The 57671-nt window shown below is 38.7% G+C and carries 52 protein-coding genes (1 of these 52 only partly in view); 28 read left to right on the forward strand and 24 right to left on the reverse strand.

Going from position 1 to position 57671, the window contains the following annotated elements:
* The first annotated feature begins 494 nt into the window (after window positions 1-494).
* The 3 genes from SanaruYs_RS17550 to SanaruYs_RS17560 all read left to right on the forward strand — a co-directional run bounded on the left by SanaruYs_RS17550 (window position 495) and on the right by SanaruYs_RS17560 (window position 2142).
* Window positions 495-1172 (forward strand): hypothetical protein, encoded by a 678-nt coding sequence (locus tag SanaruYs_RS17550; RefSeq protein ID WP_127123910.1) that lies wholly within the window; start codon window positions 495-497, stop codon window positions 1170-1172.
* A 148-nt stretch (window positions 1173-1320) separates the two neighbouring features.
* Entirely contained in the window at window positions 1321-1647 is a 327-nt protein-coding gene (locus SanaruYs_RS17555) for an energy transducer TonB (protein WP_127123911.1), read from the forward strand.
* A gap of 132 nt (window positions 1648-1779) precedes the next feature.
* Window positions 1780-2142 carry a DUF4180 domain-containing protein gene (locus SanaruYs_RS17560; RefSeq protein ID WP_127123912.1) on the forward strand — a complete coding sequence of 121 codons (363 nt, stop codon included), beginning with the start codon at window positions 1780-1782 and terminating at the stop codon, window positions 2140-2142.
* Window positions 2143-2161: 19 nt separating this feature from the next.
* Here the strand turns inward: SanaruYs_RS17560 and SanaruYs_RS17565 are convergent, their stop codons facing one another.
* Window positions 2162-2812: a hypothetical protein gene (locus SanaruYs_RS17565; protein ID WP_127123913.1), complete on the reverse strand. Its 651-nt coding sequence runs from the start codon at window positions 2810-2812 to the stop codon at window positions 2162-2164.
* Between the two features lie 398 nt (window positions 2813-3210).
* On the opposite strand from SanaruYs_RS17565, the gene SanaruYs_RS17570 reads away from it, so the two are divergent.
* The 5 genes from SanaruYs_RS17570 to SanaruYs_RS17590 all read left to right on the forward strand — a co-directional run bounded on the left by SanaruYs_RS17570 (window position 3211) and on the right by SanaruYs_RS17590 (window position 8378).
* Window positions 3211-4416, forward strand: coding sequence for a sensor histidine kinase (locus SanaruYs_RS17570; RefSeq protein ID WP_127123914.1), 1206 nt, complete (start codon window positions 3211-3213; stop codon window positions 4414-4416).
* A 1-nt stretch (window position 4417) separates the two neighbouring features.
* The gene (locus SanaruYs_RS17575) at window positions 4418-6361 is read left to right on the forward strand and encodes a sensor histidine kinase (RefSeq protein WP_127123915.1); all 1944 of its coding nucleotides are present in this window, start codon (window positions 4418-4420) and stop codon (window positions 6359-6361) included.
* A gap of 128 nt (window positions 6362-6489) precedes the next feature.
* Entirely contained in the window at window positions 6490-6915 is a 426-nt protein-coding gene (locus tag SanaruYs_RS17580) for a response regulator (protein ID WP_127123916.1), read from the forward strand.
* Window positions 6916-6927: 12 nt separating this feature from the next.
* Window positions 6928-8109, forward strand: a complete 1182-nt coding sequence (locus SanaruYs_RS17585) for a hybrid sensor histidine kinase/response regulator (RefSeq protein WP_127123917.1) — start codon at window positions 6928-6930, stop codon at window positions 8107-8109.
* Between the two features lie 86 nt (window positions 8110-8195).
* Window positions 8196-8378, forward strand: a complete 183-nt coding sequence (locus SanaruYs_RS17590; protein ID WP_127123918.1) for a hypothetical protein — start codon at window positions 8196-8198, stop codon at window positions 8376-8378.
* 5 nt (window positions 8379-8383) lie between these two features.
* On the opposite strand, the gene SanaruYs_RS17595 is transcribed toward SanaruYs_RS17590, so the two are convergent.
* The 3 genes from SanaruYs_RS17595 to SanaruYs_RS17605 form a co-directional block, all read right to left on the reverse strand.
* Window positions 8384-8815 (reverse strand): response regulator, encoded by a 432-nt coding sequence (locus SanaruYs_RS17595; RefSeq protein ID WP_127123919.1) that lies wholly within the window; start codon window positions 8813-8815, stop codon window positions 8384-8386.
* A 61-nt stretch (window positions 8816-8876) separates the two neighbouring features.
* Window positions 8877-9920 (reverse strand): sensor histidine kinase, encoded by a 1044-nt coding sequence (locus tag SanaruYs_RS17600; RefSeq protein ID WP_127123920.1) that lies wholly within the window; start codon window positions 9918-9920, stop codon window positions 8877-8879.
* 177 nt (window positions 9921-10097) lie between these two features.
* Entirely contained in the window at window positions 10098-12695 is a 2598-nt protein-coding gene (locus SanaruYs_RS17605) for a PAS domain S-box protein (RefSeq protein WP_127123921.1), read from the reverse strand.
* Window positions 12696-12897: 202 nt separating this feature from the next.
* On the opposite strand from SanaruYs_RS17605, the gene SanaruYs_RS17610 reads away from it, so the two are divergent.
* The 9 genes from SanaruYs_RS17610 (at window position 12898) to SanaruYs_RS17650 (ending at window position 18979) form a co-directional block, all read left to right on the forward strand.
* Window positions 12898-13281: a response regulator transcription factor gene (locus tag SanaruYs_RS17610; RefSeq protein ID WP_127123922.1), complete on the forward strand. Its 384-nt coding sequence runs from the start codon at window positions 12898-12900 to the stop codon at window positions 13279-13281.
* The gene (locus tag SanaruYs_RS17615; protein WP_127123923.1) at window positions 13278-13934 is read left to right on the forward strand and encodes a response regulator transcription factor; all 657 of its coding nucleotides are present in this window, start codon (window positions 13278-13280) and stop codon (window positions 13932-13934) included. The genes SanaruYs_RS17610 and SanaruYs_RS17615 overlap by 4 nt, the downstream gene beginning before the upstream one ends.
* A gap of 258 nt (window positions 13935-14192) precedes the next feature.
* Entirely contained in the window at window positions 14193-14903 is a 711-nt protein-coding gene (locus SanaruYs_RS17620; RefSeq protein WP_127123924.1) for a hypothetical protein, read from the forward strand.
* Window positions 14904-14922: 19 nt separating this feature from the next.
* A complete protein-coding gene (locus SanaruYs_RS17625; RefSeq protein WP_127123925.1) occupies window positions 14923-15594 on the forward strand; it encodes a sensor histidine kinase in 672 nt (223 codons plus the stop codon).
* Window positions 15595-15598: 4 nt separating this feature from the next.
* Complete coding sequence (locus SanaruYs_RS17630) at window positions 15599-16042, forward strand: hypothetical protein (RefSeq protein WP_127123926.1); 444 nt, start codon at window positions 15599-15601, stop codon at window positions 16040-16042.
* Window positions 16039-16605, forward strand: coding sequence for a hypothetical protein (locus SanaruYs_RS17635; RefSeq protein WP_127123927.1), 567 nt, complete (start codon window positions 16039-16041; stop codon window positions 16603-16605). The genes SanaruYs_RS17630 and SanaruYs_RS17635 overlap by 4 nt, the downstream gene beginning before the upstream one ends.
* A gap of 4 nt (window positions 16606-16609) precedes the next feature.
* Window positions 16610-18283, forward strand: coding sequence for a response regulator (locus SanaruYs_RS17640; RefSeq protein ID WP_127123928.1), 1674 nt, complete (start codon window positions 16610-16612; stop codon window positions 18281-18283).
* Entirely contained in the window at window positions 18280-18636 is a 357-nt protein-coding gene (locus SanaruYs_RS17645) for a hypothetical protein (protein ID WP_127123929.1), read from the forward strand. The genes SanaruYs_RS17640 and SanaruYs_RS17645 overlap by 4 nt, the downstream gene beginning before the upstream one ends.
* Window positions 18617-18979: a response regulator transcription factor gene (locus SanaruYs_RS17650; protein ID WP_127123930.1), complete on the forward strand. Its 363-nt coding sequence runs from the start codon at window positions 18617-18619 to the stop codon at window positions 18977-18979. The genes SanaruYs_RS17645 and SanaruYs_RS17650 overlap by 20 nt, the downstream gene beginning before the upstream one ends.
* Before the next feature lie 124 nt (window positions 18980-19103).
* On the opposite strand, the gene SanaruYs_RS17655 is transcribed toward SanaruYs_RS17650, so the two are convergent.
* Together SanaruYs_RS17655 and SanaruYs_RS17660 are read right to left on the reverse strand one after the other, a co-directional pair.
* Window positions 19104-21542 carry an ABC transporter permease gene (locus tag SanaruYs_RS17655; RefSeq protein ID WP_127123931.1) on the reverse strand — a complete coding sequence of 813 codons (2439 nt, stop codon included), beginning with the start codon at window positions 21540-21542 and terminating at the stop codon, window positions 19104-19106.
* A gap of 378 nt (window positions 21543-21920) precedes the next feature.
* Window positions 21921-25163: a S41 family peptidase gene (locus SanaruYs_RS17660; RefSeq protein WP_127123932.1), complete on the reverse strand. Its 3243-nt coding sequence runs from the start codon at window positions 25161-25163 to the stop codon at window positions 21921-21923.
* A 185-nt stretch (window positions 25164-25348) separates the two neighbouring features.
* Between SanaruYs_RS17660 and SanaruYs_RS17665 the strand changes: the two genes are divergently transcribed.
* Window positions 25349-26329, forward strand: coding sequence for an aspartyl protease family protein (locus tag SanaruYs_RS17665; RefSeq protein ID WP_127123933.1), 981 nt, complete (start codon window positions 25349-25351; stop codon window positions 26327-26329).
* Window positions 26329-27747, forward strand: coding sequence for a glycogen-binding domain-containing protein (locus SanaruYs_RS17670; RefSeq protein WP_127123934.1), 1419 nt, complete (start codon window positions 26329-26331; stop codon window positions 27745-27747). The genes SanaruYs_RS17665 and SanaruYs_RS17670 overlap by 1 nt, the downstream gene beginning before the upstream one ends.
* On the opposite strand, the gene SanaruYs_RS17675 is transcribed toward SanaruYs_RS17670, so the two are convergent.
* Entirely contained in the window at window positions 27737-28870 is a 1134-nt protein-coding gene (locus tag SanaruYs_RS17675; RefSeq protein ID WP_127123935.1) for a CaiB/BaiF CoA transferase family protein, read from the reverse strand. The two genes, SanaruYs_RS17670 and SanaruYs_RS17675, sit on opposite strands and share 11 nt — an antisense overlap.
* 153 nt (window positions 28871-29023) lie before the next feature.
* Between SanaruYs_RS17675 and SanaruYs_RS17680 the strand changes: the two genes are divergently transcribed.
* Window positions 29024-29584: an HD domain-containing protein gene (locus SanaruYs_RS17680; RefSeq protein WP_246011939.1), complete on the forward strand. Its 561-nt coding sequence runs from the start codon at window positions 29024-29026 to the stop codon at window positions 29582-29584.
* 161 nt (window positions 29585-29745) lie between these two features.
* Here SanaruYs_RS17680 and pepE read toward each other — a convergent pair whose 3' ends face one another.
* Entirely contained in the window at window positions 29746-30462 is a 717-nt protein-coding gene (pepE, locus tag SanaruYs_RS17685) for a dipeptidase PepE (protein ID WP_127123937.1), read from the reverse strand.
* 87 nt (window positions 30463-30549) lie between these two features.
* Here pepE and SanaruYs_RS20430 point away from each other — a divergent pair, with 87 nt between their 5' ends.
* Window positions 30550-30678: a hypothetical protein gene (locus SanaruYs_RS20430; protein WP_262708691.1), complete on the forward strand. Its 129-nt coding sequence runs from the start codon at window positions 30550-30552 to the stop codon at window positions 30676-30678.
* 19 nt (window positions 30679-30697) lie between these two features.
* Here SanaruYs_RS20430 and SanaruYs_RS17690 read toward each other — a convergent pair whose 3' ends face one another.
* The 7 genes from SanaruYs_RS17690 to SanaruYs_RS17720 form a co-directional block, all read right to left on the reverse strand.
* Window positions 30698-31606: a YitT family protein gene (locus SanaruYs_RS17690; RefSeq protein WP_127123938.1), complete on the reverse strand. Its 909-nt coding sequence runs from the start codon at window positions 31604-31606 to the stop codon at window positions 30698-30700.
* 49 nt (window positions 31607-31655) lie between these two features.
* A complete protein-coding gene (locus SanaruYs_RS17695) occupies window positions 31656-32840 on the reverse strand; it encodes a trans-sulfuration enzyme family protein (RefSeq protein WP_127123939.1) in 1185 nt (394 codons plus the stop codon).
* The gene (locus tag SanaruYs_RS17700; protein WP_246011940.1) at window positions 32837-33259 is read right to left on the reverse strand and encodes an OsmC family protein; all 423 of its coding nucleotides are present in this window, start codon (window positions 33257-33259) and stop codon (window positions 32837-32839) included. Before SanaruYs_RS17700 ends, SanaruYs_RS17695 begins: the two co-directional genes overlap by 4 nt.
* Before the next feature lie 282 nt (window positions 33260-33541).
* Window positions 33542-34570, reverse strand: coding sequence for a rod shape-determining protein (locus SanaruYs_RS17705; RefSeq protein ID WP_127123940.1), 1029 nt, complete (start codon window positions 34568-34570; stop codon window positions 33542-33544).
* A 92-nt stretch (window positions 34571-34662) separates the two neighbouring features.
* Complete coding sequence (locus tag SanaruYs_RS17710) at window positions 34663-35967, reverse strand: amidohydrolase family protein (RefSeq protein ID WP_127123941.1); 1305 nt, start codon at window positions 35965-35967, stop codon at window positions 34663-34665.
* Window positions 35968-35974: 7 nt separating this feature from the next.
* Window positions 35975-37348 carry an amidohydrolase gene (locus SanaruYs_RS17715; RefSeq protein WP_127123942.1) on the reverse strand — a complete coding sequence of 458 codons (1374 nt, stop codon included), beginning with the start codon at window positions 37346-37348 and terminating at the stop codon, window positions 35975-35977.
* Between the two features lie 18 nt (window positions 37349-37366).
* The gene (locus SanaruYs_RS17720; protein WP_127123943.1) at window positions 37367-39091 is read right to left on the reverse strand and encodes an amidohydrolase family protein; all 1725 of its coding nucleotides are present in this window, start codon (window positions 39089-39091) and stop codon (window positions 37367-37369) included.
* 152 nt (window positions 39092-39243) lie between these two features.
* Here SanaruYs_RS17720 and SanaruYs_RS17725 point away from each other — a divergent pair, with 152 nt between their 5' ends.
* The 4 genes from SanaruYs_RS17725 (at window position 39244) to SanaruYs_RS17740 (ending at window position 43863) form a co-directional block, all read left to right on the forward strand.
* On the forward strand, window positions 39244-41682 hold the full coding sequence (locus SanaruYs_RS17725; RefSeq protein ID WP_127123944.1) for a YfhO family protein: 2439 nt from the start codon (window positions 39244-39246) through the stop codon (window positions 41680-41682).
* Window positions 41675-42823: a galactokinase gene (gene galK, locus SanaruYs_RS17730; protein WP_127123945.1), complete on the forward strand. Its 1149-nt coding sequence runs from the start codon at window positions 41675-41677 to the stop codon at window positions 42821-42823. The genes SanaruYs_RS17725 and galK overlap by 8 nt, the downstream gene beginning before the upstream one ends.
* Complete coding sequence (locus SanaruYs_RS17735; RefSeq protein ID WP_127123946.1) at window positions 42820-43308, forward strand: hypothetical protein; 489 nt, start codon at window positions 42820-42822, stop codon at window positions 43306-43308. The genes galK and SanaruYs_RS17735 overlap by 4 nt, the downstream gene beginning before the upstream one ends.
* Window positions 43309-43458: 150 nt before the next feature.
* Window positions 43459-43863, forward strand: a complete 405-nt coding sequence (locus tag SanaruYs_RS17740; RefSeq protein WP_127123947.1) for a DUF2721 domain-containing protein — start codon at window positions 43459-43461, stop codon at window positions 43861-43863.
* Here the strand turns inward: SanaruYs_RS17740 and SanaruYs_RS17745 are convergent.
* Window positions 43860-44273 carry a hypothetical protein gene (locus tag SanaruYs_RS17745; protein ID WP_127123948.1) on the reverse strand — a complete coding sequence of 138 codons (414 nt, stop codon included), beginning with the start codon at window positions 44271-44273 and terminating at the stop codon, window positions 43860-43862. The two genes, SanaruYs_RS17740 and SanaruYs_RS17745, sit on opposite strands and share 4 nt — an antisense overlap.
* A 3-nt stretch (window positions 44274-44276) precedes the next feature.
* Window positions 44277-45347 carry a PorP/SprF family type IX secretion system membrane protein gene (locus SanaruYs_RS17750; protein ID WP_127123949.1) on the reverse strand — a complete coding sequence of 357 codons (1071 nt, stop codon included), beginning with the start codon at window positions 45345-45347 and terminating at the stop codon, window positions 44277-44279.
* 173 nt (window positions 45348-45520) lie between these two features.
* On the opposite strand from SanaruYs_RS17750, the gene SanaruYs_RS17755 reads away from it, so the two are divergent.
* From SanaruYs_RS17755 to SanaruYs_RS17765, 3 genes are all read left to right on the forward strand, one after another.
* Complete coding sequence (locus SanaruYs_RS17755) at window positions 45521-50725, forward strand: T9SS type B sorting domain-containing protein (RefSeq protein WP_127123950.1); 5205 nt, start codon at window positions 45521-45523, stop codon at window positions 50723-50725.
* 170 nt (window positions 50726-50895) lie between these two features.
* Window positions 50896-51228, forward strand: coding sequence for a SpaA isopeptide-forming pilin-related protein (locus SanaruYs_RS17760; protein WP_127123951.1), 333 nt, complete (start codon window positions 50896-50898; stop codon window positions 51226-51228).
* Window positions 51229-51771 (forward strand): NUDIX hydrolase, encoded by a 543-nt coding sequence (locus tag SanaruYs_RS17765; RefSeq protein WP_127123952.1) that lies wholly within the window; start codon window positions 51229-51231, stop codon window positions 51769-51771.
* Window positions 51772-51945: 174 nt separating this feature from the next.
* Here the strand turns inward: SanaruYs_RS17765 and SanaruYs_RS20155 are convergent, their stop codons facing one another.
* The 7 genes from SanaruYs_RS20155 to SanaruYs_RS17795 form a co-directional block, all read right to left on the reverse strand.
* On the reverse strand, window positions 51946-52107 hold the full coding sequence (locus SanaruYs_RS20155; RefSeq protein WP_160118713.1) for a hypothetical protein: 162 nt from the start codon (window positions 52105-52107) through the stop codon (window positions 51946-51948).
* 54 nt (window positions 52108-52161) lie between these two features.
* Window positions 52162-53157: a glycosyltransferase family 2 protein gene (locus tag SanaruYs_RS17770; protein WP_127123953.1), complete on the reverse strand. Its 996-nt coding sequence runs from the start codon at window positions 53155-53157 to the stop codon at window positions 52162-52164.
* Window positions 53158-53709, reverse strand: coding sequence for a DUF4199 domain-containing protein (locus SanaruYs_RS17775; RefSeq protein WP_127123954.1), 552 nt, complete (start codon window positions 53707-53709; stop codon window positions 53158-53160).
* 6 nt (window positions 53710-53715) lie between these two features.
* A complete protein-coding gene (locus tag SanaruYs_RS17780; protein ID WP_127123955.1) occupies window positions 53716-54246 on the reverse strand; it encodes a DUF4199 domain-containing protein in 531 nt (176 codons plus the stop codon).
* On the reverse strand, window positions 54236-55504 hold the full coding sequence (locus SanaruYs_RS17785) for a dihydroorotase (RefSeq protein ID WP_127123956.1): 1269 nt from the start codon (window positions 55502-55504) through the stop codon (window positions 54236-54238). Before SanaruYs_RS17785 ends, SanaruYs_RS17780 begins: the two co-directional genes overlap by 11 nt.
* A gap of 140 nt (window positions 55505-55644) precedes the next feature.
* Complete coding sequence (locus SanaruYs_RS17790; RefSeq protein WP_127123957.1) at window positions 55645-56931, reverse strand: hemolysin family protein; 1287 nt, start codon at window positions 56929-56931, stop codon at window positions 55645-55647.
* Window positions 56932-57040: 109 nt separating this feature from the next.
* Window positions 57041-57671: the 3' portion of a hypothetical protein gene (locus tag SanaruYs_RS17795; RefSeq protein WP_127123958.1), read on the reverse strand. The gene runs 113 nt beyond the window's last position; 631 of the gene's 744 nt are visible here — the last part of the coding sequence; the start codon falls outside the window, past its right edge — the gene reads right to left on this strand; it ends in the stop codon at window positions 57041-57043.

A 57671-nucleotide genomic window follows, 5' to 3' on the forward strand; every position in this document is an offset into this window, starting at 1 on the left:
GTTGGTATTTTCACTTTTATTTGGGAATAATTCATCCAATTTCGATTAGTTGGTTCGTTGTTGTTATGCTTTTTACTGACGCTTTACAATTCATCTAGTATCATATCTCCGCAGTCTAATTAACTATGCTGTTTCTAGAATACTGTCTATTTTACTTTGCATCAAAGTCTAAAAAAATGTGAGCAAAAACGGATTAAAGTTGCCCGTTAGTCTAATTATTTAATCTAAACCCACATTTAAGGGAAAAATATGTGCGATTTTCACAAAATTGTGTAGATCTACACAGCTAAAATTGGCATTAACGACTATCGCATTCAATTGGAGGCAGCTTTCGTGGCGCTCTTGAAATGTGGAAATCATAAGGATTGATGCAGAGAATGATTAGTGGACTTAAGTTTTCAAGTACCACATCCTTCATCGTTGCTGGGAATTATAATAGGAAGGTCACTTAGGATAATTAATAACTTTATTGTTGAACAAGGCCCTCAAAACATATGGGATTAGGTGCAGGATTTCTGAAACAAATGAATGATACGATTAAGTACAACCGGGATTTACTCGGAAAGAAGAAATCGATTCGAGAAATCTATAAAGATGAAATCAAAAAACGCGGAACTAATTACGAAAAGCAAGACTTAGAGCACGTGCGGGAAAGAGTAGCTCTGGCACTAAAGAGAGATAGGGCAAGTGAATTATTCAGTAAAATTATGGCTATTGTCATTGCAGCGCTATTAATTGGTGGTTTAATATGGGCGCTCCGTTCTTTTGATTTTCATCTTAATAAACCTGTTAAACATATAGACAAAACACATCTCTATAAAACTATTATTTATGATCAACCCAATGGGTTAAAATTAAAAACCGACTACTTTATTCATGGACCAAAAGCTGCTGAGACATATTTGAAAGATGGATTTAAACATCAAAATTCGGAAAGTTATTATGAATCTGGTCAGCAATTCAGAACTGCACTATATTATTACGATACATTGATAACAGAAATATTCCTTTACAAAACAGGTGATACCATCTTAAATTTTCCAACATTGTCGAACGATAAAATTTATAAAATAAAATTATTATCACCATCAAAAGATAAACAAATTGAGTTTGATTTTTTTGATGGTAAAATAATTCAAGACACATATGAAGAGAAGAATTTAACAAAATAAATTCGTTTACATTTTATATATACGCAACATGCAAAAAATAATATAATCATTTCTCATTTTATTAGCAACCATTCGCGCCCTAGTCCAAAGCGGAGTCAATCAAGAAGCATTTGCGGTCGTTGAGGAAACTGCTGAATTTCCTGGTGGCTTGTCTAAATTTTATGAATATTTAAGAAAGAACATTGAATCCCCTATAAATGCCAGAAAACAAAAGGTAAAAGGAACAGTTTATGTTCAGTTCTTCATTAAAAAAGATGGCTATGTAGACAAGGATTCAGTGCGGGCGTTATCTCCTGAATTTATTAGAAAAAATTTTCCACCGAATTTCAATAACCAAGAAACAATAGAACTACCTGAATCGTGTAAAGTTGAGACCATTCGGGTATTTAAAAACAGTCCCAGATGGATTCCGGGGAAACGAAAGGATGTTCCTGTTAAACAAAAAATAGTGATGCCTATTCGTTTTGGTGGATAGCGTTAAAATTATGGTTGATATCTTATAGTTAGAAGATACATTATATTACTACTCAATACCTCTCACAGACGTTGAGTAGATAAGTAACTATAAGTAAGTGAAGCACCTAATAATGGCAAATAACACACTAAAATGAAAATAGAAACGCATAACTTAAAAGATTCAAAAGTTGCTGAGATCATCTCAGCAAATCTTGTTATCAATAATACGGATGATGGATTAAGCTTATTAGGAAATCTATACTATGAAGGCTTTGATAGCATTATAATTCACGAGAAAAATATAACACCTGAATTTTTTGATCTTAAAAATAGAATGGCAGGTGAAGTCCTACAAAAGTTTTCGAACTACCGTGTGCGATTAGCTATCGTTGGGGATTTTTCTAAATATGAAGGCAGAAGTATTCAAGACTTCATTTACGAAAGTAATAAAGGCAAACAAATCAATTTTGTAAACACATTAGCTGAAGCAAAAGAAACGCTAATAAGTACCTAATCTAAATATCTCATAATAATCAACGACTTAATCTTGCCACTTTTTTTCTCATTCCAACATTTAAAAAAACATTAGACTCGGGACTACTGCTAAAGGTTATTGAATTATAAAGCAATACTTCCGCAAAAAATGAAGTTGATCGATTAAAGTAAAGTGGTAAATGTGCCAAACCTATACCAACTACCTGGTAAGTTCTGGCTGTTGGTACTCCTGTTTCTCTCGTACTGATGTAACCCGGTTTTAACGACTCCTTTTCTGAAAAGGTATGATGACTTACACCTGTTGTCAGGTAAACATCTAATACATTAATATGTGTTCTAAAAAATTCTAATGGATAGACATCAATTAACAGATCCTTCTCTAATATTCGCACTTCACCTGTAACATATGACGCTGTATTATAAAAACCAACACGTATGCGTGTTTTTACCAATCTATTACCTGCATAAAAACCAGTAGAAACTCCATTACTAAATGCATGCAGATCCCTTAAAACTGACCCATCGCCCTCAGAAAAAAAACGATGCATACCAAAAGAAGTTTCATTCCCGATGACTGTAACCCTTTGCTTTTGTTGTGCGATGCATGAGTAGACACCCAAAATCAAGAAAAGTATGATGAGTAACATTGCATTTGTCCCTCTTACTTTATAATTAGTCTTGCTTACCATAAAATAATGTGTTTATATCCAGTATTATGTCTCTTAAGCTCACGGCATTCAGCATCAACATAATTAGTGGACTTGCGTACCATATAGCGACTCTACCAACTGTTTGACGATTCAAAATTGGAGACCAAATTATTCGATTCCGACAGGGGCTTTTGTATCTTTAATAAATCAGGGAACCCCTTAGATGGTATAACATCGTTGAGTAATTTTGAATATACAAGGTTACATGCTCTTGGCTAACTAACTTAGTATTCTACTCTCAAATTTGCTTATATTAATGCATTCAAAATCATCATAGCCATTTGTGAGAAAAGAATTAAATGCCGCTGCGATACTCTAAGTAAATTTAAAATAGACAAACGAAGTATTTTTAGTTTTTCACTTGTAACTGATGTAAAATGATTATTCCATCAATACCTGAAAATGAAACGGATCGGTTAAAGGCGCTCAATGATTACCAGGTGCTGGATACGGCACCCGAAGACAACTTTGATGAAATTACACAACTCGCCACAGAAATATGCGAGACACCAATTTCCTTAATCACTTTAGTTGACCCAGACAGGCAGTGGTTTAAGTCACATCATGGACTCGATAGAAAAGAAACACCAAGGCAACATGCCTTTTGCGCTCACGCCATTAATAATCCAAATCAAATACTTGAAGTGCGCGATGCAAGACTAGATAGACGATTTGCAGATAACCCCCTAGTTAAAGATGACCCTAATATAATTTTTTATACGGGTGTACCACTTGTAAGCCCGCATGGCTACGCACTGGGAACACTCTGTGTTATTGATCAAAAACCTAAAGTACTAAATGCAACCCAGCTACATGCACTTAAAGTCCTGGCTAATCAGGTTGTAAAGCTATTTGAATTACAGAAAGCAAACAGAAAACTTAAGGAATCACAAAAAAAAATAGAAAAAACAAACGAAGAGCTTAAACAATTAAACCATGTTGCCTCTCATGATTTAAGAGAGCCTTTAAGAATGATCTCAAGTTTCATAGGATTATTAAAAAGAAACTACTCTCAAACACTTAACGAAGAAGCAAATAAATACATAGAGATCGCTTTAGATGGTAGTAAAAGAATGAATCAACTAATCCTTGATATATTAGATCACTCATCTGTAGGTAAAGAAGGAGCAAGTAAAGAACAAATTGATCTTAACAAATTAATTGAAGACGTTAAACAAAATTTACACACCCAGATTGATGAAGCGAATGCCAATATAATAGTAGCTGAAAAGCTACCAACATTAAACGCCTCCAAGACCGATATGATCAGTCTTTTTCAAAACCTGGTTAGTAATGCCATTAAATTTAAGATTAAAGATAAAGCTCCTGAGATTGAAATCCTTTGCCAGGAAAAACATAACTATTGGCATGTTTCTATTACTGATAACGGAATTGGCATTGCCATTCCTGACCATAAAAGGATATTTGGCATGTTTAGTCGCCTCCATAAAAAATCAGATATTTCTGGCACAGGGCTGGGGCTGGCTATTTGCGAAAAAATTGTTGCGCAACATGGTGGAGAAATATGGGTAACTTCTAACTTAGGGCAGGGATCTACATTTCATTTTACCCTGTCTAAATAGTATGAAAATATCAACTTTGCTATTCACAATCTGTATTGGCATAACCGTATTATTATCACTTTTCGCATTGGTAGGCTGGATAGTCGATGATTTACTGCTTGCCAGTTTCTCTACAGCCTATATTCCGATGGCACCTATGACTGCAACCTCGTTCTTACTGTTTAGCACCGCCATCAGTCTGCGTTATAATAGTGCAAGTAAGTTTCGGTGGTTTGTACTATTTATTATTTTAGTATTATTCACCCTATCAGTAAACGTTCTATTAGTAATTGCGCATGTGCCAGGCTTTATCATTGAAGATAAGTTGATCAGCAACAACACTATGTTTGGACTTGTTCCAATGGGTAGAATGTCGCCAATTACAGCATTGCTTTTTCTACTAAGTACCTTTTCACTCTTCTTCTTACAAAGTTCTAAAAAATACGCAGGAATCATATCCGGTATTTTTTCGCTGCTTGCGTTTTTTATTACAATGGTCGTGTTAGTTGGATACCTTTATAATACACCCATTTTATATGGCGACACTACCATCCCTATTGCTCTTTCTACAGGATTATGTTTTTTGCTTACCTCCATCACACTTTTTATGTGCAATGGATATGATCAATTTCCTTTACTCTTATTCTGTGGAAATAAAACCTATGCACGTTTATTAAGGACGTTCTTACCACTTACAGCATTTCTCATTCTGGCCAGTGGTACTTTTCAAACTTATGTGCGTAACAGATATTTTTCAAACGAAGCACTCATAATTTCAATCGTTGTTATTATCGCAATGATATTGGTAACCTTTGTTACCATTTATCTTTCAAGAATTATCAGTGCTCAGATAGATAAAGCTGAATCTGAAAAAAGCAGGCTTAGATCCATTATTGAAGTAACAACAGACCTTGTTATTATTTTTAATGAAAACGGAAAGCCACTCTATTTCAACAAAGCGGTGTACGGCATTATCGGGCAGCATCACAGAAGCATTCCAGACAATCTTACAATGACAAGTTTTTTTTCAAAACCGTCTAATGACTTTATTCAAAACACTGCATTGAAATTGGCAAAAGATCAAGGCTATTGGAAGGGTGAGTCTATAATTGTTTCATCTACTGGAAAAGAATTCCCAGTCTCACACGTAATTCTTTATCATAAAGCCAACGAAACCGAAAAAGCTTATTACTCATCCGTCATGCGTGATATTCGGGAGTTGAAAGCTTCACAACAAAAAATTGAGGCTATTAATCAGCAACTGATCGCTAAGAATATGGAGATGGAGGAATTCGTATATGCCTTATCTCACGATCTGAACGAGCCCTTGCGAATGGTGAGTAGTTTTTTACAACTTACCCGTATGCGCCTTCAAGATAAATTAGATGAAGAGACTACGCAATACATGGATTATGCCAGCGGAGGTGCCAAGCGAATGAATACCATGATTAAAGATCTGTTGGCATTTTCAAGAACGGGAAGCGTTGGTATGGATTTTTCAATTTGTAATATAAAAACAATATTAGATGAGGCTTTAGCTAACTTATTTCCTATCATACAGGAGAATGGTGCATCCATTCGCGTACCAGACAACCAACCGCAGCTGCTTGGTAATGCCTCTCAACTCACCCGATTATTTCAAAACCTGATTGGTAATGCTATAAAATATAAAAGTAACGAACCACCAGAAATAGAAATAACTGTAAAAGAATTTAATGATCATTACTTTTTTTCAGTAAAGGATAATGGTATTGGTATTGAATCAGAGCATTACCGCGATATCTTTAAAATATTTAAACGCCTACATACCTCTAAAGATTACAATGGAAGTGGCATTGGTTTAGCTGTCTGTAAGAAAATCGTAGAAATGCATGGTGGAAATATCTGGGTAGAGTCCGCACATGGAAAAGGAAGTAACTTCCATTTTACCCTGAAAAAGAACCTTGTTGACTTTTCCATTTCCTGATACAAATACAAATTTGAAAACTGACTTAAGAATGTTAGCTTTATAATGAGGTATTTAAATATTACTATCAATCCGCAACTGCCATGATCTAAAAGTTGATGGTTGCCTCTTCAAAAGTTTAAAATCTTATGGAGATACATATTTTGTTAGTAGAAGATAACGAGGACGACATTGCTTTTACCTGTAAGGCATTAGCATCAGGAAAAATTAGAAATCGTATTTCTGTAGTCAGAGATGGAGAGGAGGCACTTCAATTTTTACGCAAACAGGAAAAATTTGTCGATGCCGAAAAACCAGACCTAATTCTTTTAGACCTTAATTTGCCAAAGATTGATGGAATAGAAGTCTTGACTGAAATAAAAAATGAAAATGATCTTAAGTCAATCCCAATTGTAATGCTTACTACCTCATCAGTTGAAAAACATATAACAGCCGCATATAAAAACCATGCGAACTGCTTCATTACTAAACCTGTAGATTTGAATAAGTTTTTACAAATTATAACTGACATTGAAGACTATTGGATCAGTATTGTCAGGTTACCTAAATCCTGATCTACCCATCGCATGTCAATAAAGCCTGAAGAACAAAAGATTTTAATAATAGAAGATAATCCAGGTGATTTTTTTCTGATAAAGGAATTCCTAAAAAGAACGACACTTCCGCGTTATAAAATTTATCATGCCGAAAAAATATCAGATGCTGAGATACTTTTAAAACAAGAAGACTTCAAACTTATTCTAATGGATTTATTTCTTCCGGATAGTGAAGGGATAAGTACCTTTAAAAAAATATTTCCGCTCTCAGCTCATACCCCTGTTATCGTTCTCACTGGTTTAGTTAATGAAGAGGTTACTGCCAACACATTGCAACAGGGCGCACAGGATTATTTAGTGAAAGGCGAGTACGATGAAAAATTATTAGAGAAAACAATTCGCTATGCCATTGAACGCAAGCACAATCAGGAATTAATTATAAAAGCAGAAGAAATAACCAGAAACAAACTGGAAGCACTGGTAAAAGAAAGAACAAAAGAGCTGGAAGAAGCCATTAAAAAAGAGAAACAATTGGTAGATCTGAAAAATCAATTCGTAGCCATAGCCTCCCATGAATTCAGAACACCTCTATCAACCATTCGCTTTGCCGCTGATTATTTACACGAGTACCTCGAGAGACTTGATAAAGATGAAATCAAAAGTAAATTAAAGAAAATAGAGAAGCAGGTCGTACACATGGCTGCCTTGTTGGAAGATGTGATCATGGCTGGCCGAACCGAATTGAATAAAATACCTGTGGTTAAATCCTCTATTAAGTTAAAGTCTTTAATTGATAAAATACACGAAGAAGTTCTGCATTCTACTAAAAACTCTCATCGTGTGGAGCTGATCTTTGCGTGCGAAAATGAGACCATTCAGACAGATGAGAAACTCTTACGCAATATCCTGATTAACCTGCTAACTAATGCTATTAAATTCTCACCAGGAAAAGAGAGTATAGGTTTTAGAATTATCTCAGCAAATGATAGCCTTATTCTTGAAGTTAGTGATAAAGGAATAGGCATAAGTGATGAAGATATGCCCAAACTTTTTGAAGCTTTTCACAGGGGGAGTAATACTTCAAGCATTTCGGGTACCGGACTAGGTTTATCCATTGTAAAAAAAGCGGTGGAACTCCTAAAAGGTGAAATTGTCATTAAATCAAAGCTTGAAGAAGGCACTTCCATAAAAGTTCTTTTACCGCTAAACTGAATTCTATTAAATATCAGGGAATCCCTGATATTTAAAATCATCATATCCCTGATGTTTTTCAATACGGTAATAAGCAGCTTTACTGTATGAAATCAGCTGAATTACTCAATAAAACCATTAGTCTTAACCAATATCAGGAGCATTTGGAATGGGACGATGAAAATGAGGCCAGTGATGAAGATGTAACCTGCATGGGTAAATGTGTTATCTCACTTGGATTAGGTGTGATATTAGCTTTAGGGGCCTCCTTATACTTTCTATTAATCTGATTTTGCTACTTACTTGGTAACTTCACAACATGTAGCCAAAAATGCTCAACCTGCGAAACCACATGCAAAAAGTTATCTAACTCCAATGGTTTTGTTACAAATGAATTGGCATGGTTTGCATATGAGTTGGTAATGTCTTCAGGCAAAGAAGAGGTACTTAACATGACAACAGGTATCTGCTTAAATGAATCATGCGTCTTAATAAATTCCAGTACTTCATGACCATTCTTCTTTGGCAGGTTAATATCTAAAAGAATGAGGTCTGGTAATTCCGGTTGTGGATTACGCATTTGATTTTCTAAATACTCAATACCAGCTACACCATCTCCCGCCACACTTATCCTCATAGGAACTTCACCAGAGCTTAATGCCTCTTTCGCAAGCAAAACATCACCTTCATTGTCCTCGATCATTAAAATGTGTTTTTCTTTAGTCATAGATTACTGCATCAACTCAGCATTAAAGCTAATATTATTTTGCGGTAAATCTCCGATTAACTCAATTCTTATCTATTGTAAAGTAAAAAGTGCTTCCCTGCCCTTCCTCAGCGGTAACCCATATTTTCCCACCCATATTTTCAATTATTTTTTTACAAATAGCCAAGCCCATACCCGTTCCTGGGTATTCATTCCTGGCATGAAGTCGTTGGAAAATAACAAATATCTTCTCGTGATAATCCGCTTTAATACCAATGCCATTATCTTTAATAGAGAATAGCCAATGCGTTTCTTCTTCTTTTACTTCAATGCCTATTGAGGGTTTAACTGCTTTATTATGGTATTTAATTGCATTACTGAAAATATTATGGAACACCTGACGAACTGGGGCTTTGTAAGCATAAATCTTCGGTAAACTTTGAATAGAAATATCAGCTTTAATTTCTTCGATCTGCGTTCGATATAACAACAGTAGCTCTTGCATAATATCATTTAAATCGACAGCTTCCTTCTTATTTTTTAATTTACCAACCCTTGAGTATTCGAGTAAATCTAAAATAATCTGTCGCATTCTTTCTGCACCATCTACAGCAAAATGTATGTATTGTTTAGCGCGATCATCCAACTGTACTTTATAGTTTTTCTCCAATAGCGTAAGAAAGCTGCTTACCATACGTAAGGGTTCTTGTAAATCATGCGATGCAACATAAGCGAATTGCTCCAGCTCTGCATTAGATGCAGCCAGTTTCTTGGTTTGGGCTGCCAGCTCATTATACATTTGTTGTACCTGATGTTCTATTCTTTTTCTATCAGTTACATTTTTAAAATAAACTGACAACCCACCCGTAGAAGGATACGCGCTGATTTCCACCCACATATCCAGTGTATCATACTTTGCTTCAAAATGTATTGAAACACCTTCCCGAATTGCTTTGTGGTAATTATAATAAAAGATAGTGTCAACAGCATCTTCAAATACTTCCCATAGATTTCTGTTTATTACATCAGTCCTTGTTTTGCCTAAAATTACTTCAGCCTCCTTGTTCCAGTAAGTAATAATCCAATTGTTATCAACTGCAATAAAGGCATCACTAATACTCTCCAAAATAGCATTCTTCTCCTTAAGTGTTTTTAGTGAATTTTCTTCAGCAGATTTTTGTGCGTGTATATCCTGAAAACTTCCATAAATTCTAACGCATTTTCCATTTCTATATTCTGCTTTACCTATACTCCTTATCCAACGTTCATTACCCTTGGCTGTTATAATAGGTAGTTCAAAATCCTATGCTTCACCCTTGTTTATGGCTACATCTACATATCTTTCAACCAAATGCCTTATATCTTCTCTGTAAAAATTAATACCTTTTTCAAGTGTTGGTATATAATCCTTTCCTACTTCATGTATCTCTCGCGTTATATCAGAGAAAAGAACAGTATTGGTTTCAAGGTTTGCCTCCCACCCTCCAATTCTCGCTAATTTATTCGCTTCATCTAATAAATCCTGAAGCTCTTTGGTTGCGGTAATATCACGGCCGTAAGCAAAAGAATGACTCTCTTCTCCAAAGAAAGGAGATGAGTTCCATGAAATCCATTTTAATGATCCTGATTTAGATATATACCGATTAATAAAACCTTGTGCCTTTCTTGATCCACCAACTGTTTCAATATATTCAGCAGCGGTTGATTCCTGATCCTCCTTAAAAATGAACTCTATAAAAGGTCTTGTTGTGAGCTCTTCAGATGTGTAACCTAATAATTCGCAAAAAGCCGGATTAACTTTTGTGAAATATCCATCCGGACCCGCGATACAAATCACATCAGGGCTCGTATTAAAAATAAGACTCAATTCATTTTCCAATTGCTTTCTGTGAATCTCTGAGGCCAAGCGGTCTGCAAACCCATAAAAAAAGGGTTGAAGCATTCCTTCTTCTACCACATTTTTTATTGAGCCTAAAACCAAAACACCAAGAAAGTCCGTGCCATAAATTAGCGGAATGCCTACTACCGCTTTAAGTCCAATACGCTGAGCTGCCCCACTCCGAATAAACTTTTCATGTTCAGAAGGTTTTTTCCATTGCTGAACAGTAAGCTTCTCCCAAACTACCCCAGGAAGACCCTCTCCTTTTTTAAAAGTTTTTATATTTTCTGTATCCGTGTAAAACTGCTGTAGCGCTGTATCATCGCTTACCATAGTAAATAATGAGAGTTTCTTTTTATCAGGTCCTAGCAGCCAAATCTCGACTAACCAGTCACCCGTAAACTTTCCAATAGTTTCCGCCACTTGTTTACAGATGTGATGAAGACTATTTTCAGGGTTACTAAATAGGTGACTGATCTCAGAAAATAGTGCTTTCTGAATGTCTTCATTTTTGTGTTGAGAAATATCACGCATAGATCCAACCATACGAATGGCCTTACCATCTGCATCACGAATTACAATACCACGATCAAATACAAAAACATATACTCCTTTGCCATTTCTATAACGGTATTCTGCATTCCACTTCTCTTCTTTACCCTGTATTATCCTATTAATACTCTGAACTACACGATCAAAATCATCCGGATGGATGTGCTCCGTCCATAAGGTACTTTCACTAATTGGATTTTCAAGATTAAAACCAAACATGGTTTGAAATCCTTCACCCCATAAAATTGTGTCCGTAAGCAAGTCCCAATCCCAGATAGCATCCAACGTTGCGTTGGAGACAAAGCGATAGCGCTCGTTAATTTCATGTATTGCCTTAAAAGCATCAATTTTTTCCGTTACGTCCCTTGAGTTAGCCACTAAACCATTTACAGCAGGATCATCTATTAAATTAACTATAGTAGTCTCTATCCATCGCCATGTACCATCTTTATGTTTAAAACGAAATGGTCCAATACTTATGCGTTTTTCATCATTTAATCTATTAAAGTTCGACTTCACAGATTCCAAATCGTCTTCGTGAATAAACGAAAAGGCATTTTTACCGATGAACTCTTCGGGCAACATACCTAATACCGATATGGAGGTGGGACTTACGTAAGAATAATTTCCAGCTAAATCCAAAATCCCGATCAGATCTGATCCATCTTGAACAAGACTCCTAAAGCGTTGCTCACTCTTTATCAATTGTTCTTCAACCTTTTTACGATCGGTAATTTCATGCATTGTGGTTGAAGCTATTTTCTTCCCATCATCATCAGAAAAAATTACAGAAGCGAATTCAAGCGGAAAGCGTTCACCACTTTTTTTTATACCTGTTGCTTCTCCCCTCGCCCTACCCTTCGTTTCTCTTTCCTTAAGCTTTTGTTGCCCTGCGTCATTATGATCAAGAATACCTTGTCTTCCAATTTGCCTTAGCTCTTGCTCGGTATATCCAAACAATTCGCAGGCTGCTTTATTGGCTTCCAATATTGTTCCGTCTGGTTTTGATAAAAAAATAGCGCTAGGGGAATTATCTATGATCAGTTTATATTTTACCAGACTGTGAGCATTTCGCTCTGTGGTTGTATCATAGTAATCGGTACGCAACGTTTGTAAAATAAATGTGTCAGCATTGCCCGATTCAAAAGTACTGTTTAGTACTTCGAGTGGTGCATTGAATCCTGATGTAGTTGGCGTATTAAGTACGATCCTATCCGTCTTTTTATCTGTAAACGAATTCATCATAGATTCTTCAAAAACTGACTTGTCAGCTTCCGAGAATTCAAATCCCATTTTCTGCAGAATATTGTATGGGTGATTATCAATTAAATCACTTTCATTCATCGCTGCCATTAAGCAATAAGCATTGTTGGCATGTACAATAGTAAAAATCGATTTTGAAAATTTAAGAATAACAGTAGGTATAGGGTTACTTTTAAATGCAGCAAGAAAATAGTTGATATCGTTCATTTGTAATAGGGGGGAGCAAGGTGTATTTATCAATACAAGCTGTCGAAAAATCCAACATATTTAATGTCGTCAAAAAAAAGCATTAAAGCAATTAAACAGCGCAACTGCATTAAATTCATATGCAAGCATAGGCTTTGTAAACAAAATGCTTAATTTGGATGAGCAAAAACAAAAAAAGAACCCAACTGAATAAAATCACTCTATGGCCCTGCATATCTTACTTGTTGAAGACACTGAAGACCTGGGTGAGAACATTAGAGATATCCTTAAAATGGAAGGTTATCATGTGCGTTGGGAGCGAAATGGGTTAGCAGGAATGGATGCTTTTAGCCAGGAAAGACCGGATCTGATCATCAGCGACATTGTTATGCCCAATTTGAATGGATTGGATCTGATTCGGAAGATCAGATTAGCAGAAGGAGATAATAATATTCCCATCATTATACTCTCGGCAAAAGCAACACCCGAAGATCAGCAAAAAGGAATGGATGCCGGAGCAACTGCCTACCTGAAGAAACCCTGTAAAAGCGCTGAATTAACAGACACGGTTCGTGAATTGCTCAATCCCGAGAATAAAAAATTATGATAAACATTCTAATAGTAGACGATCACACATTAGTAAGAGATGGCATACGCTCACTTTTAAGTAATGTAGATGATATTGCAGTTTGTGGTATGTGCTCAACAGGTGAGGAAGCAATTGGACTAGCTCGCACCCTCACTCCAGATATTGTATTAATGGATATCGTTATGAAAGGAATGACGGGTATAGAAGCGACCCGATGGATAAAAGAACAAGACAACAATATCAAAGTGATTTTACTCTCAACAGAAGTAAAAAAAGAATTTGTCGCAGCGGGAATAAAATCAGGTATTGACGGTTATATACCAAAGGATGCATCGAAGGACATTTTACTACTGGCGATCCGAACTGTACAGTCGGGTGAGCGATATTTTACAGAAGCCATTACCAAACTCATCTTTGAAGATTTTTACGAACATGAGAAAAGTGGAAAAAAGCGTGATCGAAAAGTGACAGAAGGCTTGACAAAGCGTGAAAGTGAAATTTTACAACTTGTGGCTGAAGGTATTGGTAATAAAGAAGTCGGAGAACGACTTTTCATTAGCGTAAAAACTGTTGAGACACATAAAACACACATTCTTGACAAGCTAGGGCTCAAAAACAATACAGAGTTGATTAAGTACGCGATCAAAAACAATATCATCTCTATTGATTAATCCTTTCATTAAAATTTCATCCAATTTTTTACTGAACTAAACGCTTTATTCCTGATAACTACTTATCAGGGATTCCCCTATGCCCTCAGTTGTTTTTATTGCTATAAACACATTTTGGTTATATCAAGCATGTAAATCATCACTTTTAAAGAATTTTTACCGGAATTCCTGATTTCCTGCAAATCAGGAATCCCCTGTCGGTTAGGCTTTAGCCAGCATGCACCTTTGTCTTACCAAAACGAAAAAACGGTAAGACATATGAAAACAAAGACAAGTCTCTCAGCTTTAAAAGGGGTATTAATTGTAATCACCTTACTTATAACCTCTATAGCACAAGGTCAATTAATGCGCAGTACTAACCGCGACATAGCAGCAGCGAAAAGAGATCATCTTGGTTTCACTGTATCATTCGGAGTGCGCTCATCAGTTCTGTCCAGCAACTACGCTGCCATTGATGGCATGCAAGCATTAGAAGAAGGTGGTTCAGCTGGTTTAGTATGGGGAAGCCGCGCCTTCGAAACCAAACTTGTTATTGGCTACTACTACTCAGCTGCACAAGTAAAACACACCACTGATATGATAGAAATGGAGGCTACTTCTAACTTTTATCCGCTTCGTGCGCTTAAAAAAGAGGACTCCAGAATTAACCCATATTTTTCAATGGGTGTAACTAAAAACTATTATAAGCTCTATGGTTATTACACAACCGAAGAAAATAGTCAGATAAATTACAGTGTATCAAGAGAGCCCTACATTGGCAAGCTTGATGTTTACAACGCATCATTAGGTGCTGGTGTCGCCATCAACTTGCTGAATAACTATGACTTCGTAAAGCTCTTTGCTGCAACACAATACAATAAGCCTTTCAGTACCATAGCCTCTAACGATTTTCGTCAAACACAAACTTCTGGTCAGTGGAGCTTTAACCTTGGTGTAAGCTTCGGCACAAATCGCTTAAAAGGAAATTAATTCTTAAATATCTACAGCCATGGATGCTAATCAGTTAATCGACCGTTTTATTACAAGCTGCTCTCACGATTTGCGATCACCTCTCACATCGATAAAGGGACTTGTACAAGTAGCAGAACTACATCCACATACTGCAGAGATTCATGAATGTCTTGAGCGTATAAACAGCACTACAGATAAAATGGAGAAGCTTCTAAAATCATTAGAAGAGTTTCTGATAACCAACCACCATATTACAAAAAAAGTAAATGTCGATTGTGAAGAAATGACTAACAGTGTGCTTAAAAGCTTTGAAGATATACTTGATCAGAAATCTATCACACTTAAGAAAAATATAAAGGTAGCAGAAGAATGCCAGATTGATCCTTACTCATTTCCATTAATACTTACACACTTACTTAATAATGCAGTGATGTTTCAGGATTCGCGCAAGAAAAAGAAACAAATAAAATTAAACGTGCATGCACGAGATCGCTTTACGCTTTTACAAGTAAGTGATAATGGGATTGGAATACCACAGCATGTTCAACCACATATCTTCAAACCATTTTATAAGGGTAGTGAGAAATCTAATGGTTTAGGCATGGGGCTTTTCCAACTCAGCCACCTTATAGAGAAATCCGATAGTCAGCTTTTTCTCATTTCCAAAGAAAATGAAGGTTCAACATTTAGTATAGCTATACCTGCATAATTATATGAAAACACTAATCATCATACTGTTATTCTCTGCCTCAATAATTCAAGCACAAACACTTGTGTTGAGCACAGGAGTTGAAAAAACCGTTGCCAATACAGAATCGCAGTTTATGATGGGTTATCAAAGTAAAAAGCAACGATCCATAGGTACCTTTTACCAAAACAATGTAAATAGATTTATCAGCGAAAATAATCCCAAGCAGTCATATTGGTATGGTGTATTTACTGCTCTGCCAATAGCCAAGTCTGAAAAAATATCAGTTTATGCTATGCTCAGGGCTGGTCTCATGGATGAACAGTTTGTTGTTATCGTTCCTTCCTTGGAAACAAAAATAAAAGTATCCAAGTGGTTAGCAGTCGGTGTAGCTAGTAGTTACAGACAAGGTTACCCGGCTTTTTCTTTCAAAACACAATTCAGTCTTTTTAATCAATCAACTTTATGAAGACACGCATCGTAATCCTATCCTTATCCGCCATCATGCTATTCACAGCATGCGAACCTGAAGCAGATTTATATAGAAATTTTCATTTAAAGGAAGGTGAGCATTTTGCCTCCCCCCGACTAGTAGAAAGTCTACAAAGTTCAAGACTTGCCTTTTACGCAAAGTTTGACGAATCATGTCGTTACATTTTTGAAGAAACAAGTTTTCAGGATTGTAAAAACAAACTTCTCGGGTTTTCTGATTGTAATAATATGCACCATGAGAATAGTGCTCGGTTTACCTGGCAATGGTTCAACAATCAAATGGAGATATATGCCTATTGCTATGTAAATGGCGAGCGAATTGAAAAATTTATTGGTGTTGTTGAATTGGAAAAGGAAAACCGTTACGAAATAGAACTTACCCCTGATGCCTATTTATTTAAACTAAATGATCAGGAATCGGTGAGTATAACGCGAAGTGCTACATGCACTAAAGGTATGTATTACATGTTATGGCCATACTTTGGAGGAACCTTACCAGCACCACACGACATGCATTTATCCATCAAAATTATTTACTAATACTATGCCTTCAACATCACCTCAATCTGAAAAAGAAAGATTATCGGCTCTTCAAAGCTATTCAATTAAATATGAACTTCCCGAAAAAGAGTTTGATGAACTCACGCGATTAGCAGCCATCATTTGCAATAAGCCTATAGCAAATATTACTTTTATTGATGAGCAAACACAATGGATAAAATCGAGTGTTGGTTTGGAGATTTCATGTACGGACAGAGAAACAGCATTTTGTAACCGTACCATTCAAAGTAAAAATATTCTTGAAATAAAAGACGCTAGCCTTGATCCTGAATTCAGAAACAATCCATTTGTTATTGGAAAGCCATACATTCGTTTTTATGCAGGCGCCCCACTCATCACTTCGGAAGGCTATGAGATAGGCTCCTTATGTATTATCGATCAAAAGCCAGGTTCACTTAGCGAAGACCAACGTGAGGCACTTACTACTTTAAGTCATTCCATCATCAGTCTTTTAGAAAACAGAAAACAACAAAAATTGCTCATTGCCGAAAAACAAAAAGCTGAAGAAGCCAGCAGAGCAAAAGCGGATTTTTTATCCACCATGAGTCACGAAATACGAACACCTTTGAATGGCATTTCAGGCATTGCCCATTTGCTTATGGAGGAAGATCCGGCACCTCATCAGATTGAGTATATCAAAACGTTGAAATTTAGCGCTAGTAATCTAATGTCTATAGTGAACGACATTTTAGATTTTAGCAAAATTGAAGCTGGAAAAATAACTATTGAAAAAGTTCCATTCAATCTTGTTTCGTTGCTATCAGAAATTAAAAACGCCAATCACTTAAAAGCGCAGGATAAGCAAATAAAACTCAAGCTGAGGAGAGATGATGATATGCCTGAAATGGTTATTGGCGATCCTGTGAGGTTGGCACAGATTCTTAATAATCTTGTAAGTAACGCCATCAAGTTTACCCATAGGGGTGAGGTTACAATAGATGTTCAGCTAGAAAGCATAGTGGGGAATGAGAATCTTATAAAGTTTATTGTGAAGGATACTGGTATAGGTATCCCAGTTGAAAAGCAAGGTCAACTTTTTAAAGAATTTAGCCAGGTGGATGCTACGATTACCCGTAGGTTTGGTGGCACTGGTTTGGGATTAGTCATTTCTAAACGATTACTGGAATTACAAAGTAGTTCCATTGAAGTTAAAAGTGAAGTAAACGTTGGCTCTGAATTCAGCTTCCTGCTCAACTTTACAAAAAATGAAAACGACTTAAGTGGTGAGACGCGCTTAAAAAGCAATTCACACATTGAAGATTTTAAAGCACTACACGGTACATCAATACTTATTGCGGAAGACAATCAGGTAAATATACTCATTGCAAGAAAAATCATGAAAAACTGGGGTGTTGTTGTACATCACGCTCAAAATGGATTGGAAGCGATTGCTTTACTACAAAGACATAGTATTGATATAATTTTAATGGATTTGCAAATGCCTCTAATGGATGGGTATGAAGCAACTAAAAAAATAAGGGAGATTGGTTATGCCATAGAAGAGGTTCCAATCATTGCCCTTACTGCGTCTGCAATGCTCTCGGAAAAGAATCAGGCTTTGGATGCTGGTATGAATGACTTCATTACCAAACCCTTCAATCCAGCTGAACTATACGATAAACTAAAAAGACAGCTAACTAAAAAAATAAACAAATGAGAGAACTATCAAGTTACCTAGAAAGCGATTCAGAATTTGCTCAGGCGTTATTAGGTTCATTCAAGGAAAACATTACAGAATTCAGAGAAAATTTTCTGACGGCAGTGAAAACACGAGAAGAAAAGCAATACATGGATGCATATCATAAAATAAAAGCAACTTTAGGATATTCTGGCAATGCAAAACTCAAGGAACAGTGTGATCAAATTGCTGATCTTATCAAAAGTCAAGGCATCACTGCGGTAGATACACGTCTTCAAAATTCTTTGTGTCGTTCATGCAGCAGTTCAATTGAAGAATTACAAAAGCAAATAATACAATACACCACGAAGTATGAAAATTTTAGTGTGTGATGATGACCCTGTAGTAATAAACATAATACTATTTAAATTACAGAGAGAAGGATTTGGTGAGGTTATTGTAGCAGCGGATGGAAGGGAGGCTTTGGCGCAGATAAAAATCAATAATATCAAACTCATAATTACTGATCTTCAAATGCCCTTTCTTTCAGGATTAGAAATTATTTCCTTTGTTAGAAATAATCAACGTTATAAGACACCAATTCTAGTAATGTCTTCCGAAGGACTGGAGGATGATGTGTTAAAAGCATTTGAACTTGGCGCTGATGATTACATGGTAAAACCCTTCAGTTTACCCGAGCTAATGGTACGCGTGAAAAGGCTACTACGAAAGTAGTGGTGTTCATTGAGAAAATTAACAATGGACAGTTGACAATTTGTCAATTACCTACTATTATATTATCTATTCCGTACTTTGCCAATTTTTAAACTATACCAATTAATGAATCAATACCAAATATTTACTCATAACGTAATGTTTTACTAGGATTAGTCAGTGCTGCTTTTATTGTTTGCGAACTCACCGTTAACAAAGCAATCAACAATGCGGCAAATGTAGCCAGCGCAAAAATACCAAGGTTTAAATTAACCTTATAGGCAAAGCCATCAAGCCACTTATCCATAAAATACCATGCAAGTGGCCATGAGATTAAATTGGCAATAATCACCAGCAAGATAATTTCTTTAGAAAGAATACCAACAATATGCGTTGTAGAAGCACCCAACACTTTTCGGATACCAATCTCTTTCACTCGCTGCATTGTATTAAAGGTTGCCAAACCAAATAAACCCAGACAGGCAATAACTATAGCCAATACTGAAAATGTTGTAAATAACTGACCTTGTTTTTGTTCTGCTTCATACAATTGACTGTACTGCATACTTAAAAAATCATATTCAAATGGACGATGAGGAATAAAGTTTTTCCATACCTTTTCCAGGTGTGCAATGGCTTCCTGCATATCATTACCTGCTACTTTTACTGAAATACGATTATAAAATGCTGCAGGATGAAACACCATTGGAATAATTTCTTCATGCAGCGATTCAAAATGAAAATCACGTACAACACCCAAAACACGACCTTTAACATTTCCATATTGAAAATCTCTTGTCAGTACATCTTCATTACTAAGGCCAAGCATTTTAACAGCTGCTTCGTTAAGAACGAATCCCAGTGAATCGTCACTTTTGATTTCCTTCGAAAAGTTTCTTCCTGCTACAAAAGGTATTGCGTATGTGTCAAAAAACTCAAAATCGATGCGTACGTTTTTCAGAATCACATTAGCGGTTGTCATAGAATCGCCCTGTTGGATCTGAGCCGCACCTTGAGAATCGAGTAAACGCCCTGTCGGTATTCTGCTTGAACGAGATATGTTTTTAATAGACGAATGATTCATCGTTTCATTATAAAACGCATCATAACTTTCTGTTAAGTCTGAAAAATAACGCAATGTTATTACCTGATCTTTGGCATAACCCAAATCGCGGTTATTCAAATAATTAAGTTGTTGAAATGTAATCGCGGTAGCAATCATCAGTACAATAGAAATGGTGAATTGAGCGACAACAAGTGTTTTGCGAATACCTCCTTTGCTTCCGGCCGAACCTTTCTGCCCTTTTAATATTTGAACAGGTTGAAAACCTGAAATAATAAAAGCAGGATAGATACCAGCAATAGTGCCAATTAGGACTGTAAACAAAATAACACTTGCAGCAAGTCGTAGATTGCCAAGAAGATTTAAGCTTATCGATTTACCGGTAAAATCATTTAACCATTGCAACGCAATCCAGGAGAATCCAAGTGCAATAACTAATGCAAACAACGCTATGAGTACTGATTCGCTCAAATATTGAGTAATCAATTGTTGCTTTAATGCCCCGGAAACTTTACGCATGCCTACTTCCTTTGCTCGCTTGGTGGCTCTTGCAGTGGATAAATTCACAAAGTTGAAACAAGCAATCAGCACTATAAAAATACCAATGACTGACATCATGTATACATTTGTAATGTTGCCGTTTGTTTCGACTTCTGAATCTAATTGCGAGTGCAAATGGATATCGGTAAGCTTCTGCATAAAGATATTTGTAAATGACGAAGGAAGTGGGCTGTTATTAGCAGCGAAAAGTGGGCCCATGTGTTTATCCAGAAAATCTGGAAACTGGGCTTCTGTTCTTTTCTGATCAAATCCTTCCTTTACCAAAACATAGGTGCCAAAAGAATTATTTCCCCAATTTGTCTCTAGTCTGCTTCTCCCATAAATCGTGCTATCATTAAGTGTTGAAAATGAAAGCAGAATTTCAGGATGCCAATGTGCTTGTAAAGGCAAATCATCAAAAACACCAGTTACTGCTATATCGTAATTATTACCTAATCTTAAAGTTTTACCAATTGCAGTTTCATCGCCAAAATATTTCTTAGCGGTTGTTTTTGAGAGCATCGCTGTAAAAGGGTCTCGTAATAATTTCCCAGGGTTACCATCACTTATCTGGATGTCGAATACTTGAAATAATTCAGGCTCTGCGTAAAACAGTCTCTCTTCATTAAATGATTTAACTTCTTCACCCTCGATTCGATATGCTACAAGCGATCGCGTTTGCAATGTACGAACCACTTCTTCAAAATCACCAAAATCATTTTTCAGTAATGGTCCAAATGGTGGAGCTACATGTCCTAAGTGCAGATTAACGGATCCATCTGGCGATAAGAAGTTACGCGTCACCCGATAAATTCTATCCGCCTTACTGTTATAACGATCATACTGTAGTTCATCATCAACATACAAGTAAATCATTAAAGCACAAAGCAAGGCTAATGCAAGACCTGCAATGTTAATAAAGGCTGTAAGCTTGTTTCGGAAGATAGAACGCAAAGCAACTTTAATGTAGTTTGTCAACATACCAGATGGGTCTATACTTAAGAGAACTTTGTAAAAAGACTTTGGTTACAAAAATCATGCGTAAAAGATTACACCTTCTTAGACCATTAAATAGTGAATCAGGTAACACTAAATGGTGTATTTATATTGAAAAATCACAAAACCCAAACAAATTAAAATTTTCTGTTGTTCAGTTTCGCACAATAACCGTCCAACTTCACTGCAGGAAACACAGATTAAAACTCAAAAAAAATGCCGGCATACACCGGCATTTTTTGATTCCTTATCGTTTAGTTAAGCCTTTTATTGGCCTCACCTACAATCCTCTCCAAAGGAGAGGATGAATATTGAAGCTTAACTAAACGGCATTACATTTTCAATCCCTAAATATGTTAGCCATTAATTCTTTTTAACTGGACGTTTATATTTAACTGGTGGTGCAGGTTCAGGTTTAATTTCAACCGCCTGGGTCTTCAATAATTTTAAAGCCTCTTCTACTGCTCGCTCCAATTGTGGATCTCTGCCTTTAATTACGTCAGCTGGATTTTGTTGCACCTCAATATCAGGGGATATACCAACTCCCTCTACTGCCCACTCACCATTAACATCATAGAAACCACCACGGGGTGCTACCATACGACCACCATCAACAAACTGGGGTGTATCCCATGTGCCTACTAAACCACCCCATGTTTTTGTTCCTACCAATGGTCCTATTTTCATTTTGTTAAACAAATAAGGAAGTAAGTCACCCCCAGAGCCGGCACGTTCATTGATCAACATTACCTTCGGCCCAAATATGCCTGCATTAGGTGTTAAGAAAGGACGATGATCTCCCGCCTTACTATTGAAGTAACCATGTAATTGTCTGGCCATAATATCCACCATGTAATCAGCTGCAGAACCACCGCCATTGTTACGTTCATCTATAATAGCACCCTTTTTATCTTGCTGTGCAAAATAGTATCTGTTAAAAGATGTGTAACCAGGGTTACCTGTGTTAGGAACATAAACATAGGCCAATTGTCCTTTAGATAATTCATCAACTTTTCTGCGATTACCTTCTACCCAATCCACAGAACGTAATTGATTTTCACTTTCAACAGGCACAACAGTTACAACACGTGAACCATCTAAAGATGGTTTACTATTTACTCGAATTTTAGTTTGGCGGTTAGCCGTTGCTTCGAAATACTTATAAAGATTGGTTGTAGCAGAAACGGGTTGACCATTTACTTCCAGCAAATAATCTCCGGCATTAATGTTTACACCAGGCTCTCTTAAGGGAGCTTTTAAATCCGGATTCCAGTTTTCGCCCAAATAAGTTTTCTTAATGCGATAGTACTTATTGTCAACTTCGTAATCAGCGCCCAACAAACCTACAGGAACTGATTCTACATCAGGAAAATCTCCACCACTTGTATAAGAGTGACCAACAGCTATTTCTCCACCAAGTATATCTACCAAATAATTCAAATCGCTACGATGTCTTACATGATCTACCCACGGGCTATACCATTTATACACATCGTTCCATGGGGCACCATGTGTATTGTTCACATAAAGAAAATCTCTTTGATAGCGCCATCCTTCGCGGAAAATTTGTTTCCATTCTTCCAACGGATTTACCTTCACTTTCATTGAGCTGATAGATTCTAACTTTCCATCACCTACTTTTTTGTTTGCATCTGTTGTTCCTAAAATTCCCCATATAGCATTGCTCCTGTACAAAATTGATTTTCGGTCATTAGAAACAGACATATCGTTTAAGCCTGAAAGAAATGTTTCTGATTTCAGATCTTTGAAATTATAGCGGTGTAAAGTAATGCCTTGTTGATTAGCAATTGCTTCTGCGTAAAACACATAACCTTCAGGGCCTGATAACAGCGCTGTATAATTCCTTGCCGGAACATTGACCGCCATTATGCGATTACTTAAACCATTCATGTCAATTTTAACAACTGGTGTTGCAGTTGCTTCCTTCTTTTCTTCTTTGGCTTTTTCTTCATCACTGCGCGGTGCCAGTGGCGAGACATCATCTTTATTTAATACAATTACATAAAGTGCGCGTGTAACAGGTCTGTCGTATGAACTCATTTCAAGCCAACCAGTATTTAAGCCAAAATTTGTACTGGCTAAAAAATACAAGTACTTTCCATTAGCATCCCACACTGGAGAGATCGCATCAGCCAAACCATCGGTTAACTGAAGGCTCTGATTAGTTTCAACGTTGTAAACTTTAATTACCTTAAAGTGATTGTCTAATAAGCGTGCATAAGCAATCCATTTACTATCAGGCGACCATACAGGGTTTAATGAACGATTTGGATGTGCATATCTTTCCGTATCTACTTTCTTACTCGCTCCGGTACTTACCTCAACATTCCATAAATTATAATCAGTGTCAGTAAAGGCAATATACTTTCCATCGGGTGACCATGCAGGCCTGAAGAAAAACGTTGGATTAGGTATAGTAATAGTCTTTGGTTTTTCCAGTCCTTCCTGATCGCCAATCATGAGTTGGTATTCGCCACTGGCATCACTAAACCAGGCAATCCTTTTTCCGTCAGGCGACCAAACAGGAAAGCGATCTGCTGAAGCAGAATTATTGGTAATATTTCTCCAATCACCTTTTTCTTTTGGTGCCGTAAAAATCTCTCCGCGATATTCAAATAAAGCACGCTGCCCCGTAGGCGATAAAGAGGCATTCTGCAAAGCCGTAGCACGCACATCTTCCCAACGTTCTCTTGCCCAATGAAAATCACCCTTTACATGAATAGTTAACTTCTTACTCGTACCATTCGCAACATTTAACACATGCAGATATCCACCTTGTTCATACACAACGTTACCACTACCCGCATCTATACTTTTTACATCAAAATCAGCATGAAAGGTTAACTGCTTCAATTCTTTAGTAGCAGGATTGTATGACCACACATTGTTTGCATAATCACGCTCACTTAAAAAATAAACAATGTTATTCAACCAAACTGGATCGGTGTGTCTTTCATTATCCGTCTGAGGTGTTTGCGTCAACTCAAATGTTTTCAAATCAGCAATCCAGATAGGTTTCGCCTGACCACCTCTGTAGTTACGCCACTCCGGATCCCAAAATCCAATTTGCTGATAAGCCAGGTACTTTCCATCTTCAGAAATTTCGCCTGCTACTGCTCTGGGTATGGCAAGTGCTTCCTCCATACCACCATTCTTACTTATTTTAAAAATTCTGGATTCTTTTGTTGGTACAGATTCTCGGCCAGATGCAAACAAAATAGATGCTCCATCAGGCGTCCAGCCTGTAACATTATCAACACCAGGATGCCACGTGAGTCGTTGCGGCTGGCCTCCCTCTACAGGGATTATATATACATCGGTATTGCCATCGTATTGAGCTGTGAACGCAATCAGTTTACCATCAGGCGAAAAGTGAGGTTGACTTTCCTGACCTTCATTACTTGTCAATCTTCTTGCATCACCACCATCTTTTCCAACAATCCAAAGATCGTTGGCGTAAACAAAAACGATGTGATCATTGCTAATGGTTGGTTGTCGCAATAGCATAGTGCCTTGTGCATTTGTGCCAATGCTGGCTAACAAGGCTCCTGCTAAAGCAAGCATTAGTTTAAAATTATTTTTCATAATCGAGCTTTTCATATTGGAAGATAAGACTCCCCTACTCAATTATAACTACCGAAAAAATAAATTACTGAGGTTTTTGCGTCCGAAAGTGACCAGTGATGTAAGCCAAGCTCAGAAAATAGTTTAATCTCAAAACAATAACTATTTTAGTCTGTAAACGTATTTACAAATTCAAATCCACCCATTTGAAACTGATTGCCTGCATATTACTTTCACTTATTACAAGCTTAGCGGGCCAGGGAAATGCAAAAAATCCCATTACAGGCAATTCAGTCATTTTAGATCTTCATTTAATCGGTGTAAAACCAAAAGGGAATTTTGAAACACTTATTATTCCAATTAAACGTGTGGACAGGCTACTGCTAATCGAAGCCCGAATTGATACCATGCAGGGTAATTTTATTATTGATACAGGTGCCCCTGATCTTATATTGAACCACACTTATTTTAGAAAATACTGGGTTAGCTCAGATGCCATTACCAGCAATGTTGGAGGTATTCCTTCTGGCCCTGTTAAAAATACGTGGATTGATCAGCTTGAAATCAGAGAACTACGCTTCGAAAGGATTAAGGCGAGGCTAACTGAACTAAGTCATATTGAAAACAGGAGCAGTGTAAAAATTCTTGGTTTATTAGGCGTGGATATTTTTAGAGAATTCTCAATGACTATCGACCTTCAAAAAAATATTCTTGTACTCAAAAAACTTGATAAGAAAGGAAACGAGTTGAGCAACCTCGAGAGTCCTGTTACTCCTAAAATGATGAAAATTCCCGTTAGAATTGTGAATAGTACCATCATGCTGCAAGGAGTGGTTGCAGGTAAAAAACTGAATCTCTGTTTAGATAGCGGTGCAGAAACCAATGTAATTAATGGCAATGTTTCTGATAAGGTGCTTAAAAAATTTACTTTGGCACGAAGATCGGTGTTACTAGGCACAGGAGGCGCTAAAGTTGAAGTTTTGGTAGGCAGGCTTGATGATTTTACCATTGGTTCAATGAACTTGAGCAACTTGCCAACTGTTATAAGTAATCTGGAAGACTTTGGAAATGCTACAGAACAACAAATTGATGGTATGGTTGGATTTGAGTTTTTGAATAAGGGAATAATTTGCATAAACTTCCGGAAGAAAGAATTAACTGTTTATGCCTTTCAGGATTTGAATTAATGATTAGGTACACTACCATATTGTCCGTTATCATCATTGCATGGCAAGGAGCATTTGCGCAACCTGTCGGTATACGCATTGTGGGCAATACTATTGTATGTACCCTTAATTCAAATTTACCCTTACAAGAGCAGGAGGCTATCATTAATAATTTTGGTTTAAATGGTTTATCCATCGACTCGCTCTGGCGCTTTGGTAGTTTGGGTAAATGGTCTGCCGAGGGTTGGAAGGTACAGCAAAATGGTAAAGGGAATATTTCAGTTTACAAACCTTTAAGTGAATTATCAGGCAAGGTAGTAAAGGGAGTGGGCGCTTACATGCCTAATGAAATGACCAACCTGATAGCTGAGCAAACCAAGGCTACTTTTGGCGTAAATAACTTTAAAAAAGAGACCATCAAGACGCTACCTCACGGTAAAACACGCTTTTATGTAAATGGCAGAAAAGAAGCCCGGAGTGTATATCTATCAGGGACTTTTAATGAATGGAGTACAATGCTCACACCAATGACGCGTGTGGACAGTGGTTGGGTTGCTGATGTAATATTAAATCCGGGTAAGCATTGTTACAAATTTATTGCAGACGGTAATTGGTTTCATGATAATCAGAATAGATTGCAAGAAGAAGATGGGCATGGCGGTTATAATTCGATATACTTTACTTACAACTACACTTTCGTGCTTAAAGAATTCTTACAAGCCAAAGAAGTAATTGTTACTGGTAGTTTTAATGATTGGAATGAGAAAAAATTAAAAATGAGTAAAACCCGTGAAGGCTGGGCCTTGCCCGTTTTTCTAAAAGAGGGTACGCACAATTACAAGTTTATTGTTGATGGCAGATGGATAACAGATCCTGGTAATCCCAAACAGCGCGATGACGGCTTTGGTAATATCAATTCAGTTATTGAACTGGGAGAAACGCTGGTCATTACTTTAAAAGGTTTTTCCACGGCTAAAAATGTTTTTGTTACAGGAAACTTTAACGATTGGCGAGACAAGGAATTAAAAATGAAGCAAACTACTAATGGTTGGGAACTACCCCTCACACTCGCCTCAGGTAATTATGAGTATAAATTTGTTGTTGATGGAAACTGGATCAACGATCCTGATAATCAAAATTTAAATACCGAAAGTGGTAATTCATTTTTGTGTTTCAATCCCAACCACACTTTTACTTTTAAAACAAGTAGCGGAAAATTTACAGACGTAAAAGTAGCGGGCAACTTTAATGGATGGAATAGTGTGCGAATGACAAAAGTAAATGATGGCTGGAAGCTTGATGTTTACTTACCGTCCGGTAAATGCTTATACAAATTTATTGTTGATGGAAACTGGATACTCGACCCTGCCAACGATCAATGGGAAGACAATGAATTCCATAATGGAAATTCTGTGCTTTGGATCAGTGCTAATCAATAAACTTTAATATTTCATCAGTATGTTCCCCTAAATGCGGAGGTGCTGACAGCCTCATCGCTGTTTGTTTATTATCAACACCAGAAAAATTACCGACAAATGTACTCACACCTTTCAGTCCATTACTTGATAGTATTAAGGGTGCTGCTTGTGGCGTACTCAATGCTTGTGAAATATCATGAATGAGTCCCGCAGGGATTTTTAAATGCTGTAGCTGCGGCAGTAAGGTAACTGATGACTGCTGACTAATTAATACACTCAATTCTTCTCCTAGTAATATTCGATTAAGTACCCTTACATAATTGGTTTTGTACAAGGTATCACCTGCCAATTGTGACTTACCTAAAACTTTACATAAATCTCTAAACTGCTTATCGTTTCCAACAGCTAGTAATAATTCTTTCTCATCTTTTGTTTTAAACACCTCACCATAAGGTGCAATGTTCGGATGAATTGAACCTTGCTTTTGTGGTATCTTACCAGCCACTAAAAAATTAGTCGCCTGATTTGCCAAAGAGGCAATGGCTGTTTGTATTAATGACACCTCCACCAGACTACCTTCTCCGGTTCGCTCTCGTTTTAGCAATGCCAATAGTAAAGCCTCTTTTAATTGATGTCCTGCAAGAATATCAATCAAGGCCACAGGCAATTTCAATGAAGCACCATCAGGTTCACCATTCATAAACATAAAACCTGACTCAGCTTGTATTACCGCATCATATCCCACACGAGGGTCGTTTGAACCATAGCCCGTTATCTGTCCATATATTAGTTGTTCGTTGTTAATTCTTAGTTGTTGGTAAGCAACGCCTAATTTTTCTGCATCACCGGGTTTATAGCTGACAATTATAATATCTGATTTTGCTGCCAGTTGCTGAACAATTCTCTTTCCTTCCACGGAGGTTAAATCAAGAGCGATGGATTTTTTACCCCAATTTACAGAACAAAAATAAGCGGAACGATCATCAGTTTGTTCATCGGCACCTTTCCAACTTCTTGTAACATCGCCACCGGTTTGACTATTTTCTACTTTAATAACTGTGGCTCCCAACTCTGCAAAGAACTGACCTACACTTGGGCCTGCAAGTACAGATGCCAATTCTAAAACTTTAAGCTCTTCAAACATTCTGAAAAATTACGAATTACGATTCAATATTGTTTAGTTAAGTCTTTTTTATGGCCTCACCTCTAATCCTCTCCAGGGGAGAGGAAGAACATGGAGGCTTAACTAAACCGTATTGAATGACGAATTACGATTTTGAATTTGTCTTCTGCAAGCATGTTTGTTATTTTGGACCTCATGAACCGTACCGAAGCCCGAGAACTACTTAACTCCATGACTAAAAATGCAAGCTTGTTAAGACACATGCGCACTATTGAACTGGTCATGGAAGCCTATGCCGAAAAATTAGGTGAAGATAAAGAACAGTGGGCCATAGCTGGATTGTTACATGACGCTGATTATGAAGCTTGGCCGGAAGAACATCCAAATATTATTGTAGCCAAAATGAGAGAAGCCGGGGAAGAAAGTATAGCGCATGCCATCTCTGCTCACTACACAAAATGGAATGTGCCTTATAACTCACTCCTCGATAAAGCCTTGTTGGCCTGCGATGAGTTAACTGGTTTTATTGTGGCGTGTGCGCAGGTAAGGCCTGAAGGCATTGCAACACTGGAAGTTAAGTCGGTGGTGAAGAAGTTAAAAGATAAAAGTTTTGCAGCCAAAGTAGAAAGAGATGAGGTTTACACAGGAGCCACTATGTTTGGTGTTGACCTGAACGAACACATTGGTTTCATCATTGAAGTGTTGAAGAGAGAAAGAGTAGAATTGGGTATCTAAAAAAACTGCTAGCCCTGTCTTTACTCAAAATCCGTCTGACCGCGGTTTACTTCTGCTTTCAGCGGTCTGACGGATGGTCTCTTTTATGAAACCCTTATTGCTTTTAAAACTAGTGGTGTCCAAACGGATTAGCGAATCTAAAAGTTTTGTTAACACATTAATCAACCTTTAGCTAATAAAAAAGAAACATCTGCTTCTGCTTTAATTGTCTGCATTACTTTATTCGCCTGATAGATTTTAGCTTCTCCATTTCCCTTTAAAGTCAACTTATCATCTTGGCGTTCCAGCAACATCCCTTCTGGTAAGCCTATCACACACTTATCTGGATTTAACACCAGAAACTCGTTAAGTCTGTCTTTTCGTGTTTCCCCACCCTGTCCTTCAAATTTTAACTCGTGGTAATGTGGGTTAATCTGAAAGGGCACAAGATTAAGAGCATCTAAAGATACTGGTTGTACAATAGGCATGTCGTTGGTTGTCTTTATAGTTGGGCAGGATAAGTTAGCCCCTGCACTCCAGCCAAGATAGGGCGTGCCATCTTCAACTTTTTTCCTCACCAGCTCCAGTAAGTTAAACTCATACATCCGCGATAGCAAAGCGAACGAATTACCACCCCCAACGGCAATAAAACTTGCCTCCTCAATGGCCCTTTGCTTGTCTTTTAATTGGTGGAAACTACTCAATTCGAAACCCATTTCGCTAAAAGCTTGCTTTACAATCCGCTCGTATTCATCAAAAGAAAAAGTGACAGCTGCGAAGGGAATAAACAGTCCTTTTCCTTCAATTCCGGCTAAAAACTGCATTATATATGACTTTGGCCAGGCAAAAAATGGTGTGCCGGGCATAGTAGAGTTGCTGAGTAACAAGAGCTTAGACATTGCTTAAGAATTTAGGAAATTTTAACAGAAAAATCATCGTAGGGTTTCGCTGCAAAAGTCTAAATTTGTAGCATCAAACAAAAAGCCATGTTTACACAATACACAGGTGACGGAGTAAGTATTTTTATAGCGATTGTAGCCGTATTGATAGGATTCGCTACAGCTATAGGTTATATCGATTTTATGAAGACTAAAAAGCAGGAGAAAAAGGACTAGAATCTTTTTTCTTCTGGCTCTAGTCGCCCAGCGACCGCTTCTTGATCATCCCCCCTTTTATATCGCCTACACTGTGTTCTACCACAAAGGCATCATCATCAATCTTCGCGATTTCGGTTTTCAACTTTTGAAGTTCTAGTCTTGTTATAAAAGTATAGGTTACATCGTACTCCTGCTGATGTCCACGCTTACCATAGCCACCTTTACCTCTGACTATGGTAACTCCTCTTCCCATATTGTTTATAATAGCCTCTTGTATCTCCTTGCTTTTATGAGAGACAATCATCACGCTGATATATTCCTCAATACCATGCACTACAAAGTCAACCGTTTTAGAAGCCACCAAATACGTAAGAATAGCATAAAGTGCAGTTTCTATATTGATCAGGTAAGCTGCTACTGAAAAAATAATAATGTTTAAAACAAGAATAATGTCACCGACAGAAAGTGTTGTTTTCTTGCTTGAAAAAATAGCAAGCACTTCTGTTCCGTCAATAACACTCCCGCCCCTAATGGACAAACCAATACCAGAACCCAAAAAGAATCCACCAAAAAATGCTATCAGTAATTTATCAGAGGTGATAATTGGAAATTCAACTACCGCCAAAACAACGGCTAAGCCTGCAATAGCCACTAATGTTTTAAAAGCGAATTTTTTGGAAACTTGTGTATAAGCAATTACAATAAAAGGCAGGTTAATAATTACCACCAGTACTGAGAGATTAATACCAGTCAGTAACTTGGTTAGCAGGGAAATACCCATTACACCACCATCTAAAAAATTGTTGGGTAACAGAAAGCTCTTTAAGCCTAAGGCAGCGGAAAAAATACCGGCTGTAATAAACAGCACATCTTTAACCGCTCGCTGAAATTCAATTTTGCGATTCCTTGTATGTTTTAATTCCTTAAGCCGTTCTGACGATGACATGCTGTTAAGATAAAAATAAAGAACAGCTTTTAAAACGTCTGTTAATAAACTAAGCGCCAGTTGCTATTATCGCCTGTTTAACGTCTTCAATAATATCTTCTATAGTTTCCAACCCTACAGAAATGCGAATCAATCCAGGGCTAATACCTACAGCCAATCTTTCTGCATCACTCAGTTTAGAGTGGGTAGTAGAGGCAGGATGCGTAGCTATACTACGCGTATCGCCAAGGTTAGCCGAATGGGATATCATTTTTAAGGCATTCAAAAATTTCCTGCCATTATCAATTCCTCCTGCTATTTCGAATGTAACTATGCCTCCCCCTAAGCGCATTTGTTTTTTAGCCAAAGTATGCTGCGGATGACTAGGCAAAAAAGGATACTTCACTTTTACAACCAGACTTTGTGTTTCCAGAAAAGTTGCCAATTGCAATGCGTTCTGGCAATGTCGGTCCATCCTCACAGCCAAGGTCTCAAGGCTCTTCGATAATATCCAACCATTAAAGGGAGATAATGAAGGGCCTGTATGTCTCGCAAAGAAACGTATCTCTTTTATCAATTCCTTTTTACCAACAATGGCACCTGCAATTACACGGCCTTGCCCGTCAATATATTTAGTTGCCGAGTGTGTTACAATGTGGGCACCCCACTTAATTGGATTTTGCAAATAAGGCGTAGCAAAGCAATTATCAACATTCAAAATCAGATTATGCTTCTTTGCCAAATCACCTAACCATTGCAAGTCTAAAAGATCCAATGCAGGGTTTGAAGGCGTTTCCACAAAAATCATTTTTGTGTTAGGCTTTATTTTCGATTCCCAGGAAGCGGTGTCATCAATGTCAGCATAGGTGTGCTCTATTCCAAAGCGAGGAAAAAGTGCATTCAATATCTGATGGGTTGAACCGAATACCGACCGCGAAGCCAATACATGATCTCCTGATTTTAATAAAGCGGCCATGCTGCAAAACATAGCTGCCATACCAGACGCAGTGGCAATGCCATCTTCTGCACCTTCCAATAAGCAAAGCTTTTCTATAAATTCATTGTTATTCGGATTTGAATAGCGTGTGTAAATATTACCACTTACTTCATCCGCAAAAAGGGCTCGTGCATGTTCAGCATCATCAAACACAAAACTTGAAGTAAGGTAGAGAGGAACAGCATGCTCATGATGCTGGCTGCGCTCAGTTTGCGTTCTGATGGCTTTGGTTTCAAAATTTTCTTTTTGCTCACTCATGGGGTAATAATTTCAAAGCTGTAAGTAATCTTCGCTGACTTCTCTAACGTTTTGGCTACTGAACAGTATTTTTCAACTGACAACGCTACTGCTTTTTGTACTTTATCAGGATTTAACTTACCGTACAGTTTAAAATGGGCATGCACAGTTTGATATAAGGAAGGAACCGCTTCCGGTTCGCGCTCACCTTCGATAGTAATTTTTATATCGTCCAATGGTTCACGCTGTTTGCGTAAAATTTTTACAACATCAATAGCGCTGCAACCACCCATTCCTGCCAGTAAAACCTGCATCGGGCCAAAACCCTTACCTTGCCCGCCATCCTGTGGTGAAGCGTCTAACTGTACAAGATTACCCCTGTCGTTTTTCGCCTGCATGAGAAAATCATTGTCCAGGCGCTCAAGTTCTATTTTTACCATAACCATTCTCTGAAAAACAAAGGTGGTGAAGGATGAGGAATAATAAAACAGATAAGAATGGAACTTAATGATATTCAAACCTTGTACTTTAGATGGGTTCTCTCTACTTCGGTCCGTGTCCTCGCAGACCGAAACAGTATGGTTGAATTATAATTGCTCATAGTCCCTGAGGTTACGATGAGTAGAATAAGATTCTTACTTGATATTAAACGGTTTTGATGCTGGCCTGTGAGGACACAGACCAGGGAGTGGTTTTTTGTGTTTTTCCATCAACGAATCAACTTAAGCTTCAATCAGTACACTCTGATATTTTTTTGGATTGCGTAAGGCTTTTGAAATACCAGTACTCACAGAGGTGAGCGGATTATCATCGATATGCACTGGCAAAGAGATTTTTTTCTCCAGGCGTTGTTTTAATCCTTTCAATAAAGCAGAGCCACCTGTAACATGAATGCCTGTTTCATAAATATCAGAAGCCAACTCAGGTGGACAGTGTTGTAAAGTTTGAATAATACCATTCTCAATTTCTGAGAAGGGCTTATCAAGAACATGTACCAATTCGAGATAGTTTACCTCCACACTCATGGGGATACCTTCTGCCAACGATTTTCCTTTCACAAAAATAGAAGGAGGAACGATGCCAACATCAGCATAAACACCACCAATGCTTTTCTTCACTAACTCTGCAGTACGTATGCCTATTAACAGGTTGTGCTCTCTTCTGAAATAATCACGAATTGCCTCATCAAAAGTATCACCAGCTACTTTAATCGATTGAAATGCTGCAACACCTGATAATGATATCACCACCATTTCGGTAATACCACCACCAATATCGACAATAAACTTACCTTCCGGTTCACAAATATTCATGTCCATACCAATAGCTGCGGCCAAAGGTTCAAACAATAGATGTGTTTTTCTTGGGTTAAACTGATCGAGCGTATCTTTAAAAGCCCTGCGCTCCACCATAGTTGTATGAAAAGGAACACCGGTAATAATGGTATCAAAACCTCTGCTTAAAAAATTCTTCCCATACACCTTATCTACAAGGGTGCGAATCATTTTTCCAGCTGACTGATAATCGGCAATAACTCCACAACGCAAAGGTTTTACCGGATGCAGTGCATGATGGCTCTTCTCAAAAATACAGTAAGCTTCTTCCCCTACTGCTTTTATTGAATGGTTTTCGTTAAAAACGATATAAGATGGCTCCGACAATAAAATCTTGTCTTTATCTGTGAGTAAAGTATTGGTATTTCCCAAATCAATGGCAAAACTTTTAGCACTATGGAGACCAAATGGGAACATATCACAAAGGTGTAAAATGAATGGGTTATAAAAAAATCCGCCCGCTATCACAAGGCGATGCGGGCGGATTATATGTCACTTGAAAGTTTTTTTTATTTCTGTGTCTTGCTAACGCCCGGATCTCGCTTCAGGAACTCATCATACAATTGTGTATGACGGCTCACCATTGGTATCTGCCAGCCATCGATGAATACCTGTATGATATTTGTCTTGGTTTCAAACGGATCGCCATCGCAAATGAATAAAGTAGCACTCTTACCAGCCTCAATTGAGCCTAATTTGTCTGCTACGCCCAATATCTGAGCCGGAACGATAGTTACTGCTTTAAGTGCTTCTTCTTTACCCATGCCATAAGCAGCAGCATACGCTGCATGATAAGGCAGGTTACGTACATTTTCTGCATTGCTGGTTCTGATTGCCACTGTAACTCCAGCTTTTTTCATCAAACCCGGGTTTGAATAAGCACGGTCGTAACGATCATATTCTCTGGAGGGTACAGCTTGAACCGGGCCTGTTATTACAGGAATGCCTGCTTTCGCGATTTCATCTGCTACTCTCCAGCCTTCTTGGACGCCACAAAGCACTACTTTCTTCACTTTCTTCTCTTTAATCCACTTCAAGGCTGCCTGAATGTCTTTTGAAGCCTCTACTTCAATCATCAACATTTGTTCACCTCGCACCACTGGCATAAGTGCAGCCAATTCAGGATAGTAGCCAACGCCCTTTCCTTTGGTTGCAGAATCTATTTTATGGTATTGTATTGCCTTATCCCAAGCCTCATTGATTTTACCAATAGCTTTTTCATTTGCCTTTTTAATATCCTCATCTGATCTTCTATCAAAGAAACCTCTGCGACCTGTACTTGGAAAATTAATGACCACGCCTTCAAAACCTGCATACATTTGATCTGGTGTATAACCATGCAGATTAATGAGTGCAGCAGTACCGGGTATTAAACCACCATCGGGTGAAGCCACTACAGTAGTAACACCGCTAACGCGGGTTACAGGAATTAAAGCCGAGTTTGGATTTACCGCTGTCAGTGCTTTCATCTGCGGTACAATATCTCCCACCTCACTGTAATCAACAGTGCGTGGCACAGCGCTCACCTCAACCAGACCTAAACGTGTTCCTGCATCAATCATTCCTGGATAAATCCATTGCCCTTTGCAATCAATTACTTCTGCACCTTGTGGCACTGTAACATTTGCACCTACGGCTTCAATTTTACCATTGCTGATAACGACAGTGCCATTTTGAATAACACCTTTCGTAACCGTTTGAATTGTTGCATTGGTTAGTGCAAAAGTTCCTGTTTTACCTTTTGGGCTCTGCGCCTGTGTTGCGAATACAACACAAACCAATAACAAGCTTATTAAATAGTTTATCTTCTTCATCGCTGTATTAGTTTAGGCCAAACAATTTCACCATGTTCAATTCGGCACCTTCCAAACAGTTGTCGTGGTTATGACTGTAGTTATGGAATGTTGCATTATCAACAACAGCCTTAGGATCAACATAAATTCTTTGGTCGTCTGCATCTTTCTCACGATCAAAACGAACAACACCATCTACTACCGTAACCATTGGTACAGCATATGAAGAAAGTGGATGCCCTTTAAAGATTGCGATGTCTGCCTCTTTACCAACTTCCAATGAACCTACTCTTGCTTCAATACCTAACTGCTTGGCTGGATTGATTGTAATTAATGCTAACGCTTCTTCATCACTAAGTCCGCCATATTTTTGTGTTTTTGCAGCTTCATGATACAAGTGACGAATTAATTCTTCTGAATCTGAATTGATAGAAGTTGTAACACCATTCTTAGTTAAGATAGCTGCATTGTAAGCTGTTGAATAGTATACTTCAAATTTATATGCCCACCAGTCTGCAAATACAGAGGCCATAGCACCGTACTCCGCCAATTCAGGTGCTACCTTAAAACCTTCATTCACGTGCTGGAATACAAGTTTCTTAATACCAAAATCTTTGCAAACACGCAACAACATGTAAATTTCATCTGCTCTGTAGGAGTGGCAGTGAATAATGATGTTACCTTTTAAAATATCAGCAATGGTTTCCTTCTTCAAATCGTAGGCTGGAGGTGTTCCTCTGAAGCCTTTCTGATTCTTGGCAGCATTGTAGGTATCCCATGCAGCGATGTATTCTTTGGCTTCGCTAAAAGCTTCACGAATAACAAACTCCACACCCATACGTGAGCGTGGCACAATACCGTTACCTTCACCGTGTACACGTGTTGGGTTTTCTCCCAACGCAAACTTTATGGTACGTGGTGCACCTTCCATCTTCAACACTTCAGGATCTGTTGTTCCATAACGATGCTTGATCGTTTCGCACTGACCACCAATAGCATTGGCAGAACCATGCATGGCATGTGAAGTAGTACAACCTCCAGCCAAGGCGCGATAGATTGAAACATCAAAAGGATCCACAGCATCGCCTGTCCAAACTTGTGCTGTGTTGGGCTGCGTGGCTTCATTAATGGCTGTTAAGGCAATGTGTGAGTGCGCATCAATAATGCCAGGCATTACGTGCATACCTGTAGCATCTACTGTCTGATAGCCAGCCGGTGCAACTAAGTTCTTACCAATCTGACTGATCTTACCATCTTTAACAAGTACATCTGTATTTTCAAGATTACCTTTTGTGATGGTAAGAACGGTGCCGTTCTTAATTAACATATTGCCGCGCTGCACCTGAGCCGTAGCTGTGGTGAGTAAGGCGCAGGCAAAGAATAAACTAAATATCTTTTTCATCGTCAATCTCATTTAAAATTAAAGACCTGGATCTTTTGAACCCTTCATCGGAAAGCTTCCGTAAGAACCAACATTCATCGAACCATCAAAAGAAGTTCCATCTATTGTAAGGTTCACTTCGATTGCCATGGTGTTGCTTCCCATTTGAAAATCGAAAGTGAAAGACAACTTATTTCCATCTACAGCAACATTTTTAATTTCTGTTTCCCTATCCGACATATTGCTGGTAATGCTACCGGAATAAGTTCCATCAGTATTCTTCAACTTTATTTTACCGGTATTGGTGCCCTGAGGTGTTTCTGTTGAATAAGACCAATTGCCTTGCACAGATGCCTTCGCTCCGTTCTTATCCCCTTTCTTCTCTTCTTTCACATCCAATGTGTAAAGTTGACCATCAACAAATACATAACGCACTTTCGATTTTTCATTAAAGTATGACTTGTCGCTGATAACCAGGTTGGCCATTTTACCATTATCAATTGAACCCATGCGGTCGCTTAATCCCAACAATTGTGCTGGTGTTGTTGTCAATGCTGCTAAAGCCTGATCCTCGGTGAGTCCTGCTGCAATCATCCTTCTAAGGTTTGAAGGAATATCTTTAGGCTTAGCACTTAAACTGGAGAAACCAAAGGCAATACCTGCCTTCTGAAATACAGCTGGTTGTGCAGTGTACTTGGCGGAAAATTCTTCTTTGCGTTTTTCAAGAGCTTCTTTTTCAAGCTCTACTGCAGACTTCGCTTTCTTATCATCTTTCTTTTCATCTTTTTTATCGCCTTCTTTCTTATCACCTTCTTTTACTTCTTTCTTAGCTTCAGGAAGATCGAGACTCAAAAACATTTTTGCATTGGCTGCTTTGATTTTGTTTATTACATCCCAGCCTTCTTTTACATCAGCTAACATTAAAGAAAAACCAAAGTCACCTTGCAATGTCAACACACGTTGGATATCCAGTATTTTTTCTGATTTAAATAAAACTGGTTGTCTTTTATCGATTACTGGATAAAAAGCTTCCAGTACACGATCCGTTGTAGGTCTTTCCAATCCACTGCGGTTAGCAGCATATAAACTTTCATAATTTTTGCTCAGGTTGGCTTGTCTGTATAACTCGCGCCATTTTGCCATTACACCAATTACAGTCGCAGGATAAACACGCTGTGCCGAAGTTAATTCAGAATAGAAAGCAGTTTTGCTTGCCAACACCATATTATCTGCAGAAGATCCTCCTAGTAAAATGATTGAACCATTACCGGGTAGCATACCACCGTAAGGAACTACATGCGCGGTGGTGAAACCAACACTTCTTAATTCTTCCAATGATTTATCGGCAGGATTAAGCTCGTTGCGTACATCGTTTTGAGGTGTGATACCAGCACGCTCGTTAGTAGGATTTCCTGGATCCTTCGGTCTTTCACGATTCGTTTCTTCTTTTGGTTTAATTACACCAACCCTTGATAGACCATCAATAAAACCAGCATACACGTACATGCTGTCTGCTTTAATGACAATAGCTTCAGGTGGAATGGATACAGTTTTTCCAACGGCTTTTATAATTCCGTCTTTTACCAATATGGTTCCCATATCGATTTTACGACCTGGTGCCTGGATAATATTAACGTTAGTAATGGCATACGTTCGTGATACAGGAGCCAGCGGTTGATCATCTTGCGCAAACACCCAAACCGGTAGGGTAAGCGCCAGAGACAAAAACAGCCTTCCAAAACACGAAAAATTGAATTGTTTCATGAAGTAAAGGTTAAGGTAGAACATCAGGTAAAAAGGAAATATGGGGGAAAGAAGTTTTGATTGCAAACCCAGTACAGGAGCGGTGCTTAATGGCTAGGAAAGGTTAAAGAAAAGGTTACAATACAACCTCACTTTTTATCTATTTTGCATCCATGAAAAAAATCAGATTCGCGGAACATGTACTTCCACATACGCTGGCCATACTTACTTTTCTGGTTGTCAGCATCTTTTTCTTTAATCCTGTCTTTTTCGATGGCAAAACCTTGCAGCAAGATGATATTCAGCAATTTAAGGGTAGTGCTAAAGAAATAATAGACTATAGAGAGCGTACAGGCGAAGAAGCTTTGTGGACAAATAGCATGTTTGGCGGTATGCCGGCTTACCTTATCTCTGTTCAATGGGGCACAGAAGCAATCTCCTATCTCAAAAGAATAGTTACCTTAAATTTGCCACACGCAGTAAATAATATTTTTGCAGCCTTTATCAGCTATTATATTCTATTACTGGCTTTTAGAGTAAGGCCCTATTTAGCTATTGCCGGAGCGCTGGCCTTCGGTCTTTCATCTTACATGATTATTGGCCTTGGAGCCGGACACAATGCGCGCATAGGTGCCATTGCCTTTATGCCTTTGGTAATGGCTGGTATCCATCTGGTTTTCACCAACAGACGACTACTCGGTTTTGGTTTAACCACTGCAGGTCTTGCTTTACACTTACGTGAAAATCACGTTCAAATAACCTATTACCTACTCTTAATTGTATTAGGTTATGGTATCATGCAATTAGTTTTAGCCATTCGTGATAAAAAAGTTGCCGCACTATTTACCAATGTGGCCATACTCATCCCTTCTGCCATTATTGCTGTGGGAACATATTTTGCTCCTCTTTGGGCTGTACAGGAATATTCTGCTTACTCCATTCGCGGTAAGTCTGAGCTTGTTAGCGAACAACTCATTGATGATAATCCCGATGGATTAGATAAAGCCTATGCATTTCAATATAGCAATGGTATTCTGGAGCCCTTCACTTTACTTATCCCCAATTTTTATGGTGGTGGTACAGGGGAATTTTTAGTACAGGATACTGATAGTAAAACCTATAAAGCGTTGATGAATTCAGGTAATGAGCAAATGGCAAATCAACTAGCCTCTTATTCGAGAGCTTATTGGGGACCTCAACCTAATACAGCACCCTATTATGCTGGGGCAATTGTCTGCCTGCTTTTTGCCATTGGTATTGCCTTTGCCGATAGACAATACGTTGCCTGGCTAGTACCAGTCTCCATCTTTGGTGTGATGCTGAGTTGGGGAAGCAGTTTTGAAAGTTTTAATTATTTCATATTCGATCACCTACCCATTTACAATAAATTCCGTTCTGTAACTTTTGCATTATTGCTTATACTTTTTGCAATGCCTTTATTAGGCTTACTAGGACTAGAAAAATTATTATCACTAACCTGGAAAGAATCACAGAAGAAACTTATTTATCCTGTAGGCATAGTTGCTGGTATTTGTTTCCTACTCGGAATTACAGGTGGCTTCGGATCATTTTTGGCAGATGGCGAAAGTCAATTGCCAGCCTGGTTTATTAATGCTTTGCAAGACGATAGAACTTCGCTCTTGAGAAGTGATGCCATGCGATCATTCTGGTTCATTGCCATTTTCAGTGCATTACTTTGGGCCACGTTGAATAAATACATAAAGGCCTATTTTCTCCCAATCGGTTTGGTTCTACTTGTTCTGATTGATATGGTTGGTATAGATGCCCGCTATCTTTCAAAAGAGAAGTATGTCAGAAAGAGGGATAACTCTTTCTTTGCACCAACAGAAGCGGATAGCGAAATTCTAAAAGACAAATCCAAGTATAGGGTGTACAATTTACAAGGCACCTTCAGCGAAGCTCGCACTTCATACTTCCACCAATCGATTGGCGGCTACCATGGTGCGAAAATGAGACGATACCAGGATTTATACGACTCTGCATTGTTCGATGAAACAAATGTTTTCATTAATGATTTGCAAAGTGGCAATCCACGCTATGATAACTACAACGTCATGAATATGCTGAACGTTAAGTATGTTACTTATGGTAATCAGCGCAACAATATAATACCTAATCCGGCAGCCAACGGTCCTGTCTGGTTTGTACAATCTATAAAACAAGTTAATTCGCCAACTGAAGAATTAGCTGCACTTAAAAATACAGACACTAAAAATGAAGCTGTACTTGATGTTTCTAAATTTAAAGTACCTGCTGTGGAAGCAGATTCATTGGCAACTATAAGCATGACCAGCTACCAACCAAATGAGTTGATTTACGAAAGTAACAACACTGCTAATGGACTGGCTGTATTTTCTGAAATCTATTATCCAAAAGGCTGGAAAGCCTACATCGATAATCAGGAAGCGGAAATAATGCGCGTCAATTATGTGCTAAGAGCACTGGCTGTTCCTGCAGGTAAGCATGAAATTAAATTTGAGTTTAAACCTGCTGCATATTACACAGGCAATAAAATTACTACGGCATCGTCATGGCTTGCTATTCTAATTCTATTGGGTACCATTGGTATGAGTCTTCGTAAAAATGATTAACACATTGAAGAAAATATTTGAAGAACGTTTCAAAAAAGTGCCTCGTACTTTTCAGGCTCCTGGCAGAATTAATTTAATTGGTGAACACACTGATTATAATGATGGTTTTGTTTTACCAGCTGCCATCGATAAATCTGTTAAGCTTTTAATCGCACTAAACACCACCGACTCCTGTAACGTAATTGCACAAGATGAGGCAACTGAGGTATCATTTTCGGTGAATGACCTGAAACCAAGTAACGATTGGTCTACTTATGTTAAAGGTGTTGTTTATGGTTTTCAACAATTGAATTGTAAGCCACAAGGCTTCGATGCCATTTTTAGTAGTGACATACCCATTGGCGCAGGCTTATCCTCTTCAGCTGCATTAAGTTGCAGTTTTGCTTTTGCTATTAATGAACTTTTTAACTTTGGTTTAGACAAATTACAACTCGCGAAAATAGCACAGCAGGCCGAACATAATTTTGCAGGAGTAAAGTGTGGCATTATGGATCAATATGCCAGTTTGTTTGGTAAAAAAGATTCGGTAATACTACTCGATTGCCGTTCGTTAACACATCAGTACTTTCCGATTGCCTTGAAAGACCACACCCTTTTGCTGGCAGATAGTAAAGTAAAACATTCACTTGCCTCCACTGCCTATAATAAAAGAAGAGCCTCTTGCGAAGAGGCAGTTCATATTATTCAACAAGATAACCCTCAAGTAAAAAGCCTGCGTCACGTTGATAAAGCATTACTGAAAAGTTATCAGCAAAAAATTCCGGCAGAATCATATCAAAGAAGCTCTTTCATTGTGGGTGAAATTGAACGAACACAACAGGCGGCAGCATTACTACAAGAAAATAATTTGAAAGCCTTCGGTGCCTGCATGTATGAAACACATGAAGGCCTTAGTAAAGTCTATGAAGTAAGTTGTGCTGAGTTAGATGTGCTGGTAGACATTGCCAAGCAACATGTAGTAACAGGTGCTCGCATGATGGGGGGAGGTTTTGGTGGTTGTACTATTAATTTGATCGCAAATGATAAAGTAGAAAAATTCAAAGAGGCGGTAATGGAAATTTATCAGAATACCTTTAAGGTTACTCCTGCGTTTTATCAGGTTGCAATTGAAGATGGCGTTCATGAAATAGTAAATGCATGAGCATAAAATCAGAAAGAGAAGCATTTAATTGGAAAGCATTTTTGTTAATGACAGGTCTGGGATCTTTATTAGCCGCCTCCGTTTACGGATTATCCAATCATTTCAGTCCTGAAAAATCCAAAGATGTTATTTGGTATTGGAATAGCCTCTACTGGATCTTACTATACCCTTCACTCATTTCTTCCTTAATGATTAATAATTTTAGGCAATCAAAATTAACAATAACAGAATTTAACAACATAACTGATTTTAATACGAAGCTTTTGGCGCGTATAGAGAAATTTAAAGTAACCACACAAACATTAACAGAAAGCAGTCTAGTTTTCTATCCAACATCAAAATTCAAAAAAGTATTCTCGTATTGGTTTAATGCTGAGCGTATGGAAATGAAAATTGAAGAAGGTAAGATTGTATTAATTGGCCCTGTTTATCGTATTTCACAAGTAGAAGACACACTTACTTGGAACAAAGACTTTAAAAAGTAAAATCATCTTAAACCATTTGATTTTCTTGATGCTTTTGATTGGCCTCTTTCCTACCTCTCTCCATCAGAGAGAAAGATAAGAGAATCAAGAAAATCAAGTGGTTACTTAAAGTTCCTTAATTTTACTAGGATAATAATGTAAAAAAGTAACATGGAAATCTCACTTAATACACCAGCCCTGCTTTTTCCCGCCATTACTTTGTTGATGCTGGCGTATACCAATCGCTTTCTGGCACTAGCGACATTGATTCGTAACCTGCACACAAAATACAAGCAAATACATGAAGAGCGTGATGTGATTCGCGAGCAAATTAAAAACCTGAAAGAAAGACTAATCCTGATACGCTACATGCAAAGCTCAAGCATATTTAGCTTTTTACTGTGCGTCTTAAGCATGCTGTTTATTTATTACCAGCATAGCAATTGGGCAGTAATTACTTTTGGCGGCAGTTTATTTTCGTTACTTCTCTCACTCTCTTTATCGCTACGAGAAATTTCAATCAGCACACGCGCCTTAGAATTAGAGCTGAAAAATATGGAGGAAGAAAGGCCTTAAAACCTAAAAGTAAAAACAGGCTGCGTAAAAGTGATGCTGCGACCATCAATAGAAAAAGCAGAAAGCTCATAGACTCTATTGCACTCACCCTCAAAACTGTCTACCTCAACAGCAAATTCAAAGTCTTTGAGTAAGGTAGTTAAAGTAAAATTCTCTTCACCTTCAGAAAAGTTAACCAGAATACCACCGTTGTACTCTGTAAATGTTAATAACTCACCTGATTCCACACTTCTCATTTCTATAGAAGCTAAACTTAGTTGATTTGAAGTAAGCAGATTTATATTATCCGCATCTTCAAAAATAAAAAGACACTCAATGAAAGGCGGTGGTTCACTTTCATTACACCGCTCCATGCATTCAAAAGATGAAAAAATAACAGCCATTGCTGCCCAAAGAAGTATATTCTTCATGACTTAAAAATCAGGACAAGGAATAACCAGCTTATCTGCTGGTGGTTTACGTGGATTGCGCAGAGGGAAGGTATACACTAAACTAAATTCATGGGCACCGCCACTACCAATACCCAAACGTGAAATGGTATAATCAAAGCTGTAACCAATATTAATGGCATCCTTTGCGCCAAGCTGTGTAAATCCTAAAAGCAATACGATAGATTCATTATTAACAAAACCATTTACTGCTTTAAATGGAATGCCCCTGTACCATGTACCGAGCACTAAAGGTTCTAATGTAAAATAAAGTCCTAAATCTAACTGATCGAACTGGCCTTGATGACGATATTGAATAGCAGGAGAAATGCTCCTTTCTGTATTGCGCATATATACGCCACTGCCCTGAACACCCTGCTTCAACTTAAATTTGAAACCACCATGCACTGAATATTTAATTGGAAGCTTACTTTCTTCGTCAATGATTGATTGATTTGGTCTGTTTAAATGATGCGCAGCAACACCTAACCATGCTTTCCTTGTGAAGAAAACACCGCCCGCACCGAGGTCAACAAAAAATTTGCTGAAGTTGGTATTAAACTGTTCTGCTGTTGCAGGACTGATAATGGCTCCAGTGGTCGGATCGAACTGATCACCGAAAGTCAGCTTGTCGAAATTAATATCGCGCTGAAACATAGCCACCTGAAAACCAGGGCGAAAGCCCAAATTTTTAGTGATCTCCATTTCGTATGAATACTGTGCAGCTATTTGAAGGGAACGAAGACCAGCCAAACCCTCCACATCACGCGAAATCAGGAAACCAACACCACTTTTCTTGTCTTCAATGAAATAATCACCATAAACTGACATGGTGGTAAAATTTGCTTCAAGCGATGGCCATTGATTTCTATAATTAAGTCCAACCCGTGCTTGTCCTGTAGCACCAGCTAATGCGGGATTAAGGTATAATGGGGCTGCATAAAATTGCGAGAACTGCGGATCTTGCGCAGTTACTTGAAGGCTGGTGAACAGCATATATGCTGACACTAAAATTGCCTTAACTATCGGCTTTTGGATGATTTGAATCCAGCTCATTGAAGCAAAGTAAAAGGATTAACACGGTTTAAAAAACTGTGGGCGAGTTAAAACAACTCTTTTGTCCTTCACTTAACGCAATTTTTAGTCAAATTGTATACTTTCGTTGGCTTCGGGCGTTTTAGTATTGATGATTTGGTGCCACTCCCCTAAGTTGGGTAAGATTTGACTGTATGCGTAAACTACTTTTTGCTTTTTTCCTTCTTTTAACCTGTTTTGCAAATGCTCAGGAGTTATCACGGCATAATTGGTATTTCGGCAACAGCACGCACGCCATTCGCTTCGACAGAACAAATAATGATGCCGAGCTTATCACTAAAAGTTTAAATCAACCTTTTGGTATTGGCGGATCGGGTGTGGCTACAGATCACACGAATCGCAATTTGCTGTTTTATACAGATGGTGCTAATATTTATGATGCTAATGGTCAGGTGATGCCCAATGGTGCTGGCCTTGGTGGAGCATCTGTAACTAACCAACCAGTAGCCTTATGTCCGGTGCCCGGTCAGGCTAACCAGTTTTTTGTTTTTACAAGAGATGGAGGTGGAACAGTTACGATGAGTACTGTTGATATGGCGCAATTTGGTAATTCTCTTTTTCCTGCGCCCGCCACAGGTGATGTGGTAACACGCAATCAACCAGTAGGCACTGGGTTAACCAACCGATCTGAAGCGATGTTGTTAATATCTAGCCCTCTGGATACTGCTTATTGGCTTATTACGCATGAAGTCGCAACAGCTAACTATACAGTTACTGAGATTAGCGAAGCAGGCATTACTAACACAACTTTTGGTGGCTTGGGGTTCGATAGCAATCCTGCCAGTTTTTCTTACCATGCAGCAAGCGGCAGATTAGCCGTAGCACCTCAAGATCCTGCATTAAATATTATTACACTTTTGTTTGACAACGAGACGGGCGCACTTGCTTTCGAACGCTTCTTGTTCAATACTTCTGCCAATGCTACTACCGAAGCAGCGACATACGACACTGAGTTTAGTTTTAATGGTCAGTTTCTATACATCTCCAGAACAGGTGATACAGGGATTGAAGCAAACTTACTTCAATATGATTTGACAAATCCAACTAACACTGTAGATACCATTACCACCTTACCCTCAGGTTTATTCAGAAGCTGGGGTATACAAATGGCACCCGATAGTGCTATTTATCACTTATACCAGACTAGTGCTGGTGGCCCTTTCCTGGTGGGCAGATTATCCGATACCGACTCCGTTGCAGCAACTACTACCTATCTGGCTAATGCTTTTGGCAATATTGATTTTGCTGCAAAACAATTTCCAGCCTTTGCTCCGAAAGCACGAATAACACTTACTGTCAGTTTTATTGAAGATGGTTTATGTTCTAATAGCAATACCACTTTCTTTCCCACAGTTACACCAGGTGCCGACAGCCTTGTATGGGATTTTGGTGATGGTAATTTTTCAAATAACTGGAGTCCTGTTCATACCTACACCGCTGGAGGAACTTTCCCAGTAAGGGTACGCGCATTTTTAAAAGGTGATACTGCCTCTTTCTTAAAAAATATATCCATTACACAGTTTGATTTAAGTCTTACACTTGTGCAAGACACCACTGCCTGCGAATGTGAATTGCCCATTAATAATGGTGAAGGTTCATGCCCCGATGATACAACCGATGATTTCTCAGTAGAAGTACAGGTACAAGGCGGCTCACCAACTTCTACGCAATGGTTTGGCCCAGGTGGAATTCTGACCGGACAAACTATCTCAACACTTCGACCCGACTCGGCCGGTTATTACTATGTGGTAGTCACTGATGCCAGTGGTTGCGCTGCACATGCAGGTGTAAGTATAAAAGAATATGGTTTACAGGAACAACGTGCTAACATCTGGTACTTCGGTAATCGGGCGGGTATTGATTTTAATGATGGTACCGTCCCAATCTCCAATACAGTGATGGATGCGCCAGAAGGCTGCGCGATTGTCTGCGATCAAAATGGTCAAACCATTTTCTTTACCGATGGGGTTTCAGTGTGGGATAGAGATTTCAACGAACTGGCTACTGGTATAGGTGGTGATCTTGCTTCTACCCAATCAGCCTTTATTATGCCAGTTGCAGGCGATGAAACACTTTACTATATTTTTACAACACAAAATATTTTTGGTACTTCAACTTTTGAGTTGCGTTACTCATTGTACGACTTAAAGGCCAACAATGGCTCTGGCGATTTAGTACAGCAAAATATTTTGTTGTTTGCAAAAAGTACTGAGCGCATAACTGGTAACGACAATTGGCTAATTGCTCACGAATATGGCAATAACTCTTTTAGAGCTTATAACATTAGTCCCCAAGGCATTGGTTCTCCCATTATCTCCAGTATAGGTTCAGATCACAACCTGACCATACAGTCAAATGGCGAAGGCTATATGAAGTTGGGAGCACATCTTGCTGTTGCGCTTTCTACACCTGGTGTTTCTAATGTGGTCGAGTTATTCGATTTTGACAATGCCACTGGTATTGTTAGCAACTTTAGAACAGCAAACCTGAACAGCACAAGTGGTCAGGTGTATGGCGTTGAATTTTCTCCAGGTGGTAATAAATTATATGCAACACTGAGTGGCGCTTCTTCTCAACTTTTTGAATTTTCAATTGACTCATTGGGGAATCCTTATTTAAAAAATGCTTTCCCAAGTGTGGTCAACAGACTGGGGGCAATTCAAACCGGACCTGATGGACAAATTTATGTAGCCGTTGAAGGACAAAACTTTTTAGGTACCATTTCACCTAACGAAGACACAACTCAAGTATCTGGTTTTGTATTAAATAGTTTTGCCTTACTTGGCGGAACCAACAGTCGATTGGGCTTACCCAACTTTGCGCAAAATGTATCTACCCCTGCACAACAACCGAGTATTACGGCAACAGGTGTCTGTCTGGGATCACCAACTGTCTTCTTAGGCACAGGTACTGATAACATTGACGAATTTAGCTGGCGCTTTTTACAACTACCTTCCAATACTTTAGTAGGCAGTGGCACTGGTGATAGCACCTCCTTTACATTTGCCACCGCAGGCGACTATTTAATTTCTCTGCGAATCACTAACCGATGTGGTCTGGATTCAACCTTAACAGAACAGATTACCATTGTGGCGCCACCAGCAAGTCCAAGCTTTTTACAACCCGGACAAGTGCCTGTATTATGTTCTGGGTCAATAGAGTTAGAAGCTACACCAGCCACCAATCCTAACCTTGCCAACCTAAATTTCTTATGGACAACCGGTGAAACTACCCGTACCATTACTGTTAGTCAGCAAAGTATTATAGGTGTAACCATTAGCGACATCAATGGCTGTACATCCAACGGTAGTCTGTTAGTAGCTGATAACCGACCGCAGGTAGAGCTTGGTCCTGACCTTACCATTTGCGAAGATACTCCCATATCACCATTGAATGCGCAGAATCCTAACCTGGATTATACCTGGACTGTAAATGGTGGAAATACTACTACCACTCAAACTAGAAATGTAGATACATCAGCGCCTGGAGTATTTGAATATAAAGTGATTGTACTTGATCCCTTTACTACATGCTCCGTTGCTGATAGCGTTACATTTACAATCAATGCAACACCAGTGTTTACAGCTACACCAACCGATGCTACTGGCTGCGCTACCGCTGATGGCGAGGTAGCTATTACACTGGCAACAGCAGGTGGTAGTTACTCTATATTTTTCACAGGCCCTCCTGCATTTCAAGCGGTAAATCAACCTGGTCCTATCAATCAAAATATTACAGGCATAGCTGCCGGAAGTTATGGTTTAACTGTAATAGACGACTTGTCGGGTTGCCAGACTACAAGTGTTGTAGGTATAGCCAATGCAGCCATTACAGTTACCGCAACACAAAATGGCACATGCGATCCTAACATCTTCTTAGACATTACGCACAATGTAGTAACCTCATTTACCTACCGCATTATTAATGCGACCAATACAGATGTGGATACAGGCGCAGATCAAATTCGCACCACACCTTTTACAAGCGCTGCTGTGCCAGGTAATGATACTTATGTTGTTGAAATTACCAGAACAAGTGACAACTGCGTAAGCACCTCTGCGCCCATTTTAGTTAACCAAGGTCCAGAAGTTGCCATCGATGGCTTCACTACAGACTGTGGACCCTCAGGAGAAACAATTGTAACGGTAAGTTCTTCTGATGCCGCACCACTTACTTTTGATTGGAGTGCATCGGAAGCAGGAAGTATTAATGGTGCAAATAATACTGCGAGTGTAACACTGAATCCCGGCACTTGGAATCTTATTGTTGAAGTTGACAATGCAACGCTGTGTCCGGTAAGCAGTCCCTTTACTGCTACTGCGGTTGCGCCTTTCAACGCTTTGCTAACACAAAGCGATCCTTGTTTGAATCAGGTGAGTCTCAACGCTAGTCCTGTCGGTAATTTTACTTACCTATGGACAAGAACACCAGCGCCTGATCCTATAGGCGGACAAAGTCTGGCACTAACAACTGCTGATGATGATGCTATCTATACTGTAACGGTAAGAAGTGGCATCTCAGGTTGTACAAGTACTTCAGCCCCATTACAGGTTAATGTGGTTGGCGAGTTTAGTGCTACACTATCATCTACACCTCCATGCGAAGGCACTCCGTTTACTTTATCAGCAGCGACAACTCAGTTAGCAGATAGCTACAGCTGGACATTAAATGGAAGCACTATTTCTGGGGCATCTACAGCAACCCTGCAAGACACACGCGATGGTTTGTATGAAGTAACAGCAAACCGTGATGTTTGTAGCGATGAAGCATCTATAACAATTGAAAATGCGCCAACAACACCAGGGCTCCTCCTCGATATTGCATTAATCTGCAATGACCCTGCTAATGGCGATCCCGAAACCAGTACGGTTTTACTTAATCCCGGTAATGGCTTCAGTTCGTTAGAATGGTTTAAAGATGGCGTATCCCTTAACATATTCGATCCGACTTTTACAGCAACAGAGCCTGGCATTTATTCAGTTGATCTTATCAATAATTTCGGATGCCCCAGCTCAGACAGAACTACCATTGTGTTTGAATGCGAACCAAGGATAGTAGCTCCTACTGCTTTCAGGCCTGGTAGCAGCAATGAACAAACAAAGGATTTTTATGTATTTCCATTCTTTATCGCAGAAGAAGGTTTTGAAGTCTTTATTTTTAACCGATGGGGTGAAATGGTTTATCAATCTACCGATTTAAATTTCCGATGGAATGGTAGTTATAAAAATGGCGCTACCTTACCAGCAGGAACGTATGCCTATGTGGTGAAATACAAGAGCAGCTTTAGACCAGAAGATGGAACCAAAGAACAAAGAGGTGGCGTTGTATTGGTGCGGTAGTAGAAGATTCGATGCTCGAATCTCTAGATTAGAATATCGGATTTTGTAGACTCGAGCATCGAGCCTACAAGACTCGAGCATCGAGCCTACAAGACTCGAACATCGAGTCTACAAGACTCGAGCATCGAGTCTCAACAGTAAAAATGAATTGAACATAAAACGGACAGACTATGAAAACAACTTTATTATTAATCGCATTTTTTATTGGAGGTTCACAACTTATAAAAACACAAATGCACATTACCGTTCGTAACGAACTGGGCAACACTGAAGAAGGTGTTAGTGTAACTTTATATGCTAACGAAGCTGATTATGAAAAAGAACAAAACCCTGTGCAAAGCGGAACCACTGACGACAAAGGGATTGTAAAGTTTAAAGAGCTTAATGCGCAGGAATATTTTGTGCTTGCTAAAAAAGGGGATGCTAACAATTTTGGTGGTGGCGAAAAAACAGGAGCCTTAGTCGCTAACCGAATCAACAAGGTAAATATTATTATTCAATAGATGACGGATCGAAAATCGCTGCTACAAGCCTTAGAGCAGTATCAGACTACATATAAGGAAGAGATGGATTTCATCTCTTCCTTTCTTTTTCTACTAGAACATAAAGATGCTTATCAACGCACGCACTTACCCGGCCACATCACCGGGTCTGCCTGGATCGTTGATCGTAATCGTGAATTTGTACTTTTAACGCACCATGCTAAACTCAACAAATGGTTACAACCCGGTGGACATGCCGATGGTGATGAACACGTACTCAATGTTGCCTTGCGTGAAGCAGAGGAAGAAACGGGAGTGAAGCATTTTAAATTATTGCAGCAAGGTGTTTTCGATATTGACATACATCCCATTCCTGCCAGAAAAGATTTTGGTGCACACGATCATTACGATGTGCGCTTTTTGCTGGAGGCTGATATGAACGATGCTTTAGTTATTACGGAAGAATCGCATGATTTGGCTTGGGTGCCGCTCAAAGACCTGACCAAGTATAACGATAGTACTTCGTTGCAAAGAATGGCGGAGAAGGTTCGGTTCTATAGCTAATAAAATAATTTCAAATTTCACATTTAAAATTAATCCTGACATCAAAACAGATTGCTTCGTCATACCAACACACATCTCGCCTTTGTTGGTGTTGCGTATAAGGAAGGCGGGTAGCGTCACCAACAAGGGCTGGGAATTTGAAATTTCGAATTTGAAATTTCAAATTCTAATGAATCATTTTGAAGCAATCAGCACGGTAGAAAAAGCAATCACCACCATCCAAAACGTATAAGCTGATAAAGCAGGAATACTTACATAACCTAACTTCATTACAACAGCCAGCAATACAAATATTACGGCAATGGCTTTAAGAACAGATCTTGTTTTATTACTCATTGTATTATGCTTTTAGTAAAGATAAAAAAATGTTTCATACCCCTAAAATCATTCTCAGGCAATAGACTTTTCTCTTTCTTGCTCTATCCCCACTTTTTCAATTACAAGATAATCGCGTTTGGATTGCGATTGGAGGGTAAACATTTCTGCCAAAAAACCAGTAACAAATAATTGAACACCAATGATTACAGCTACTAAAGCCAGATAGAAAATTGGTTGATCTGTAATGTCACGTTTCATAGGCAATTTATCGATGTAAAGAGAATACATCTTATCCACGAAAATTTTAATCGTAAGTACAAATCCGACAAGAAAGGAAATTGTACCCCAGGTTCCGAAGAAGTGCATAGGCTTCTGTCTGAACTTACTCACAAAAGTAATGGAGAGTAAATCGAGAAACCCATTTATAAAACGTTCGAGACCAAATTTGGTATAACCGTATTTACGGGCTCTGTGCTCAACCACTTTTTCAGTAATGCGGGTAAAGCCTGCCCATTTTGCTATAACCGGAATGTAGCGGTGCATTTCACCGTACACATTAATATTTTTTATAACCGTTTTATCGTAGGCTTTTAAACCACAATTAAAATCATGCAACTTAATGCCTGATATGCGACTGGTTACACCGTTAAAAAATTTAGAAGGAATAGTTTTAGAAATCGGGTCGTTACGCTTTTTCTTCCAACCTGAAACCAGGTGAAACTTTTGCTCCTTAATCATGCGGTACAAATCCGGTATTTCATCCGGACTGTCCTGCAAATCAGCATCCATAGTAATAACTACCTCACCTTGTGCTAATCTAAAGCCAGTTTGTAAGGCCGCAGACTTGCCGAAATTTCTATTAAATCGAATGCCCTTAATACGCTCATTAATTTTGTTGGCTTCAACAATCTGATCCCAGGTACCATCGCTGCTGCCATCATCTATTAAAAAAACTTCATAAGAAAAGCCGTGTGTTTGCATCACACGGCTTATCCAAGAACATAATTCGGGTATAGACTCTTCTTCGTCTTTTGCCGGAATAATTACTGATATCTGCAGGTTCGTCATTTAAAATGTTTCGGGCTCTTTTTTCTTTGCGATAGCACCGCTAATCAATGCAAAGATAGCACATCCGATTAATGAAAAACCATACCCCATAGCTAATCCGCCAACTGTATAACGCTTAGCAGTATCTTCAGTTGTTTTAGCAAGTGCCTCCTCCATTTGTTCTTCAGGCATACCAAATCCTTCCATCATTTTTGCAGCATTCTCAACGGCTACTTCTGTAACCTTAGCTGGCAATTCAGGATCGATAACAGTATATAAAAGAATTGTGAAGATGGTCGAAATCAAAGCTGAGAGAGCAAAAACAACAAAACCATGTTGAAAGGCCTTACCAAAGCTTAAATAACCGCCAATTTCATTACGGTAATTGATACCTGCGTAAATGCCATAACCTAAATAAATAGCCAATGACAAAAAGCCAAAAGACATAGAGGCAAGCAAGGTGTAATCAATAGCGTACGCTGCCAGGGTTAACACCACACTGATACCACCAAGTATAAGCGCATGTTTAACAGCATGATTAATGAATGAGGGTGTTGCATTTTCGTTTTCCATAGGGGTTTACTGTTTAGGTTGTTTTCTTAATATAATAGTGACGATAATACTGATGAAAAAGCCAATCAACAGACTTTGTCTGAAATATAGCTTAGCCAATCCGAATGCATTAGTGTGCGAAACCTCCTCTAAATTACGTTCAAAATTATCTTTTCCTAATCGCTCTATGTCTTCGGTCGGTATGGTGCGTGCCTGCTCGACAAAAAGACTGACAAATTCTGCAATAAATTTGGTGTTTGCCACTGCAAAAAGCCATATAAATGAGGCACTTAGCACTGCGAATGAGATTAAAAATACATAGCTGGCCACCATGCCCTGAAAGAAATACAAAGTGCCCTGCTGATATTGATCTCGATATTCTTTCAGCGAAAAAAATATAAACAAACCGAAAAGAAATATCCGAAAATCGGCATACATCGGAATTAGAAAGGGATGTTTGCCCGCAAAAAACAACACTGCAACTAAGGCAAAAGCAATTAATGAGGCTATTATCCCGTATCGCAACGGAACCTTTACAAGCGGAGTATTAATCTTCATCCTTATCTATCCAGGATTTATTATTATTAAAAACGGCTACTGCTTTACCTTTTAATTTTGAATTAAACCAAGGTGAGTTTTTTGCTTTTGATTGATTTGTTTTGTCGTCCAGTGTCCAACTTCTTTCCGGATCAAATAGGGTAAGGTTGGCTTTTGTCTCCGGTTCTATCAAAGGTTGCTCTAAGTTCAATAGTCTGCGGGGTGTTGTCGTAATTTTCTCAATCAGATTTTCCCACTCTACTTCTTCTGCCAGTGTAGCTAAATTGCTTCCCATGGTTTGCAGGCTAATGATTCCGAAATCTGCCAGATCAAATTCAAGTTGTTTGCTTTCTTCGTCTTGCGGCAAATGGCCCGAACAAATCACATCGATAGTGCCATCTTTTAAACCTTTCAGTAAGGCATCGTTATCTGCGCGTTCGCGCAAAGGTGGATTTACTTTATAATGGGTATCGAAATTTTTTAATTGCTCATCTGTAAGTAGAGCCTGATAAGAAGTGATATCGCATGAGAGTTGCAGCTTTTTCTTAGCGCTGCGCAACATGTCAATTGATTTAGCTGTAGACACTTTTGAGAAGTGTAGTCGTCCGCCTGCGTAGGCAAGTAACTCAAGGTTTCTACTAATGGCAATCTCTTCTGCTATGCGTGGCATGCCCTTCATACCTAATAAAGTACTCTGCAAACCTTCGTGCATTTGGCCAAACATATTTAGCCATTGGTCTTCTGCATGGTCTACCAATAGTCCATCAAATTTTTGCAGGTACTGAAGTGCTTTGTAAAAAACATCGGTATGCCAGATTGGTTTTAAGCCATCTGTAAAAGCAATGGCTCCTGCTTCGTGCAGGTCAATCATTTCAGTAAGCTCTTCTCCCTTGGTGTTTTTGGTAACGGCTGCCATGGCATGGAACTGTACCAGGCGACTATCATTGTTACGTGTGATATAACTGATTTCGTTTTTGCTTTGCACTACCGGCTGTGTATTGGGTAACACGGCCAATGTGGTGAAGCCACCAGCAATCGCTGTTTTATTGAGACTCTCCAGATCTTCTTTATGTTCTAATCCCGGATCGCCAACATAAGTGCCCATATCTACCCAACCAGCAGAAAGCAACATACCTTGTGCTTTGACAATGCGATCGGCACTATAATTTTTATCTCCTATTTCCTGAATTCGCCCGTTTTGAATGAGTACGTTCTTCTCCTTGTTATGAAAAGGCGAACCCTTTTGCAGGATTCGTGGCGATTGGAGTAGTATCTTCATGTATTGAAAATTTCAGGTTAGTGAAATCGTTAATCAGTTTTTAATAAGTAGTCTACGCATTGCCTACTGCCCTTTACTTACTGCTTATTGTTTGTACGATATCTTTTGCCTCATTGTCAATTGACAAGTTTTTAATCACATCAAGGAGCAATAATTTTTAACTCCACCAATTCAGGTAAAGTGCGGCTCATCTTAATTATTTTAACCTTATACTTATTAAGGGTAAATTCTTCCCCTTCTTTTAAATCAAATGGCTTGTGATGTAGCAGTAAGCCGGCCAACGTTTCGTATTCGTCCGACTCTTCAAATGGCTCGTCAATAATTTTATTGATATCGTGCAATGGTGAGGTAGCAATAACATGAAAGGTATTGCCAATACGCGTTACAACCTGTACTTCCTGATCGTGCTCGTCTTGTATCTCCCCTACTAATTCTTCCAGAATATCTTCCAGCGTAACAATACCCATGGTGCCACCATACTCACTTACTACAATGGCCATCTGTGCTTTCTTTTTCTGAAACTCACGCAGCAACTCGTCAATGGCTTTATTCTCTGTTACGTAATAAGCCTTGTGCATAATTTCAGCAACGGTCTTACCCGATTTCTCTATGTAATTTTTAACAATGTCTTTGGTCAGGATAATACCCACTACCTCGTCAAGACTTACTTCATATACGGGATAACGAGAATAACCTTCTCGCAGCACAAGCTGCATTGTTTCTTCTATTGAGGTGTTTGCCGGAATACCACTTATTTTGAAGCGTGGCACCATCACTTGTTTGACAATACGATTATCAAAATCAAACACATTCTGAATCAATTCTCTTTCACTGCTTTCAATAGCTCCACCTTCTTCACTCTCGGCAATGATTAATTTAAGTTCTTCCTCTGAGTGTATATCCTCACTTTCGTGAACCGGTTTAATGCCAAACATTTTTAAGATTAATCCTGCAAATCCGTTAAGCACAGAAATGAAAGGTTTAAAAATGAAGTAGAAAACACGCAGTGGTATAGAAATAGATAATGTTGTGGCCGTTGGGTAACGTATAGCTACTGTTTTAGGTGCTAGCTCACCAAACACAATGTGCAGTACTGTTAAAATGGCAAAAGCTATTGGTAAAGCGATGCTATGTGCCAGTTCCGGACTCATTTCAAAACCAAGTGCATGCATGAGGTTGAGAATAAGCTGCGAAACCACATCTTCACCGATCCAACCTAAACCAAGACTGGCAAGGGTAATACCCAATTGGGTGGCGGCTAAAAAGCCATCTAAGTTATCAATGATGATTTGAGCAGCCCGCTTGGAAGTGGTGCCCGCTTGAAGTGCAATTTGTGAAGACCGAACTTTTACAATGGCGAATTCAGCTGCTACGAAAAAACCATTTAAAAACACCAAAAATATGGTGATAAAAATTTCTAAGGCCATAAGAATCGTAAAGATACAGAAATAAAGAGAATGACGTTGGACTTCGTTTTCTCTAAAAAAGAGAGGCTTCAACATTTTGTTGAAGCCTCTCTAAGTGCCTGTTAATCAGTTATATTTTCTTTTCTAGTTCGGCTATTTTAGTTCCGGCATCCTTATTTCCCAGCGATTGCGCCTTCTTATAAAGCTCTAAAGCCTCTTGCAAAGTCTCCTTTTTCTTGCGCGGTGCCAGCTTGGTGCGATTGGCAGCCTCCTCTACCGCAACGGCTCTGGCATAGTAAGCATCGGCTTCGCTCATTTTAGACTGCAACATGATTTCCTGTATGCGCGCCTCTATTAAAGCCAGCTCAGAACGCTTGGCTGCTAACTGCTCTTCTTTGTCGGCAATTTCTGCTTCTTGCAAACCGACTGTTTGTATCAGATTCTGATTTTCATTTCTGTATTTCTCTACCTGTTCTTGCAAAGCGGCTATCTCCGTATTTTTTGATTGAAGATCGTCTTTAAGTTTTTTGATAGTAGCCGCATAAGCATTCGAAGTGCCCTTAGACTTTTTCAATGCCTTTTCCAGGTCAGCAATCTTGTCTTCAGTATCTTTTACATAGTTGTTTAGGTCTTCCATACGAGACGTGTAGTTGTCGTAGGTTGTACCTTCAACCATGTTTACACGCAGTAACTGACGACTAGCATCAATGGAATCCATTAATACGCCTACTTCTTGCAGTGTTTGGTTCACACGTTGATTA

This window comes from Chryseotalea sanaruensis, from assembly GCF_003990915.1.
Classification (GTDB): domain Bacteria; phylum Bacteroidota; class Bacteroidia; order Cytophagales; family Cyclobacteriaceae; genus Chryseotalea; species Chryseotalea sanaruensis.

Excerpts from the sequence above, each read along its gene's own strand:
- SanaruYs_RS17550 (WP_127123910.1), top strand. The coding sequence starts at position 495 with ATGGGATTAGGTGCAGGATTTCTGAAACAAATGAATGATACGATTAAG.
- SanaruYs_RS17560 (WP_127123912.1), top strand. The coding sequence starts at position 1,780 with ATGAAAATAGAAACGCATAACTTAAAAGATTCAAAAGTTGCTGAGATC.
- SanaruYs_RS17565 (WP_127123913.1), bottom strand. The coding sequence starts at position 2,812 with ATGGTAAGCAAGACTAATTATAAAGTAAGAGGGACAAATGCAATGTTA.
- SanaruYs_RS17570 (WP_127123914.1), top strand. The coding sequence starts at position 3,211 with ATGATTATTCCATCAATACCTGAAAATGAAACGGATCGGTTAAAGGCG.
- SanaruYs_RS17575 (WP_127123915.1), top strand. The coding sequence starts at position 4,418 with ATGAAAATATCAACTTTGCTATTCACAATCTGTATTGGCATAACCGTA.
- SanaruYs_RS17580 (WP_127123916.1), top strand. The coding sequence starts at position 6,490 with ATGGAGATACATATTTTGTTAGTAGAAGATAACGAGGACGACATTGCT.
- SanaruYs_RS17585 (WP_127123917.1), top strand. The coding sequence starts at position 6,928 with ATGTCAATAAAGCCTGAAGAACAAAAGATTTTAATAATAGAAGATAAT.
- SanaruYs_RS17590 (WP_127123918.1), top strand. The coding sequence starts at position 8,196 with ATGAAATCAGCTGAATTACTCAATAAAACCATTAGTCTTAACCAATAT.
- SanaruYs_RS17595 (WP_127123919.1), bottom strand. The coding sequence starts at position 8,815 with ATGACTAAAGAAAAACACATTTTAATGATCGAGGACAATGAAGGTGAT.
- SanaruYs_RS17605 (WP_127123921.1), bottom strand. The coding sequence starts at position 12,695 with ATGAACGATATCAACTATTTTCTTGCTGCATTTAAAAGTAACCCTATA.
- SanaruYs_RS17610 (WP_127123922.1), top strand. The coding sequence starts at position 12,898 with ATGGCCCTGCATATCTTACTTGTTGAAGACACTGAAGACCTGGGTGAG.
- SanaruYs_RS17615 (WP_127123923.1), top strand. The coding sequence starts at position 13,278 with ATGATAAACATTCTAATAGTAGACGATCACACATTAGTAAGAGATGGC.
- SanaruYs_RS17620 (WP_127123924.1), top strand. The coding sequence starts at position 14,193 with ATGAAAACAAAGACAAGTCTCTCAGCTTTAAAAGGGGTATTAATTGTA.
- SanaruYs_RS17625 (WP_127123925.1), top strand. The coding sequence starts at position 14,923 with ATGGATGCTAATCAGTTAATCGACCGTTTTATTACAAGCTGCTCTCAC.
- SanaruYs_RS17630 (WP_127123926.1), top strand. The coding sequence starts at position 15,599 with ATGAAAACACTAATCATCATACTGTTATTCTCTGCCTCAATAATTCAA.
- SanaruYs_RS17635 (WP_127123927.1), top strand. The coding sequence starts at position 16,039 with ATGAAGACACGCATCGTAATCCTATCCTTATCCGCCATCATGCTATTC.
- SanaruYs_RS17640 (WP_127123928.1), top strand. The coding sequence starts at position 16,610 with ATGCCTTCAACATCACCTCAATCTGAAAAAGAAAGATTATCGGCTCTT.
- SanaruYs_RS17645 (WP_127123929.1), top strand. The coding sequence starts at position 18,280 with ATGAGAGAACTATCAAGTTACCTAGAAAGCGATTCAGAATTTGCTCAG.
- SanaruYs_RS17650 (WP_127123930.1), top strand. The coding sequence starts at position 18,617 with ATGAAAATTTTAGTGTGTGATGATGACCCTGTAGTAATAAACATAATA.
- SanaruYs_RS17655 (WP_127123931.1), bottom strand. The coding sequence starts at position 21,542 with ATGTTGACAAACTACATTAAAGTTGCTTTGCGTTCTATCTTCCGAAAC.
- SanaruYs_RS17660 (WP_127123932.1), bottom strand. The coding sequence starts at position 25,163 with ATGAAAAATAATTTTAAACTAATGCTTGCTTTAGCAGGAGCCTTGTTA.
- SanaruYs_RS17670 (WP_127123934.1), top strand. The coding sequence starts at position 26,329 with ATGATTAGGTACACTACCATATTGTCCGTTATCATCATTGCATGGCAA.
- SanaruYs_RS17675 (WP_127123935.1), bottom strand. The coding sequence starts at position 28,870 with ATGTTTGAAGAGCTTAAAGTTTTAGAATTGGCATCTGTACTTGCAGGC.
- SanaruYs_RS17680 (WP_246011939.1), top strand. The coding sequence starts at position 29,024 with ATGTTTGTTATTTTGGACCTCATGAACCGTACCGAAGCCCGAGAACTA.
- pepE (WP_127123937.1), bottom strand. The coding sequence starts at position 30,462 with ATGTCTAAGCTCTTGTTACTCAGCAACTCTACTATGCCCGGCACACCA.
- SanaruYs_RS20430 (WP_262708691.1), top strand. The coding sequence starts at position 30,550 with ATGTTTACACAATACACAGGTGACGGAGTAAGTATTTTTATAGCGATT.
- SanaruYs_RS17690 (WP_127123938.1), bottom strand. The coding sequence starts at position 31,606 with ATGTCATCGTCAGAACGGCTTAAGGAATTAAAACATACAAGGAATCGC.
- SanaruYs_RS17695 (WP_127123939.1), bottom strand. The coding sequence starts at position 32,840 with ATGAGTGAGCAAAAAGAAAATTTTGAAACCAAAGCCATCAGAACGCAA.
- SanaruYs_RS17700 (WP_246011940.1), bottom strand. The coding sequence starts at position 33,259 with ATGGTAAAAATAGAACTTGAGCGCCTGGACAATGATTTTCTCATGCAG.
- SanaruYs_RS17705 (WP_127123940.1), bottom strand. The coding sequence starts at position 34,570 with ATGTTCCCATTTGGTCTCCATAGTGCTAAAAGTTTTGCCATTGATTTG.
- SanaruYs_RS17710 (WP_127123941.1), bottom strand. The coding sequence starts at position 35,967 with ATGAAGAAGATAAACTATTTAATAAGCTTGTTATTGGTTTGTGTTGTA.
- SanaruYs_RS17715 (WP_127123942.1), bottom strand. The coding sequence starts at position 37,348 with ATGAAAAAGATATTTAGTTTATTCTTTGCCTGCGCCTTACTCACCACA.
- SanaruYs_RS17720 (WP_127123943.1), bottom strand. The coding sequence starts at position 39,091 with ATGAAACAATTCAATTTTTCGTGTTTTGGAAGGCTGTTTTTGTCTCTG.
- SanaruYs_RS17725 (WP_127123944.1), top strand. The coding sequence starts at position 39,244 with ATGAAAAAAATCAGATTCGCGGAACATGTACTTCCACATACGCTGGCC.
- galK (WP_127123945.1), top strand. The coding sequence starts at position 41,675 with ATGATTAACACATTGAAGAAAATATTTGAAGAACGTTTCAAAAAAGTG.
- SanaruYs_RS17735 (WP_127123946.1), top strand. The coding sequence starts at position 42,820 with ATGAGCATAAAATCAGAAAGAGAAGCATTTAATTGGAAAGCATTTTTG.
- SanaruYs_RS17740 (WP_127123947.1), top strand. The coding sequence starts at position 43,459 with ATGGAAATCTCACTTAATACACCAGCCCTGCTTTTTCCCGCCATTACT.
- SanaruYs_RS17745 (WP_127123948.1), bottom strand. The coding sequence starts at position 44,273 with ATGAAGAATATACTTCTTTGGGCAGCAATGGCTGTTATTTTTTCATCT.
- SanaruYs_RS17750 (WP_127123949.1), bottom strand. The coding sequence starts at position 45,347 with ATGAGCTGGATTCAAATCATCCAAAAGCCGATAGTTAAGGCAATTTTA.
- SanaruYs_RS17755 (WP_127123950.1), top strand. The coding sequence starts at position 45,521 with ATGCGTAAACTACTTTTTGCTTTTTTCCTTCTTTTAACCTGTTTTGCA.
- SanaruYs_RS17760 (WP_127123951.1), top strand. The coding sequence starts at position 50,896 with ATGAAAACAACTTTATTATTAATCGCATTTTTTATTGGAGGTTCACAA.
- SanaruYs_RS17765 (WP_127123952.1), top strand. The coding sequence starts at position 51,229 with ATGACGGATCGAAAATCGCTGCTACAAGCCTTAGAGCAGTATCAGACT.
- SanaruYs_RS20155 (WP_160118713.1), bottom strand. The coding sequence starts at position 52,107 with ATGAGTAATAAAACAAGATCTGTTCTTAAAGCCATTGCCGTAATATTT.
- SanaruYs_RS17770 (WP_127123953.1), bottom strand. The coding sequence starts at position 53,157 with ATGACGAACCTGCAGATATCAGTAATTATTCCGGCAAAAGACGAAGAA.
- SanaruYs_RS17775 (WP_127123954.1), bottom strand. The coding sequence starts at position 53,709 with ATGGAAAACGAAAATGCAACACCCTCATTCATTAATCATGCTGTTAAA.
- SanaruYs_RS17780 (WP_127123955.1), bottom strand. The coding sequence starts at position 54,246 with ATGAAGATTAATACTCCGCTTGTAAAGGTTCCGTTGCGATACGGGATA.
- SanaruYs_RS17785 (WP_127123956.1), bottom strand. The coding sequence starts at position 55,504 with ATGAAGATACTACTCCAATCGCCACGAATCCTGCAAAAGGGTTCGCCT.
- SanaruYs_RS17790 (WP_127123957.1), bottom strand. The coding sequence starts at position 56,931 with ATGGCCTTAGAAATTTTTATCACCATATTTTTGGTGTTTTTAAATGGT.